The sequence below is a fragment of the Butyricimonas sp. RTP31003st1_G1_RTP31003_210430 genome, from assembly GCF_040920905.1.
Classification (GTDB): Bacteria; Bacteroidota; Bacteroidia; order Bacteroidales; family Marinifilaceae; genus Butyricimonas; species Butyricimonas paravirosa.
On record NZ_JBCOSQ010000005.1, the window covers coordinates 1 to 57,671 of the forward strand.

Consider the following 57,671-nt stretch of genomic DNA (forward strand, 5'->3'; position numbering starts at 1 on the left):
CTGATATACTGACTACCGACCTTAAACACGCCACTCTCGGCCGTGTAACCATTTAGAAAAGTGCCAAAAGCCGCATACCAAGCATAGTACCTCTCCGTGTATTTATTAAACCAGGAATAATGCCATTCTGTTCCCAAGTACCCGTACTCCGTGAAATCACTCTTCTCATACCCGAAAAGCAACGTCCCCGATAATCCCGAGGGAATATCCTCTGTTCGCCCGAAATCATAGATCAAGTTCGCCTTGAAATACTTGATTTTGGTAAACGTCAAAGCTCCCATGATCCGGTCACGGTCGTAATAGAAATGATTGGAATCACTCGACACTTCCGGACGATCGACAAAACTAGTACCCGTGTAACGTCCCGTCAGGTAAAATATTCGGTTATAACTATACTTCTCCGGCAAATAAAAAGAAGTTCCTCCCCAGAAGTCCCACAACCGGTAATTAAACAATTCCACGGGCTTGTTGATGTCCCGGTCAACCAATGTTTTCGAGGAATATACCCGACTGTACGCGGCTCCTCCGGCCCATTTCGTCTTGTACGTCAAGAATTCTTTATCCAGTTCCACCCGTAAAATATCCTGGTTATAGGAATTCTCGTACATCCCGTAGAAGTCCATGTGAGACCCTAGAAGATTACTGGCCTTATACTCGATCAAGTTTCCCCATTTTTTATCTTTACTCCCCCGAAAACTAGCCTGATAATGTAAACTATGCCCCAGTTTAAACAAGTTTTTTGTTTCCAGTCCCAAGTCAACCGCATTCAAAAAGTTACTCCACACCTCCCCCGTCCATGAAAATTCATCCTTGCAAATAATCATCAGATCAACTTGATTCGTGTCACTCTGTACCTCTTGTATGCCAATCAGCGCATCGTCCACGTTCGACATTGCTTTCAGTAACTGTTCATTCTGTACCAACTCGAAAGGGTCGACTGTCATCCCCGGCCTCACGGTCAACTGTTTTTTTATCACCCGTTCGGCCGATTTCTGGTGAACGGAATTTGCCACGCTTAAAAGCCATTGTAAACTGTCCTGCAAGGGCGTCGTGTCGTTAACACTCGTTCCGAAAGGAGGTAAAACCTTCACGTGAATATCACGGATCGTCTTTCCCCGATAGGGCTTGTAACGATCCTCGCTATTTTCCGTTTGAACAATATCAATATTGATTTTTCGGGGATTCACGAAGATCATCTTGTACAACTCTTTCGTCCATTTCCGCCGATAAGCGACCTCCTTGATCCTGGAAAACTCATACTGGAGAGTATCCCGAATTAAACTATCCGGTAAGAAAACCACGTCATTTTGTTTCAGTGTATCAGGTAGCTTTATAAATTCATACTCGTTATTCCCACGCACGTCGAATGATAAAGGTCTTGCATTTGCTTGACTTTCCACGAGTAATACCCATGCCAGCATCCATATCATACAACGAATAATCACATGCTTCTTTTCCAATAAAATTACTCTTCTAACACTAACGTTTTCAATCGGTCAGACATCCAAACCTCACGTTCTCCCTGTTTATTTTGATAAATAAAACAAGCCTCGATATGAGGATTATCTAACACTATTTTTTTAGATTCTTCAGTTCCTAACACCATAAACGCTGTTGCGTAAGCATCAGCCTCCATACAAGTCGGAGCGTACACGGAAGCACCTAGTATATCTTGTTGGACAGGATAACCGGTCCTAGGGTTTATTGTGTGAGAATATTTTTTTCCATCCACCACGTAAAAACGACGATAATTCCCGGAAGTCGCCAGCGCCCCTTCCCGCAAAGCCAACACAAGCTGCAACTCCCTGTTTGCTGCCGTCGCATCGTCAATCGGCTTGTCTACACCGATATGCCAAGGGCGCTGTTTATTACTTTCCCCTTTCACGCGGATTTCACCACCAATCTCTATCATGTAATTTTGTACTCCTTTCCGGTCAAAAAACTCGGCCACGAGATCCACTCCTAACCCTTTGGCAATGGAACTGGCATCCATCTGTACCCCCTCAACCAGTTTCACCAACCGCTCCCCTCCCAACTGCACCTTATCCATTCCCACGTATTGCAACAGAGAATCGATCTTCTCGTCCGAAGGCAACTTCTCGTTTTTAAAACCGAATCCCCAAGCGTTCACCAACGGGGCCACTGTCACGTCAAAGGCACCACCCGTCACCTCGTTCACCTCTCTAGCCTTCTCGTACATCACAGCGAAAAGCGAATCTACCTGTTCACTCTCACCCCGGTTCCACCGGGCAATCACCGAATTCTTGTTAAACATTGACAAGGACCGATTTACACGCTCCATCTCCTGCCGGATCTCCACCGCGTAATCTATTTCACTTTGGTAGGACACGTGATAAACTGTACCGTACACGCTACCTTCCGAGAACCGGTACACATTACGCTGACACCCCATCACCAACACCAACCCGCAAATAATAATCCCCAACTTTTTCATACTCGTTTCTAAAAATAATATCCCAAGTTAAAATAAAAGCCCAGTTTCTTTGACCAATCCGAGAGACTGAACATGAAATCAATTGGTCCCACGATACTATCGTAAGAATATCCGACACCCCCGCCCCAAATATCATCACCTCCGAATATATCAAAGAAATTAGCCTCCTGTTTCGCGTAATTCCCGGCTAGAGAAATATAATGATTACGACCGATATTATACCTCACCTTGACTTTTGCCACCACAACCGAATTATCGAATATCTCCAGATGCTGAATTCCCAAGAAAGGCAATTGTTGATCGACATACCTCCCGGCAACATCCCCTCCCATGCAATTCAAATAGGGATAGGGAACATCATGCCCCACCAGCACTCGCCCGTAAATAGACGGGATAAACTTCACCCGCCGGGTGATGGACAGCACGGACTCGAAATCCAGCCCGATAGCAGAGAACGGAGCCCCGTCATTATAGGTGATCAAATTATCCGTGTACAAAGAATAATCCACTTTCAACGACATTCCTCGTGTCGGGTAATAACGTTTATCAAAGGTTTCCAGGTGCGCCAGCCCGTAATAACTAAAGAACCCTTCCGGTTTCACCGAAATATTATGATCTTTGTCCGAGAAGAGGAACGACTCGTAATTATAATACTCATAACGAATCCCCAGTTGCAATTTAAAGTTACGGAAATAAATATCAGAACCTCCCAGGTTTACCCGATGAACTCCGTAATCCACGTTATCCGTTTTCTTTCCCTTGGTATAAATATCCAGGTTATTGTACTTGAACATGTACTCCAATTCAAAACGCCGCAGGAAAGTATTGCCTAACGAATAGTTCAACTTCACGTAAGGATTCATGCTTAAACGTCCGGTCAGGGAAAGCCGCGAACCTCTCAAATCCTTGTGAGTAAGCGTGGTATTCAATAAAATAGCCGCCATTTCCTCTGAATCAAACCGGAAACCCAGATTCAAAGAACTCATCGGCTTTTGTTTTAGTATCAATTCCAAATCGTACACCGGGCCACCACTAAGCTTGTAACTCACGCTCGAAAATGCCCCGATCCCGTACAACTCGGCAATTGCCTCGTGCAGATCGCTCAACGTGATCCGGCTATAATCCTTTATCCGTATCTTTTTCCGTAGCCACTTCTCATCCCGTTCATCAATTCCTGACAGATGCACGTGTTCCACCATGATCGTGTCATTCTCAATAATTATATCTTCAGATACTTTTTTCGGTTGAAAACTTTCTGTGAGTCCTAGCTCTTTTTTCAATTGCATCAATTCATCCCATTGACTCCGGGCCACGTCCTCACCCCGCATGATCAGCGTGTCAATAGCGCTTGACGAAAAACTGGCGGCCGAATAAGGTGTAACATCCGGCTTTATATAGATGTTTACCATCTTTTTATTTTCCTCGTACTTCTGGATACCTAAAAAAGAGGTCATCTGGTCAAGAATCCCCATCACGGATTCCAACCCGGATGCATCTTTCAGTTCCGCCTGCACGTCTACCCCGATAATTATATCGGCTCCCATCGCTTTAGCTATATCTACCGGGAAATTATTCGAAATACCCCCGTCCACCAGTACCATACCATTTTTCCGCACGGGAGCGAAAGCACCCGGAATAGCCATACTCGCACGCATGGCCAGCGGTAACACGCCGCAGTCCTGAACAACCTCCTTACCATCCACCAAATTACTCGCCACGCAAGCAAAAGGGATCGGCAATTTCTTAAAATCCAACGAATCATGGTAACCGATTGTCAGATCCGAAAACAGGTTGTAAATATTCTGCCCGCTGATGAATCCCGATGGAATCTTGATCTCCCGGTTATTCTTTATCGGCACGGAAACCAGATACTTCTCCGTTTCCTCCTTTTCCGAGAAAGGGAGATTATAACGATATACTTTATCACTTAACAGAAACATCCAGTTCTGTTTCCTCACCAAACTATCCATCGTGTGCGCATCGTACCCAATCGCGTACAACGCCCCGACGAGAGACCCCATACTCGTCCCTGCAATATAATCAATCGGGATACCTGCTTCCTCCAACACTTTCAACACTCCGATATGTGCCACGCCTTTCGCACCTCCACCACTCAGCACCAACCCGACCTTTTTCCGTTGACCTTGAACATCCAATATAATAAATAAAACAAGAAGAAACACCAAAATTCGTTTCATACATTTCAGAATTTAAATTTAAGAGGTTAGATCAAAAAAGATACCATTCTTCTCGCTCTAAACTCCCCAAAAATACAAATTTCTCGGAACATTAGCAACTCAACTTTCCAAGTTCGCACAACATCTGACATTTCTTTTTCCAAATTATTTGGCTAAATTTGCGGTGAGACTAAAAAATGTAGTATGACGAAAATATTAGTGATTGATGATGAGAGAAGTATCCGTAATTCGATGAAGGATATTCTACAATACGAGGGACACGAAGTCGTGCTGGCTGAAAACGGAATGGAAGGCCTCGTTTCCGTGAAATCTGAAAAACCCGACATTGTATTCTGCGATATAAAGATGCCGAAAATGGAAGGTATCGAAGTACTGGAACGCATCAAAGAGTTCTCCGCGGACACCCCGGTAATCATGATTTCCGGTCACGGAACCATAGACACAGCCATAGAGGCCATCCGGAAAGGGGCTTATGATTTCATCGAAAAACCGTTGGATTTGAATCGTATACTGATCACGATAAAGAACGCCACGGACAAACATTTATTAATTCACGAGACAAAGACCCTGAAAAACAAGGTCAGCAAGAAATACGACATGATCGGGAATTCCGAGGCCTTAAACCATATACGAGCCATGATCGACAAGGTGGCCGTTTCCGATGCCCGGATACTGGTCACCGGCCCTAACGGTTCCGGGAAAGAACTCGTTGCCCACCAGTTGCACGAGCTAAGCCACCGCAAGGACAATGCCTTTGTCGAGGTAAACTGTGCCGCCATCCCCTCGGAGCTCATCGAGAGCGAGTTATTCGGGCATGAGAAAGGTTCTTTCACCTCGGCCATCAAGCAAAAGAAAGGGAAATTCGAACTCGCCAACGGGGGAACGCTCTTCCTCGACGAGATCGGCGACATGAGCCTCAACGCCCAAGCCAAAGTGCTGAGAGCTCTGCAGGAACAAAAGATTACCCGTGTCGGCGGGGATGCCGATATTAATGTAGACGTGCGGGTCATTGCCGCCACGAACAAGAATTTGAAAGAGGAAATCAAGAAGGGGAATTTCCGAGAAGACCTCTATCACCGGTTAAGCGTAATTATTATTGACGTACCTCCTTTGTGCCAGCGTCTGGAAGACATTGATGCTTTGGCCAATCACTTCTTGACAGAAGTATGCACGGAAATGGGCATCGCCCCCAAAACGCTTTCCCCCGATGCCATCGCCGCACTGAAGGAGTGCGAATGGACGGGTAATATCCGTGAACTACGTAACGTCGTGGAACGATTGGTCATTCTTTGTGGCAACACCATTACCCGGGAAGACGTGAGGATGTACAGATAATGGGAAAGATAAAAGATAAAAGATAAAAGATAAAAACTAAAAGTTGAAAAACCTGTAACTTGTAACTTGCTAACCTGTAACTCGCCGAAGGCGAATTCCGGCAGGAATCTAAAATTTAAAATTAGCTCGTTTTATGGGAAAAGATAATAAACTACATATTATATTATTGGGCCGGAGAAACAGCGGGAAAAGCTCGCTGATAAATGCCCTGACAGGTCAGAATATTGCTATCGTTTCGGATGTGGCCGGAACCACTACCGACCTCGTGAAAAGAAGTTATGAAATCCCGGACTTTGCATCCGTTATCTTTATCGATACGGCAGGTATCGACGACACGGGAACTTTGGGTGAAATGCGGGTGGAAAAAACCCGGAATGCTATATCTCAAGCTGATATGGCCCTACTCGTGATCACGGATAACCGTTTTGAAGAACACGAACAACAACTTGCCGAACAGTTAAAGAAACTGGAAACCCCGTTTCTAGTAATCCACAACAAACGGGACGAAGTCGCCTTAACTCCCAATTTAAAGGAAAAATTAACGGCTACCTACAACTGTCCCGTAATCGACTTCTCCACCCGAGAAGATAACACGACCCCGATCCTAGATGCACTGAAAAGTGTATGGAAAAAAGACAACGCCCCGAAATCTTTGATCGGTGATTTACTTACCCCCGGGGACATCGTGTTGCTGATCACCCCGATTGATTCCGAAGCCCCCGCCGGGCGACTCATCCTGCCGCAAGTACAAATGATCCGGGATATTCTCGACAACCGTTGCGTCTCCATCGTCTTGCAACCGGAAGAAGTCACTTCCTTTCTGGAAAAAACGGGTATCCGCCCCCGTCTTGCGATAGCCGATAGTCAAGTATTCAAAAAAGTGGCTGCCATCATCTCCCCGGAGATTCCCCTCACGAGTTTTAGCATCGTTCTTGCCCGCCACAAGGGAAACTTCAAGGCTTATCTCGCCGGGACACCCCGGATCGAAGAACTGAAAGAAGGAGATCGCATATTGATGCTGGAGTCCTGCTCACATCACGTTTCCTGTGAGGACATCGGCCGTCACAAAATTCCCCGTTGGTTACAGGAACACACTGGGAAAAACTTCCAGTTCGATTTCATCGTCGGTCTAGATGCGATCACTCGCCCCATCACCGACTATGCCATGGTTATCCAGTGCGGTGGTTGCATGATCACCGGGAAACAATTGAAAAACAGGCTCCAACCTGCCATCGACGCAGGAATACCTGTTAGTAATTATGGAATGACGATTGCTTACCTACATGGAATATTCGAAAGGGCAACGAAAGAACTTACTGATTTTAAATTTTAGATTTTAAATTTAAAATTGAGCTACCCCCTTTGGCTCCCCTTACACAAGTGAAGAGGAGTTAAAGGAGGTAGTTAAAGAGGTTTCCTCGTGCGACCTAATCTAAAATCTAAATTATTAAATCGTTATCCCGAACCCTACCGCAAAAGGTCGCAACTCCGGTGCCCGGTTCTTGTTAAACATATTGGTCAACGAGTAGTTTCCCCAGATACACACGCCACGGTAGCCAACCCGGAGCGTGTAATCAACTTTAAAAGGAACCATCCCATAACTCCCGTTCTCTTTCAATTTACGTTTATTTCCCTTTTCACTCGTGTAAACGACTTTTGTCTTAGAGTGCAGGCGAATTCCCCCGATGAACCCAGTGGAGACATAAAACCTTTTCCAATGTGGAGCTGGGATTTGTTTTTCCAACATCAAAGGTATCGTTAAATAAAGAGCTTTAAAAGTACTCCGTTTCACCTCCTCGATCCCCAAGTCGGATAATGCCACAGCGTGAAGCATCTCACCTTTCTTACGGCGGACAGTTATATCACCGTCAAAACACAGGCGGGAGTAGTCAAGGCCAAATCCCGTGAATATACCGAAACGCTGCCGGGGACTCAACCCAAAGCTAAACTTGGCAAAGTTGAAGTGCATCGTGAACGAGCTAGCCCAGTCCAGCTCCATGAAGTCATCACCGCCATACTTGGAATAATTGGTTTTCCCGAAATTCACGAACCCGAAGTAGAACCCGTTCCAATGTCCGCGAAACTTGTTAGGACGAGATTCCCTATCGGGAAATACTCTGAAAGCCAGAGGAAGTTTGACCATGTTGTTTCTCCTTTCTTCCTCGCTTTCCCGCACCGTGTTGTCCCAGATAATCATTTCTGTTCCCTTGCCGAGGGTGTCAATGACCTGCCCTTTCACGCGAACGGTGTCCTTCCGCCAGCCGTCGTTGACAATCACGCTATCCCGTTGCCCTGCGGCAGACAGTCCACACACCATCAAAATGATAAAAGCTGCTATTATTCTCATAACCTTATTTTTATTTCTTACATGACGTTTAAGTTTCTCGATTAGTTACAAGCTCTCTATATCTTTTTTCTCTTTAGCCCGGAGACGTTCCAGCACGTTCTTTCCCACATCAATCAAGTTATTCACGATGTTATCTGACTTTCCTGATGGGGTTATCAATTGAAACACGGGTTTTCGTTGTTCTTTCACCGATACCCGGAATTGAAGTCCCTCGTACGGGGAAGTCAGTATCTCGTTCGGTTGCGGGGCCATGATCTCCACGGGAACCTTCAGTTGCTTTTTCAATTCGATAGCATTCGGCGGAATCACCCGTTCCACGACCACGATTGTCTCTTCCGCCTCTGCCTCCCGTTTCATAAACTGCACCCTTTCAATCTCCGGTTCCACGATTGCCTCCGGCTCCGGTACCCCCGGTAACAAGATTGTCTCCGTCTTAACCACAGTCACGGGTAAATCCTCCATGGAAAATTCTTCTTTTTTCGTGGAATAAATAGCCACCACGATCCCCAAGGCCACTACCGCAGCGATAGCCGCGTAGCGTTTGACGAAAAGTACCGCCCCGGACTTACGATACACCCCTGCTTTCCCCTCGAATCGACATGTCGGGTCAGGCTTTACTTTAATCTTGGCACACGTTTCAACTTCCCGTTCAAACACATCTTTATTGACATTCCCGTCCACCCACGCCTGTTCTTCATCCGTGATAACACCCTCGGCGGCAGCAATAGCATAATATTCAATTTCCCTTTCCCATACCGTTCGTTTTATCTCTTCTTTTTTACCGAAAACTTCCGCAGGAACTTCCAGCCGCACCTCGTCCATCCCGTCAAGTAACTCCCGCAAGTCGGGGTGAACCAGCAAGAATGCCTCCACCTCTGCCTGTTCTCTCGCCGACAAGTTCCCATCCATGTACTCCATGAAATAAATCTCGTAATTCTCTCTCGTTATCATATCTCCTCCCGCTTAAACAACCACATCCGGCCTGCGGATGTAGGCTTTCATAAATGCTCTCGCCCGAAAGATGTACACTTTCACCTGCGATTCGTTCAACCCCGTGATCCCAGCAATCTCCCCGTAAGAATACGCCTCGTAGTCCCGCAGGAGAATCACCGTTTTCTGCACCGGGGGCAATTTTTCTAAGGCCATATTCAATATTTCTTGTAACCCCGTGTATTCCTCCCGCACCTCCCCGGCCCGGTCTGCCACGGTCTCAATATCCCCAAACTTCGTTTCCCGCCGTAAGACGTCAATCATCCTGTGATACGCCGTGCTGAAAAGAAAAGACTTTGCCTTATCGTAAGCGATATGCCCCACTTCCTCCCAAAGTTTCATGAAACTATCTTGCACAACATCCTCCGCCATCTCTTTCGACTTGCACATTTTAAGGATAAAACGATACACACCATCGGAGAAATGGTCCACGGCCCGGTTATACTCGGTTCTAGTCATTCTGTTTTACCTTGGTCCATAACTCGACACGTTTCACGTCACGCCAACGCACGTAAACAACTTCTCCCCCCGCCCGGAAGGCCAATACCCCGTCATTCGCCGCTGTCACGTCACACATCGTCCCCAACACCAGCTCGGTTCCCCCCGACAACTTGACCCACGTGTATTTATAGTTTTTAGGTTCTATCTCCTGCACATACTTGAAAGGTACACGGTAAGATATATTCCCGTTCTGCCCGTCCAGTAATTCGAAATCCATGGCCTCATCGAGATCATACACCAGCACCCCTTCCAGCGATCGTCCGTCCCGTGTTTCCACCCTCCCGGACAAACGTTCGGGAGCCGCAAAATCATCATAAACAGGAAGATTCAATTGATCGAGAGGAATGGAACGAAACAGCTTGAAGTCATGCCACCCCACGATCACCTGCCCGACAGACGGCAGATTGATGGCTATTCCCCGGTTCGTGGCGTTCACGTCGTTTTCTCCCCACATGTAAAGTTCCCTGCCGCTGTGAAGGGTTACCAAGGAAGAGTTTCCCAGCGACTTGATACTCGCTATATTCTTGAATGCCACGGAAACTCCGCTGGATTCCGTCCGCCCGTCGAGTAACGCATCCAGTGAATTCTCGTCCAGATCCCATTGGACAAGCCCCTTGTACATCCCGTAAGGTGTCTCCACGATACCCGCAATGGGACGATCTTTCGGCTCGGGGATCGTGTCAGGTGCGGCAGAGAAAACGATTTCGCTGATATGGTCCCATACCACGCTTTCCGTCTTTCCATCCCGCAGTTCCACGGCAATCCAGTTACCGATGGCAAGCGACCGCCCCCGTTCGAGTTCAGTGACATTTCCCCCTTTCACTCCTAATTCAATCCGCCTGTCACCGATCACCCGAATCGATCGAATATTCCCGAAACGACACGAGAATTCATGCTCCGGCGGGGTATCTCTCCGCCCATCACTGAAACGAACATTATCACCCATAATATCCCGATACCGCATGTACGGGTTCCCTATTTTTCCTGCGGTAAAAATGTCTGTCCAGTAAAGGTTTTTCCCCCACGTGATGTACCCGCAAATTTTACGATTCATCACCGTGGTTACTTCCCCGTAAATCCGAATTGCCCGACTATTCTGCGCAGACCCGTTAGTCACGCAGGCACAACAGATTAAGCACCCAGTTATCCATGTTTTTAACATACCACTATTTTTGTTTATTAATGGGACGAATGAATCAGGCGAAAAGTTACAAAACAAATGAAGAATAGAAAACAATTTAAATTAAAATCCGGCTCAACAAAAGAGATTACCCCATGTTAAGCCGGATTTAAAATAAATTATATTACGAAATAATATTCTTGATTCATTCTGCATCCAACCGCTTGAATCCTTTCCCTAGAATCTGGTTAGCGTCGAATATTGTCACGAAGGCATTCGGATCAATCTTGTAGATGGCCTGTTGCAGGGTTGCCATCTGCCGACGGTTGACCATAGTCATGATCATCTCCTTCTCCGAACGGTTATACATCCCCTGTATCGGCACGATGGAACCACCACGATGCAGGTCATTCAATATATACGCACGAATCTCCTCGATCTTGTCGGAGATAATAAAGAAACTCTTCTCGGCGTTGAATCCTTGCAGGATCATATCAATCGTTTTACCCATGAGGAAAATGGAAAGCCATGAATACATCGGCACCTTCCAGTCCTGAAACATAAGGAAACCGAAGATCACGATACATGAATCGACCATCATCTGCAACTGTCCCAACGGGCGGTGAGTCCACTTGTGGAGGATGTTCGACAATACGTCGGTTCCTCCGCTTGATGCACGAGTTTTCATGATCATTCCCACACCGACCCCCATGACAACACCACCAAAAATACACGCCAATAACACCTCATCACCCAGCTTGAAAGGATCGAGCGCCACCAAAGGATCCGTTGGAATCGGCTCACCCATCAGTGTCAACAGAATTGCGGGCAGGCTATCAGAGAAAACAGCGACAAGGATGAAACAAATAAACGTTTTCACCCCAAAACCGGAACCCAGTACCCGTAGGCCCAGCAAACTCAACGGTAGGTTGAAACACAGGGCGGCCATACCGATCGGGAACCCCCACTTGTGTTGAAGCACAATCGTGATACCATAAATTCCCCCCGGGACAATCTTGTAAGGCGCCATAAAACAACTATACCCCAGAGCCAACACAAAAGCCCCCCCGACGAGTAACGCATACGTCCGGAACCACTCACGGGTAAACGGTTTCTCTTTTAAAAGTATATTCACCATTTCATCTGATTTAAATTCGGCCGCGAATATACACCTCCCCCATCTCACGAAACATGACAAAAGTCATATTTTCGGGGGAAAATGTTTTAATTCGTTATTTAACATTTCAGAATTACCCGTGGCATTGATTTTGTTCGTACGAGAATATTAATTATAATTGCACACTTTTTCCAAATTGTGAAATTAAAATGAGAACAACCTTACTGATTACAAAAGAAAAAATTATCAGCGTGGCACAAAAATTGTTCACTGAAACAAGTTTTTATCGAACTACAATGAAGGATATTGCCCGTGCCGCTAAAGTCAGTCGGCGTACGCTATACACTCATTTTAACAGTAAGGAAGATATTTTTAACCACATTGTAGATCAAAAAATAGAATTAATAGAACAAAAACTCGAACAGGCAGTCAGAACGGCCTTGCCAGCCGACAAACGGTTGAAGTTATATATCAAGGAACGATTCAATTTAATCGCGGAACTCATGGGCGGCAGCCAACCTATCAAGGAAACTTTTTTACACAATAACAGTAAGATTGAAATACTACGGGAGAATATAGACAGGCAGGAAATAGAGCTACTCTATTCGATCCTTCGGGATGGGGCCGATGCGGGAATCTTCTCGATCAAACAACCCCGACGCTTGGCAAATTCCCTGCAATCCGTCTTTAAAAGCTTGGAATTCGGTTTTATACGCCAGTACGAACATCAACCACGACCACAAGTGATTAACGAGTATATTAACATATTATTTCACGGTATAATTAAGAAATAAACTAACACACACTATTATATGGAATTATATATCAACGCCTTCGCCCATTATCTCCCGGACGACCGAGTACCAAACTCCTACTTCAAGGACGTAAACGGTCTGGACGACGAGTGGATTCGCACCCGTACCGGAATAAGCACCCGGAGCAAGGCTGGCGAAAACGAGAACACGAATACCATGGCCCTGGAGGCTGTTAAACGCCTGAATGAAAAACTACCCTTCCCCATAGAGGAAGTCGACTTGATCGTGGCAGCCACTTACTCGCCTCACGACACGGTAGCCACGGCAGCACACATGATACAACGCCATTTCAAAGCACGAGCTGCACGTTGTCTCACCGTTTCGGCAGCCTGCTCCTCGTTTATCAATGCCATGGAAATCGTTGAAGGGTATTTTGCCATGAACAAGGCAACGAAAGCAATCGTCGTGGCATCCGAGCATAACACGGAATACAGCAACGAGACGTGTCCGCAAAGCGGTCATCTATGGGGTGACGGGTCTGTGGCTATTGCCATCTCCACTATGCCGGAAGGAGAAAAAGCCGCCCGCATACTTAATATATTCACCCGCGGACTTGGCCACATCGGTAAAGCAGACACTGCCGTATATTTACGCCCACATCACGGGGGGATCGGAATGCCGGAAGGACGTGACGTGTTTATCAATGCCTGCCATTACATGATCGAAGGCTTAAATGCTGTAACCAACAGCCAAGGTATAAAACTGACAGACTTGAAATTCATCGCATCACACCAAGCGAACAAGCGAATCATGGCTACCGTCGCACGTCAGATCGATTTCCCGGAAGATCATATGCTGTCGAACATTGAAGAGGTAGGTAACACGGGATGTCCCAGTTGCGCCATCGCCTTATCGCAAAACCTTGACCGGGTCGACCATGGCGACCTCGTGGCACTCTCCGTGTTCGGGGGTGGATACTCTTGCGGGGCAGCGCTATTACAATTTCTTTAAGCAAATACAGAATTAAAAATAATGAAGGAATGGCAAAAAATTTCTGCCACTCCTTCATCTTCAATCCACACGTAATAAATTATCCATCTGCATGACGATATAAGGTTTCCAACGGGCAAACATCTCTTCAAAAGACTCCCCTTTTTCAAGAAAAAGAGATGCACAAAGATCTTTCATCACGAAAGGCATGATCAACAAGCTATAAAACGTGAAAAAGACAAAACGTAGAGGTACAGGCTTCAGTCGCCCGGAATCCATCTCATCTTGCAAACTTCGCGCTATCTCTAGAAAATTCCGTTCCAATCGTAAATCGGCAAGCGTGTTGATCAAATGATTAACATCCCGGTTCGATTCTCTCATCACGAACAATGGCAAACGCGGGTTTTCACTAAATACCTCAAAATAAGCATCAATGACACCCCCTACACGCTCCGTAACAGGTTTATCCTTCTGCAAGACAATATCCTGTATTTTGGGGAGCAGAAACAGCACGATCTCCCCGAAAACAGCCTGAAACATCCGCTCCTTCGTCCGAAAATAATAATGCAACCCCGGACGGTTAATACCCACCTTCGCCGCAATATCACTCATGCTGGTCTCGGCAAAACCGTTTTCTATAAATTGTTGTTTAGCTACCTCTATAATCTTTGTTTCCAGATTCTCATTATTAACAGATTCCGTCATGACACTATCCCTTTAAATTATCTATAAATAACAAAACGCGATTAGTTATATTCACATCACTAACACCACTATCAAAATCTAAAGATAGTAAATTAATATCCGGGAAGAAACTTTTTACACGTTTTTCAATACCTTTAGCCACTATATGGTTGGCTATACAACCGAAAGGTTGTAGTCCCAACACGTTTTTCACCCCCTGTCGGGCATAAGACATCACCTCGGCAGGCAACAGCCACCCCTCGCCAAACTGGGCATTCAGGGAAACGACCTTTCGGGCATCCTCCGCCTCTTCAAAAATATCCCCGAAAGGAATAAAATAGCGGAAACGCCCGGCAATCCGGTTTACCCGGTCTATTTGTTTCTTCACCGTCTTATAACCCAAATCATACACGAATTCGGGTAACTGCCTTTTTTCCATGTACGACTCCACCTTCACTTTCCGGTTCACGAAACTCTGCATGAAGAAACCGGTAATCATGGGCGGCACCACCTCTATCCCACGTTCTATTAACCACCCGGTTATATTCTTGTGAGAAAAAGGATTAAACTTCAGAAAGATCTCGCCAACAATACCAACCTTAGGACGAGTCTCATCTTTACAGATTCGATCAAAGTCTGCAGCGGCCATGGAAAGACAACGGAACAATTCCTTTGAACGATTTTCCAAGATTAACTTTTCCGCCTTTTCCAGATACATATCTCTCAAGCGGGCTGCCTCCCCACTCTCTTTCTCCCGTACAACAGATGCGTGATAAAACTTAGAGATACAATCGCTATAAAGAACAGCACGTAAAGCTATGGGTAACATCTTCAACCAGTTTATCCGGAATCCCGGTTGCACGTTCTCGATCGAGCTACCCAGGGAAAACGAGATAACAGGCACATCCGTGTAACCCGCATCAACCAACGCTTTTTTGATCAAAGATATATAATTGCTCGCCCGGCATTGTCCTCCCGTCTGGGTGATCGCCACGGCCGTCCGGGAGGGATCATATTGCCCACTCTTAAAGGCCTTGATAATATCCCCCACGATCAACGTTGCCGGGTAACAGACCTCGTTATTGGCGTATTTCAGCCCCCATTCACAAGACTCGGTATTACTGAGAGGCAAGTTCTCCACGTCATACCCCGCCACACGCATCACCGCCGGAATCAATGGCGACAGGAACGGAGTAAAGAACGGAATCAAAATCTTTCGGTCTCGATATGTCTCGTCATAAACGGGAACGGTGGCAAACTCCCTAGTCTGTTGTTCTTGTTTCTTGTCCTCGTTAGCAAGTTTCAAACTCTCAACCAATGAACGTACCCTCAACTTCATCGATCCCACGTTATTAATATCATCAAGCTTCAACAAGGTGAGTGACTTACCATGACGCATTAACAGCTCGCCAACCTCGTCCACGAGAAAAGCATCAGGTCCACAACCGAACGAGGTCATCTCCACGAACTGGATATTTCTACCCTGCCCGGCACACCACCGGGCCGCTTTCAGAATACGATCGGGATATGCCCATTGCGCCACGAAATGCACGTCATGAATGGGAATATCCTTATCGCGGACTATATCATCCGTGATCACGTGAATACCCATGTCTGAAAGCATATCGGAAACCTTATGCTGAATCAACGGATCGGTATGATACGGGCGACCAGCTAGCAATATCGTTAAGGCCCCCGCCTGCCCCGCATCACGCAAGACTTGCTCGTTATACCCGATCAACTCGTTCATGAAAGTCTCCTGCTCCTTCAGGGCTACCGCAAAAGCCTTCTTCACGGAATGAATGTCTACCCCTACCTGCTCCAAATACTCACGACACTGTTTAAACAGTAGTTCCTTATCTTTGAAATTAATTGCCGGAGCATCAACCGGTATTTCCTCTGCCTGTACACTCTTCACGACCTCCGAGTACCCCGTCACGATAGGACAATTGTAACTATTCTGCTCTTTTTCCTGTTTCTCGAAAACCACGAAAGGCATAAACACCCGGTCTACCTTTCGATCAATTAAATCCTGCACGTGGCTATGTACCAGTTTCGCCGGGAAACAAATATTATCCGACATAACCATGCGAGCATGACGTTCATACTGCTGAAAATTCGAGGGATCGGATAAACACACCTGTATACCGCACGATGTAAATAACGTATGCCAGAACGGGAATTCCTCGTACATATTCAAACAGCGTGGTATACCAATCGTAAGTAATGGATGGTCAACCCGTACATCACGATGGAATAGCAACTCGTTTTTCCGGAGATAAACATTTACTCCCTTCACTTTATTGTTCTCGCCATTCGTGAAGACCTTCTCACACCTGTTCCCGGAATAATAGTTTTTTCCATTACCAAAGCAATAGCACACCACGGAACAAGTGTTGTCACATCCTTTACAATGTAACACGCTTGACGTGTAACGAGCTTGGGTAATCATCTCGTCAAGAGAGATAGGTTTTCCCGGATGTTGCATCGCATACAAGGCACACCCGAAAGCCCCCATCAGTTCCGGAATATTACACCGGGTAACTTCCGTACCCGTGAGTAATTCCAACGTACGTACCACCGCATCATTTCGCATGGTCCCACCCTGCACAACGATATTTTTACCTAGAACCGAGACATTCTTTAGTTTCAGTACTTTATACAAACAATTCTTCACGACGGAATAAGCCAATCCTGCAGCAATATCATCCACCGTTGCTCCTTCCCGGAGTACCTGTTTGACTTTCGAGTTCATGAAAACGGTACATCGTGTCCCCAGATCACTCGGTGAGGACGCACGACAGGCTGCCATAGAAAAATCGTGAGCCGTGTATCCCAACGTGTGGGCAAATGTCTCGATAAACGAACCACACCCGGAAGAACAAGCCTCGTTGATCTCAATCCGGTCAATCACCCCGTCATTGACGAAGATAGCCTTCATATCCTGTCCCCCGATGTCAAGAATAAAAGATACATCCTTATTCAAGTAACGAGCGGCCATATAATGTGCGATCGTCTCGATAATCCCAGCATGGAGCTGGAATGCCGATCGAATCAAGTCCTCCCCGTATCCCGTGGAGCAACTTCCCCTTACCCGGAGAATAGCTCCCCTTTTCTCACATTCCTCTCTCAACCCGTCCAACCCCTCTTCCACCGCTTTTATCGGGTTTCCCCCGTTTATTTTATAATAAGAATACAGTAGTCTGGCATGAATATCCGTCACCACGATCTTCGTCGTGGTAGAACCGGAGTCTATACCCACGAATACTTCATGCTCACCCGCTGTCAAGCATGACTTCCGCACCTGATTCCTAGAAATTCTCTCCTGCCACATCCTGTACTCTTCCGCATTGGTAAATACCGGATCCAGACTTCCCCTCGCATTTCCCGAAAAATCAAACTCTCGATCAATTCTCGAAATCAGTGCTGACAATTTACACGTGTGATCATCGCCCTCTCGATATAATGCCGCACCAAACGCCGGGAGTAACGTCCCGTTATCCGGCAAAATCACGTCCCTCTCGTCAAGAGACAAATATTCAATAAAAGCCTTCCGCAAAGCTGGAATAAACGTCAACGGACCGCCACAGAATAACACGGGCGTTTCTATATCATACCCATGAGCCAGCGTAATCACCGTCTGCACTGCCACGGCATGAAAGATCGAGGCCGCAATATCTTCCCGGCTGACATTCCGTGCCACCAAGTTCTGAATATCCGTTTTACAGAACACTCCGCAGCGGGAGGCAATCGGGTACACCCGGGTAGCATTTAGGGCAAGCCGATTCAACTCCTCTACATTCACCCCCAGAATCACCGCCATTTGGTCAATGAACGCTCCTGTTCCCCCGGCGCAATTACCATTCATACGCAAATCAATCGCCTCGGCATCCTTGAAAAAAACAACCTTTGCATCTTCTCCACCAATATCAATCATGGACCCCACGTGCGGATACCCCTGTTGTATGGCCTTTGTTGCTGACACAACTTCCTGCACGAAAGGCAAAGAACACTTTTCCGAAATCCCCATACCAATTGAACCTGTGATCTTCACGGAAATATCCGCATCACCTAGCAAAGAAAACAACTCTCTCAAGAAATGAATTATTGTTTCCTTTGCCTTGGCATGATGCCGCTCATACATTGAGAACAAAATCTTATCATACTCATCAACTGCCACTAATTTGGCTGTCGTTGAACCTATATCAATACCCATTCTAATCATAGTCTACACGTTTTACATATACGTTTTACACTATTGTCAAACACAAATATAAAACAAGTTTCAATAGCGTAATCACGTGAAAATTAGAATTATATTATTTTAACAACCATTTTAAAGGCAGGATAAGTACAACCACATCTACTTCGCAATTATTTTATCTAATCACTCGTACAGCATGACTATTCTTTTCTTTCTATATCGCTAGCACGTAAAGACCCTATCGAATTTCAACAAAAAGATATACCTTTGCACGAAAGAAATTATCATGAATGATCAGACTGTAATATGTGCTATTGCCACTGCTCCCGGGATGGGTGCTATCGCCGTGATTCGCCTGTCAGGAAAAGGATGTATCGAAATTTGTGATCGGGTGTTTGTTTCCCCTTCTGGGAAAAAATTGACAGACGTTCGTCCAAATACGATTCACTTCGGGAAACTCAACGACGGGAAAGAGCTGATCGACGAGGTTCTGATTTCCGTATTTCATGCTCCCCATTCTTTTACCGGGGAAGACTCGATCGAAATTTCCTGTCACGGTTCCGTGTACATACAGCAACGTATATTACAGCTATTAATCTCTTCCGGGGCACGGCTTGCCGCTCCCGGGGAATTTACTCAACGAGCTTTTTTAAACGGCAAAATGGATCTTTCCCAAGCGGAAGCCGTTGCAGATCTGATCGCCTCATCCTCCGCAGCAGCCCATAGTATGGCATTAAGCCAGATGCGAGGCGGATTCTCGGACGAACTGATGAAACTGCGAATGGAATTGTTACATATCACCTCTCTACTCGAACTCGAACTGGATTTTTCGGAAGAGGACGTGGAGTTTGCAGACCGATCGGAACTACGGGGCATTGCGGTCGGCATTGATACATTAATTTCTCGCCTATGCGCCTCCTTCTCTCTCGGCAACGTGATCAAAAACGGGATTCCGGTAGCTATCGTCGGTAACACTAACGTGGGGAAAAGTACCCTACTCAACGCTCTGCTAAAAGAGGATCGTGCTATCGTCTCTGATATAGAAGGCACAACCCGCGACGTGATCGAAGATACGATTAACCTTCAGGGAATCACTTTCCGATTTATCGACACGGCAGGCATCCGCCACACTGACGACCGAGTAGAAAATATGGGAATCGAACGTACTTTTTCAAAAATCGAACAAGCCCGTGTCGTATTATTTTTAATCGATGCTACCAAAGACACGGAACAATTCCTTCCCTATTATACCCAAGTGAAAGAGCATCTAGGACCTGATGCCCGTTTGTTAATTCTACTCAACAAGACAGACCAAACAGATTCTGCCGATACTATCTTGTCACAAATCACGTCTCTATCTTCCGGAGAAAAGATTCTCCCGATTGCTGCAAAGACAGGCTATAACATCAATCACTTGGTAGACGAGTTAGTTTCCACGATCAACATAAATGCTCTTCATTCAGGGGATGTTATCGTCAGCAACGCCCGTCATTACGAAGCTCTCTCCCATGCCCGCCTAGCTATCGAGCGAGTCATCACCGGACTGGATTCCCATCTTAGTGGTGAGTTTGTATCACAAGACATTCGGGAATGCCTGCATTATCTTGGTGAGATCACGGGACAAATCACGACGGATGAGGTATTGGGAAATATATTTAAGAATTTTTGTATCGGCAAGTGATCTATTTAAAACACTTATAATCAACACACAACAGATCATCCAACTAGAATAATATGCACAATAAAACGATTTTAATCAGCATATTAGCAATATTAAACAATAATATATGATTCCATTTTTGTTGCTATTTTATTGCTTGAAAGTATTTGAGCAACAAGAACAACAAAATAGAATAAATTAATGAGCCTATGAAGACTTTTTTATTTGCACACAATCCGAAAAATTGGCCTTGGGAGAATTTATCTAATGCCATTAGAGACATTAAAGAAAAAGGAAATCGTCTTGAGAAATGGAGTGTTAGAAGCTATAAACAGGTCTCAGTCGGTGACAGGGCTTTTTTGATAAGACTTGGAAACAAGACACAAAACAAAGGAATTGTCGGTTCTGGGTACATTACAACTGCCCCCTTCCTATCGGAACATTGGAGTAATAATGGACAAATGGTAAATCGAGTAATTATTGAATTTGATGAATTATCAGAAGACCCTATTATTTCTCTTCAAGAGCTCCAAGCACTGCTGTTGAATTATAATTGGACTCCACAGTCATCAGGGATGGAGATACCAAATGCGGTAGCATCAAAACTTGAGGAACTATGGTTTGAGAAAACCCTAAAAAGGGGCTCTGGTAGGATTAATGTAAATTCCTATAAAGAGGGTGCGGTTAGATCTACTATATCAAAACGATATGAGCGAAATCCTCAAGCACGTCTTTTATGTCTCGAATCCAATGGATATTCTTGCAAGGTCTGTGGATTCAATTTTGGGGACACATATGGCAAGTTAGGACAAGACTATATCCACGTGCATCATATTACACCGATATCTACTATCGGAGAAGAATACGAGATAAATCCCCAAACTGACCTTGTACCAATATGTCCCAATTGCCACGCTATGATACATAAAGTAACCCCTCCTTTGCAAATTAATGAATTACAAAAATTGATAGGCATCCAAAAATAAAAGCCATGCAAGGTTCCAAAATAGTCTTAATACACGTGTTTTTTGTTGCTCGTTATTCCAAGTACCAATATTATTTTTTTAATACTTGCTGATAGCAGAAAAAGTAAATATCTAAAAAAGCAATAATGGGATAAGTTTTAAGGTAAAAATACATTTATAACTTCTAAAGTTTTCACAACCATACTCTTCCATGGAAGAATTGTGGAATATAATTTAACATTTTGAACCAAGAAGAGTTTCCTCTTCCCTTTTCTCTTTTTATAGCACAATATTTTCTATCTTTGTATTAGAATATTTAAGAATAGCAACAATGAATAAACTCATGAATTGCATAAAAAAAGTACTTGAAAAAAAAGAGATCAAACAAACTTGGCTAGCTAATAAACCAGGTAAAAGTTTTCACATTGTCAATTCCAACGTTTGTAACTACCGACAACCAAGTTTAGAAGTACGATTCAAAATAACAAAATCTTTCAAGTAAATCCTGAAGATTCAATTAATAGCAAAGAATTAAGCATATTACCTATGATAACAAAAGGCAATCTCAAAAAGTTATTATCAATTCTTGAGTACACCGAGGTATCACCTCATCGCTTTAAAAAAGAGTTTACTGATGTTAATTGCAGTATAGAAGTCGACTTTATTAGTGAGAAAATTATATATCCCCAAGATCGTGGTTTAAAAATCAATGATGATACAACGAGCAACTTTGCACATCCAGAAAATTTTGTTGTTTTTGAATGCATAAATCAACTATTGAAAAAAGGTTATCGTCCTGAACATATAGAGTTAGAAAAAAAATGGCATTTGGGTCATGATACCAAAAGTGGGAAAGCTGACATTTGTGTTTACGATATAGATAACTCAATGTTGATGATAATCGAGTGTAAAACTTATGGAAAAGAGTATAAGGATGCTCTCAAAATTTTACGAACCGATGGAGGACAATTATTTAGTTACTGGCAGCAAGAAAGAGGTACAAAATGGATTTCATTATATACATCTGACATTGTAGGAAGGGAGATTACACGTGAAAATGATATAATTAACTGTCTCGATGATGCTAACTTAGTGCTATTGTCAAAGAAAGATGATAGTTTAAAATTATACTCTAAAGCCCATACTGTTAGTGAATTATTTGAAGTATGGACAGAAACCTATATGTTGAAATTATGGCAAGAACTCATCTTTGGAGATGATTCTTTAGCATATAAAATTGGCGTAAAGCCTCTTCGCAAAAAGGATTTGAAGGACTTTGCTCCAGATGATAAAATCGTTAATAAATTCGAAGAAATTCTTCGTCACAATAATGTCAGCGATAAAGAAAATGCATTTAATCGTCTCGTTGCATTGTTCATCTGCAAACTGGCTGATGAAATTCGTAAAGGCGATAATGACGAAGTAGAATTCCAATACAAGCAGGGCACTGATACATACGAATCGTTACAAGACAGATTACAACGGTTACATCAAGAGGGTATGGAAGATTTTATGGGTGAAAAAATATTCTATGTCCCTGCTGATTACCCGGAATGGTTGTTTACAACTTACACGGGGACACAAAGAAAAAAGGCTATCGAAGATTTAAAGGAAAAAATTAAAATTTTAAAATTTTATTCCAATAATGACTTTTCGTTCAAAGATGTTCACAACGAAGAACTATTTCTTCAGAACGGTAAAATTCTCGTTGAGATCGTACAACTTTTTGAGAGATATCGTATCGTCTATCTATCTAAACACCAATTTTTAGGCGATCTTTTCGAACAATTATTGAATAAAGGATTCAAGCAAAACGAAGGACAATTCTTTACTCCAATACCAATTACTCGATTCATCTGGGATTCACTTCCATTAAGGGAATACGTAAATAATGGAGGTTCGTTACGACATCCAAAAATCATAGACTATGCTTGTGGTGCAGGACACTTTCTTACCGAAGCAGTTGAAGCTGTAAACTCTGTAATAAAAAGTGATAATAACGATTGGGTTCGGGACTATATCTATGGAATTGAAAAAGATTATCGCTTGGCAAGAGTTGCTAAGATTTCGATGTTCATGAACGGAGCAGGAGAAAGTAACATCATTTTTGGGGACGGTTTAGAAAATTCACCGGAAAAGAAAATTATTAATGGTTCATTTGATATACTTGTTACCAATCCTCCATATTCTGTATCTGCCTTTAAATCGCATTTGAAATTGAAAAACAACACTCTGACATTACTTGACCGCATTTCAAATGATGGTGGTGATATTGAGACATTATTTGTAGAGCGAATAGCACAGCTACTCAAACCTCAAGGATTAGCTGCTGTAATTCTCCCCGTATCAATACTAACGAATGGTAGCGGTAGTTATGTTGGAGCAAGAGAAACTATCTTTAAGAATTTTCACCTGCATTCTATTGTATTGTTCGGTAGTAAGACTTTCGGGGCTACAGGAACAAATACTGCAATATTATTTCTTGAAAAATACAACGAACCTCCTAAACCGGGAGATCTAGTCGAAGATAGTGTTGAAGCTATACTTAACAGAGCCAATATCGAAAATTGGCTTGATGATAAAATTCTTGAAGCGTATCTACTTTGCCTAGGTCTTTCCAAAGAAGAATACTATTCTTTGTTGGATGGTTCAGTCCTTAAAGATAGAGAGAAGTCCAAATATGCAAGCATGTATATCGCAGCATTTGAATCATCCACAGAACTTATAAGTAGAAAGAAGGCAAAATCATTTCAAAAACAAACAGACGAAGAGAAACAACATGAGATTTTTAATAGATTTGTTGGTTTCGTTAAGAATCTGGAACGAGAAAAATTATTCTATTTTGCTTTAACGTATGATAAACAAACAGTTATTATCGCATCACCAGATGATAATACAGAACAAAAAACATTTTTGGGGTATGAATGGAGTAATAGAAAAGGCTCTGAAGGCATTAAAATTACAAACGCAGGAGGTTTACTATACGCACCAGAAAGATGGTCTAACAATACAATCTCTGCAGCTATACGAAATGCCTTTTATAATATAGCTTGGGAAGGAACAGAGCTAAACAGTAAATATGTTAAATATGTAAATACTTCTGATTTATTAGATTTTTCTCGTGAAAAATTTGACAAAGCAATAAAGACAGCCGTCGAAAAGCAAATTGCTATCACTAGTAAATACGCTATAATCAAATTGCGTGATGTTGCTATAATTCAGAAAGGACAGTCCATTACCTCTGCACAATGTAAAAAAGGTAATATAAAAGTTGTGGCAGGAGGCATAGATTTCGCTTGCTACCATGATACAGCCAATAGAGATGCCAATGTCATTACTATAAGTGCATCAGGTGCAAATGCAGGATTTGTCAATTACTGGAATGAACCAATATTTGCATCAGACTGCACTACAATTATTGGTACTAACGGTTTCTCCACAGAATTTATATTTAATTACCTAAAAGGTATTCAATCTCAGATTTTCTACTTACAAAAAGGTGCAGCACAACCTCATGTATATCCAAAAGATATTGAAACAATACCTATCCCTAACGTTCCTCCTGACATACAGAGATATGTAATAGAAGAATGTAAAAAAGTTGATGCTGAGTATAATAATAGTCGAATAACTATTGAGAGTCATCAACACAAAATAGCAGAAGTATTTGATGCTTTACAAATTACCAACACATCCAATTGGACTAGAATAAAATTTTCCAATAACCAATTATTTACAATATTAATAGGCAAAAGAGTTCTATCAAATGAGATGAATAACAACTACGATATACCAGTGTATAGTGCCAATGTTAAGGAACCATTCGGTAAGATTAATAAACTTTTAATAGATGATTTTACAAAAGGTTCTATATTGTGGGGTATAGATGGCGATTGGATGGTAAATTATATCCCTGCTAATACACCGTTTTACCCAACAGATCATTGCGGAGTACTACGAGTAGATGAAACGAAAATGAACCCTCATTTTGTGATGTTTATGCTTGAGATGGCTGGCAAACAAGCCGCATTTAATCGTAGCAATAGAGCCTCTATTGATAGAATTAAGAGCTTAACCATACCTAATATACCATTGGATGTGCAAAATATGGCTATGACAGAGGTTGAAGAATACGAAACAATAATAAATGAAGCTAAAGCAAGGATGAACCTATGCATTGAGCAAAAGAAAGTGATATTAGACAAATACCTTCGATAAAATAAATTATGGGAAAAACAGTTACTACATATTTAATAGATGGGGATCCTAAAGGAAGTCAATACGTACATATTTAGAACATAAAGCTATTACCGAAGCTAAAAAAGCAAATACGTTTGTGTTAAACGAAAATAAGCAAATACCGAAAGTTCCAAATCTACCAGAATATCAACGAGACTCAATGGATGAATTTTTTGAGGATGTTAAGTTCTTAACATCTTTTATTGGGTGTAATATTTTTGAAATAATTAAAACTAAAGAACAGCAAGATTTACACCTCTTCTATACTACAGGTCGAGGATATAATGCTAAAGGATATTATAATGCTTCTGGCTTTACAGTATTAAAAGGTAGTATGATTAAAAAAGACTCCGTTCCTTCATTAAACTGGAAAGTGAAAAGAGAATTATTAATCAAAAGGAAATATATTCCAAATAAAGTACAGATAAGTACCAAATAATACCCCTCATTCAGAGTTCATTCGAAGATCAAACGTTGTTCATCCATGCTCGTATGGAGAAGCTCTGAATAATCTTCGAGAGATCAACGAAAAAGAAGTAGTTTCTTGAAAGTATCTTCATAGCTTCTCTTACGGTTTTATACAACGGCTCAATAAGATAAACATATACTTTAAATAACTCTCTTCCCAACTTATAGCAAACTTAACTTTCAGCCACTACTTCTCTATCTATGACCTGAATGAAATCCAGATTCGTCTCGCAGATATATACCTGCTCCGGGCTGAAATGAGAGCGAAATCCGGTGATATTCCGGGAGCGATAGCCGACTTGAACGTGATCAGGAAACGAGCCGGGGCAAAAGAATATACCCTGGATGAAAACTTGGAAGAGGCAATTGCACTAGAAAGAGACAAAGAATTATTTCTCGAAGGGATATGCACGAGATATTTTGATATTGCCCGTAACAGGGCATTCCGTGAAAAACTCAGGGGTAAATTCAAGACCCTCTCAGACCAAGACGTGAAAGACGGGGCTTTATTCTTCCCGATCTCTTTTGACGCCTTCCAAAACAACACCAAAATGACGCAGAATATTTACTGGAAAAGAAATGGATTCGCAATTTAAATGAAATAAGATGAGAACTTGTGCTGGACTCTATGATTATTATTAAATAAATAGATTATTATTAGAGTTTTCCAGCAGGAGTACTATTGTGCAAAAACGTTCATTTTGATGCAATAGTACTCCTTAATAACAGGTAATCTCTGCCCTGACAAAAGGCTTTACCCCATAGAACCAATTTTTATATTACCCCCAATGATGTAGAATAATTATTTCACTCTTATCGTTCCCAAATCATCAATTATAGCAATATGTGGATACGCAAGCAATTCTTCTCTGGTTGTTGTACCATGCAGTACCCCGACAAAATCTAAAGCAGCAGCCTGAGCCGTCTGGGCATCAATGACACTATCTCCCACATAAAGACAATCACGAGTATCGCTATTCAACTGTTTCATCGCATACCACACCCCTTCAGGGGAAGGTTTAGCTTTACTGACATCTTCCCCTCCAACCACGATATCAAAAAATCCAGCAGGAAAATGCCGGTTCACAAACTCCATAATACGGTAACGATACTTGGTTGAAATAACACCAATCTTTGATCCTTGCTGTTTCAAAGCCTGCAACACATTGGTAACCTCCGAAAACAAAATGGTATTATCACTCATGCATACATCAGCTTTCGCTACATATTCTTTCCGATAAGAAACCAAAACTTCCCGACCAGACACCCCCGTAAGGAGGGCGAAAGCATCATCCAACGTCATGCCGATAGTACGCTTTATTGCTCTATCATCTACATTCTTATACCCGTGCTTGTCCAGCACATGACGAAAACACATGACAATTCCATTACTCGAATCCACTAACGTATAGTCAAAATCAAAAAGATAAGTTTTATATTGCCGCATAATTATCAAAATAATTTGCCAATATATAGTATCTTTCTAAATAAAAAGAAAGAAACAAGGAATATTTTCCGCAACCCCAAAATATCCTACTCTTATCCCCGGACTGTACCATGATATACAAACGATCCGGGTACAAATTTCTACATTATACCCGGATTTTCTCTACTATTAATTCCTTAAAGATTTTCTACATAAAATAGATTCACCTATTCTATTTTTCTATCAACAATTTGCTTTTCCGAAGAAAATATTTTAATCACGCTAAATTCTACGGTCGTTCCCTCTAATTCCGTATCTGCCACTAACGATTTAATTGAACCGTCAGCATTCTTTTCGTTATGAACCTTTATACTTAAATCCTCACCATAAGCCGTAGCATTAAACCCTGAAATGACATTCGGGGATGCCGGGAACAAACCCAAGTAAGCAGCAACACTAAGAACCTCCATGCTCATTTGATCGCAGACAAGTAACATATTCATATCCATGTTATAACACGTATTCTTTAAGGAAGATGCACTTGCCACGGCATCTTCAATATCATCACCAAGAGTAAAACCTTTCCAATTTTTATTCGCATCATACAATACCGTGAAGAACGGTTCATCATCCTGATTTATAGATGTTAATTGATTTTGAGTATCATAAGAGAAAGTAAACACTCCACCATCTTCTCCTCCATCGGCTTTAGAAACAAAACCTTTATCATTTAACGTGTAAACAATTTGTTCCAAGTCAGTAAAGTCCCCCGCACAAGCAACAGTAACTTTTCCATCCGTGTAGGTCATCGTATAGGTCGTAGTGTAGTCCGTACTCCCCTCGTCATCCGTGGTAATTTTAGTAACCTTTTTCGTCGTTTTATCCAAGGTGAGGTTCACCACCAAAACACCATTATTATCATCCGTTCCGATGTTCAATTTCGTAATCAGCCAAGTCGTGTCTTTAACGATAGAATCTGTTGGTTGTTCGGGTGGAACAGGATCATCCTTTCCATTATCGTCCGAACAACTTGTCCACAATGACATACTGCAACTTAATATCAGCACTAAAAATAAAAAAGTAAACGTTTTCATAGTTGTAAAAATTATTAGTTATTATTATTGAATATAAAGAGACCGTATATACTGGAATTAACCCACTTACCTCCAGTCAATTGCTCTTTTTGAATATCATAGGTATTTATCGTCTGGTCATCTTCTGAAATCAGATAGATCACTTCTTTATCAGCATTATAACAAGGTGATATAAACAGAGAATTTTCAAAAGTACTGATCAAGTTTCCCGAATTAAACGACCAGTTACTTGGATCTTGCGGCTTGAAAATATACGAAGTGTAAGTTTCTATTCCTATGTCTTCATCCGTAATAACTGACCTCGCCCCGGCCACGTATATATCCTCCCCACACGGGATGAAATTATAATCTATATCACTCGTACCACCAAATTTCGCTAATTGCCAATTAGCAGCACTCATATCCAACTTCCACGCAAAAGATTCCGTCAAACCGGCCATGTCAAACACACCCATAAGGAGCGTGTTCCGGGAGGCATCGTGAAGGAATACCCCACTATTAAGCCGGATGAGTTCCGTACCGCCTGCCGTGAAACTCTTTATTTCGATAAACTCCCCGTCTTCCCATTTCTTCAAACGGTAAAGATTTTCCGCCTTGTCGAATTGAATGATATGCAACAAACCATCTATATTCCCGATACCAACCAAACCCCGCTCTTCATTCATCAACGTCTCTTGTTCTCCCGACTCCAAGTCATAACTACCAATAGTGAAAAAATCATACACACGCGTGAACGGATCCTCGAATACATCCCTTGAAACAAAACTCGCATGATAGAAAGTTGGCCCGATGACAAGTCCACCGTAAAATTCACTTTCCGCTCCCCCGATAGAAAAGAGAAGTTCTCCCTTCAATTGCTTGGAAACAGACACGGGATAAAATCCCAGACCATCTGAACTTTTTCCCACGGCATAGGCCTCCATGTCCTTCAAGTTCAACGAGTCGGAGTACAGGTTTATTCCCCCGATACGATATTGCTTATCACCCTTTTTCAAGATGATAATATAGAAACCAGCTTCCAATTCCCCTGAAGGACGAAGAACCAGACTATCTCCACCAACTTCCACGATTTCAGCAGAGAACGTGTCTCCACCATTCAATTGAAGAAAAACACTACATTCAGCATCAAATCCTTTCCCGCATATTGTAATATCAGTCCCCACCAATTGCCGCTTTGGAATTTCCAATTGCGTCACCGGCAGAAACGGGTCCGTGTCAACAACCGGGGCATCCTTGTCGTCGGAACAAGCGGTAAGGTAAACAACCGCCAATATCCATATCATTAACCATTTTCTCATATTTATCACTTATTGTAAGGTTTCCAATTCTTTAATATACTGTTGCACGGCCGAGGATAATCCCGGATTACCGAATTGCAAGGAGAACACGTACGCTTGATTGTAACACTTCTTCGCCAGCTCGATATTATTCAACTTCTTATAACAATCGCCCAACATCAACATGCAGTTCAATTTATCATCCGGCGTCAATTCGAACTGAAGAGCGGCAGTCACCCATTCGATGTACTTCTCCAACACCTTATTATCCTTCGACTCCCCTAACGCCTCTGACATGGCGTTCACCATGGCGAGATAATCCGCTCCTTTGATACCTTGCCCCAGATATTTCACGTACTCCTCCATCAGGTCGATATATTTATCCACGTCTTTCTTGGCATAAATGTAATAATACCCGTCGTACAAGTACTTCAATCCCGTGTACACGTCTTTCCCCCCGAAATCCACGAGCGCGACATACATTTGTTTCATATCACCCCGTACACGTTCGAGATTCTTGAGATAGTCCATATTTCCCTTCCGGACCTGGTGATCAATCAATCCCAAGTGAAGGGTAAACACGAACCTAAACACGTTTTCCTCCCCCACGGCCTGAACCACCTCGTCATAATGTGACATGATATAGTTCAAAAATGGATCATCAGTCTCCGCCTCGGTGTGAAACAACTGCAAGACGTCAAAATCTTTCGCATTCATCCAGTCTGCCGTCGTTTTACGTTTACAATAATCCTTGTACACCCGTTCCACCCGTAACTCCCATCGAGTAAGCTCCTGCCCGGATTGACGTACCAGATAGTTCGGGGCTTCAAGCAGAAAATCCTGCACGAGAGCATCATTCTGCTTCTCCTTTTTCAGCTTATTGTACATCGCTTCGAAACTCAAACACTCCCCCGTGGCGGATTGAGCGAATTTCAGGAAATAACTCCTGTCACATGCGCCAACCTGCTTGCCTAACAATTTCCCGGTTTCATCCGCAATAACAAGCGTGGGATAAGCCGTTACTTCATACCGGGAAACTTCCGTCGCGAAAGCCTTATCTTCAGCATTAATCTGGTACGAGATAAATTTCTCGTTAAAATACTTCGCAACATCGGCATCCGTGAACACCTTGGAGGACATTTCCTTGCAAGGGCCACACCATGTAGTGTAAAAATCAATAAACACCTTCTTGTTTTCCGCCTTGGCCTTTTCCAGCACCTCCCGGTAAGAACCTTGCATGAATTGAATGCCTTGTCCCATCGTGTTACTACCCGGTAGTAACACGATGGCTATCAGCCCGATTAAAATAATTTGCCTCATAACTATTTCACGATAAAAGTAAACACGTCTTTCACGATATGACTATACCCCTCGTTAAAAACACGCAGGGATACCCTGTATCTTCCCGGGGTAATATCACTGATTAACGGAAATTCCATTCGTCCTCCCCCACGCACGTTAACCAAATGCCGGAACAACTCGGCATTACCCCCTTCGGTAGCTTCCACCTCAACCACCTCGAACTCGATGGGAGAAGTCCCGATCACCCCTTGCAACTTCGGGCTAACCCAGGGAGCCATGTTGTGCATCCGGTAAGCATCGAGCGTCTCGTCCAACTGCAGGCGAATTTCCATCGTATCCGGGACATACCGGGCGCTATCCGTTTTAAGGTATCCTTCCGTCGTATCATGGCAACTCATCAACATTGTCCCTGTAATTGCCATCAAAATAAACACATAAGCTCTCATACGTCAATATATTTTCTTATTCAAGTTCAAATAATTGTCCCAAGAAATACTGATCACCGAGGGCATGTACCACCCCGGACTGGTTTTCAAGATTCGTGGTAGCGATAGTCCCCAGATTATTGGTTATCGTCTTCCCGTCTTCTTCCACGGCAGCAGCCCGCAACTCCACGTCGGCCATCTCTTCCACCCCGGCAAAAGCGTTACGTAAACTCCATATCCAGATCTTATTCCCGTACATCATGGGCAATACCATTCCCCCGCCATCAGCCACACCTTCCTCGTCCCTTTCCAAACGCGGAACATCATCCCTCATGACCTTTCCCCCGGTATAGAGATGAGTTTTAACAATCTGGTCACAGAAATCACGGGGAAACTCATCAATACTCATGTAATAATTTTTATTGTAATTCGTCACATCCGAACCTTCATGCTCTGCCCAAAAGAAAAACTTCTCGAAAGAGATATTCTTCGGGCCGAAAAACGTGATATTCGCATCCGTTGACTCGAACAAAGACTTTAGCTCCGGGCTACAACGATCAATGACTTTCGCGATAGAATCCCAATTATGCCATGTATCATGACGAAAATACTCCAACATCGTGCCATCATAATACCCAACAGCGGTACCCGTATCGATATAATTATATTTTGTCGAACAAGAAAAACATAAAACGCAGCCTAATATCAAAAATATACCTTTCATTTTTATCTCATTTTAGAAATCCAATAAGCATTTTGTATCATCAAATCATTGTCATTAAATGCCATTTGTGGCACGGGAAGATAAAGAGCTCCTTCGGTAATGTCTTGATCTGTCAGGTTATAAAAAGCATCCGGTAACACCCGATGCCGGCTGTTCTGCCCGTAGTACCCGTTTCGAACCGCGTCATAATAACGATGCCCTTCAAATAACAATTCACGTTCCCGCTCCAAGAAAATACTATATTGCAAATCACTGCCCCCGTCATCGTTTTTCCCGGCAGGGAAAAGATTGGCCTTCCGACGTCCCCGGATAGCGTTCAAATCCTCCCGTGCTTGAGCCGTCATTCCTAACTTCGCCTCGCACTCGGCTCGCAACAGGTAAATGTCTGCTAAACGCATCAAGACACGATTGCAATCCATACCTTTAAAATCAATACTAGATCCACTCGACTCGTACCGCGGTGTACGCCATTTGTACAAGTACGTCAAATCAGCCGTGTTCATACCCGCTGAATCCAAGGCGTAAAAGAAAGCATCCCTCCGTTCATCCCCCTCCTCGTACATGTTGAGTACCGTACTACGGTATAACCCGTAATTAATTGTCGTTATATCATTTTTACCGGAGTTTCGCATCACCGGGTAAGAAACGAAATAACTGCCCGGAAAAAACAAACCGTAATATGAAATATCAGCGTAATTAACTTCAATCTCGAATATTCCTTCCGCGCTATTGCGGTCCATCACGCTTGTAACCACCTCTTCCGCGCTCTCTGCCAGGGTGTACACGCCCACGGAATCTTGATATTGCGGCTCGATCAACCGGCTGGCCCAATCAACAGAAGCCCGCAAATCATCATCATTCTTCTGCACGGACCCTTTCCACGCGTAAATATGAGCTAACAGCGCCGCAGCACTCCCCCTGCTGCCGTATTGTTTTGAAACGAGAGCCTTGTTATTCAAGTCCCGCAACTTGTCAAAACGAGGTAATAACCGGTAAGCACGCTTGGCGTTAGCAATAGCGGAATCAATCACTTCCACCGCCGGGCTTTTCTCGTAACGGTCAATATAACTGCTATTCTTCACGATAACCGCGTCACCCCACGTGCGGGATAACCAAAAATAACAAGCAGCTCGCATGAAATAAACTTGACCTAGGTAAAAGGACTGGCGCTTTTTCTCCAAATTAGGAACTCTACCCACGTTCTCCTCTAGCAAGTGAGTATTGGTTATCACGTTATAATACGGCTTCCATTGTTGCTGTTTAGCTCGATCGGTCAAATAATTCGGATCCAAATTCCGAACTTTTTCAATACTCGCAGCATTATAAACCCGGTCTGTCAGCAGCCCCATGTGCTCATGGAAAGTCACAGCGCTCCAAATCACCCGGAGGTCAGCCTCCATTTGCCTGAGCAAAGCATTACAATCGGATTCTTCTTGAAAATAATGATCAAAAGTAACCCCATTCTCCGGTTCCAAATTCAAGTCGCATCCACCAAATACAAGGGAAGCGAAACAAATCATATATATAAATATTCTTCTCATACTTTATAATTAAAAGTTCACGGTTAAACCCACGGTCCACTTCCTAGCCAACGGGTAAGTCCGACCGAGATCAACACCCGTGTGAACATTTACCACTTCAGGATCAAGCCCGGAATAATTATCCAGGGTCAGCAAATTCTCCCCGGTAACAAACACACGGATATTATCCAAGTGCAACTTCTTCACGTACTTCGAAGGTACATTATACCCCAATGTCAACTGTTTCACCTTCATGTAACTAACATTCTCAATATTCGAATCGAACGCACCCATGTACTGCAACGCGTCCTGCGGGTAAATACCGGGAGCGGGGTACTCCGTGTCATCTCCCGGCTTCTGCCAGAAATCTTCCAATTTCACGTCACTAAACAACGGGTTGCTTCCCGCATCTGGAGATGCCAGTGTTTGCCATTTCTCGGCGTTAATCATCTTTCGCCCCAATTCATACATGATCAAAAAATTCAAGTCGAAATTTTTCCATTTCAACTCGCTGGCGAACCCGCCATACAACGTGGGCAAAGAACTACCCGCGTAATAAATATCATCTTCCGAGATCTGCCCGTCACCGTTAATATCTACCGGTTTGCGCATTCCCAACGTGTAAAAATATTCCTCGTCACCCCCGGGAGAAAGCACGTGTTTCTTCCCATCCTCGCCGTAAACAACCGGAATATCCCCTTCCGACTGGATCAACCCGCCATCTTTATACAGGTAAATTCCATTTAACGGCTTCCCGATAATCATGCCATCCGTGTCCACCCCAAGGTAACTCTTCTCGAAACGGTTCCAGTTTTTCGCCAGATTAAAACGTGCCCGCCAAGTAAAAGGCCCGTCCCGGAACACGTCATATTTAATATCCACTTCCAACCCCTCGTTAGAAACTTCCATCGCATTTTGCCATTGCACCCCGTTCTGCCCGTACATATCGCCCGGGAGAACAGTCTTGTAAATCAAATCCCGAGTATATTTGTAGTAATAATCAATCGTCAAACCCAAACGATACTCGAACATATCTATGTCCAACCCGAAATCATACTGGTCGGATTCTTCCCATTTCAATTTGTGATTCGTGATACCTTCCGGCATCATCCCCTGCACGCCGTCAAATATGCTCCCCGCGTTCATCAATCCTTGAGCGAGATAAGGAATCCCGAATTGGCTACCCGTCCTTCCCCAGCTTGCCCGCAATTTCCCGTAACTCAACCACCAGGCCCAACGCATGAAATTTTCCTGCGAAAACGCCCACCCCGCGGCAACGGAAGGGAACGTTCCCCAACGATTATCAGAACCGAAAACGGACGACCCGTCCCGGCGGAACGTGGCCTCGATCAAATATTTCGTGTCATAGTTATAAGCAATTCGCCCGAAATAACTAAGCATGAGTGTTTCACTAAAATCAGATTTATACGACTGCATGGCCCGGTAAACCCCGCTCACGGAATTATATATCTCCTGGGGGAAAGAACCGCTCACGTAGTGAATGGAATTACTTGGAGAGCCAAGCCCATACCCGCCAATAGACCACGTCATACTCCGTTCATTGGATAACCCAAGTAATAAATCAAAATTATGAACCTCCTTTAACGAGAAATTATAGCTCACCAAGTTATCGTTAAGCAACGTCAAGTCACGCCCGATCTCCCCCTCCGACTTCGCCTCGTGATACGTGGGATCCAAATACGTCGGGGAAAACGTGTTCAAGTTCGCCTGCGTAAAATCCAACGCTAAAGACGTCGAAATATTCAATCCTTTGATGACCTCGTACCCCAGTTTCAGGTTCGCCCGTAAACGATAGGACGTGTTATCCTCTATTTTACCATTCAGCTTTTTCAGCATGATGTCAAACATCTCCCCGCTCCCTGGCATTAACGTCGACGTACTCTTGGGATCCACTGTGAACGATTCCGCCAAGCCGGCTACCGAACCCGATCCCCTGCTTCTATCCGTGTAAGCAAGATAAAGACGGGAATCGATTGTCAGGTTCTTGACCGGAATAACCGACAGGTTCGTGAGGATATTTCCCCGGACAAAATTACTTCCCGGCATGATTCCTTCCTCCTTGTAGAAACCCGCCCCGATCATATAATTAATCGTCTCCGTTCCACCGCTTGTCTGGATATTGGCGTTATAAATTCTTCCCGGACGGAAAACATGTTTATACCAGTTCGTTGAATTATTAAAAAACGGGTTAAGAGAATCCTGGATGATCTTCATCACACCTCCCGACTGGATTCCCTTTCCTTGGTTCCAGAATGAGTCATAATTCGCCCCGTTCAAGGCAGCCTCGTACTTGTTGGACGGGTATCTATATTCTCCCGTTTCCGCGTCATAATACGCACTCTTCGTGGCCTTCATCATAGCCATGTGATAAAGGCGTTCCCCCTTCCCCCCGGTTTGCACCGGGGTCTCCGGCAAGATAGATCCCGTGTAAGAGAAATTGGCAGAGAACTTTCCCCGTCCCGCTCTTCCTTTTTTCGTCGTGATCAGAATCACCCCGTTGGCAGCCCGCGAACCGTAAATGGCTGCGGAAGCCGCGTCCTTTAACACTTGGATAGATTCTATCGTTGAAGGATCAATTTCAGCCATCGTGTTCGTTCCCGTGATCGGGGAGGTAAAAGAACTCACCGGCACCCCGTCAACCACGTACAGCGGGGCCCCGCTACTTTTATATCCCGTCTCGTCATCCAGTAAAGAATTATACCCTCTCACGGCAACGCTGTTTCCCCCGCCACCGGGAGACCCCGATTGCTGGAAGACACCCAACCCCGCGACCCGTCCTTGCAGCAAGGTTTCGAGACTGGGAGCCGGCACCTCCTTAATATCTTCAGCCGTGACAGATGAAATAGCCCCGACAATTTCCCGCTTTTTACGGCTACCGTAAGCGATTACCGTTACCTGGTCCAAATCCGCCGCATCCGGGTCCAACTTCACCGTTACCGGCTTACCAGACTCGAACTTCATCGTCTTCATCTTGTACCCCACGAACGAGAATTTCAAGTTACCAGTTTTTTTCATGAAACGAAGAGTGAACCGTCCCGCGACATCCGTGGCAGTACCCACCGACGTGCTATCGATGCGGACTGTTGCCCCCGGTAGCGGGTTACCCTTTTCGTCCGTCACAGTCCCCGTGATCATAAATTCCTGTAACGGCTCCGCTGCCCCCGGGCGTATCACCACCTGCTTTCCATTGATAGAATGCGTTAATCCCTTCGGGACCAGGATAATTTTCAATAACTCATCCAACGTTTTATTCGTCACGTTTATATCAACCACGCCTTTAGCCTTTATCACCTCCGCATTATACAAGAAATGAATCCCGGTCATTTGTTCCAACCGATCAAACACCTGGACCAAAGATACTTGTTTCATCTGGAGCGAGACCGTTTTTTCCTGCGCCGTGGCGGAAAGCCCTATCCCCAACATGAAAAAGAGAGACAGGAGAACGGATCCCATCCCCCGATGAAACCTTCTGTGAATTAAAATGTTTCTCATAAATTTATTTAATTGATATATTGATTATATGTAAAAATCACACCTCTACAACGAAGACACCCGTCGCACGATAACCACCTTGTCCTTCACGTCGAAATCCAGATCACCCGTCTGCCGGAAGACATCGAGAACTTCATTCAACGTGGCGTATCGTTCCACCTTCCCCGAATAAATAAAATCCTGGACATCCGGGTTTTGGAAGAAAAACTCGAAATCATACCACCGCGCCAGTATCCGCATCACTTCATCGAACGGGGTCTCCCGGAACGCAAACAGGTCCTCCATCCACGCCGTATAGTACCCCACGTCCACCTTCTGGCTAGTCATTATTTCCCGGTCTTTATCAAAAACAGCTTGCACACCCGGGGTCAAAACAACCTCCCCCCTTCTTTCACAATCCCTGACTTTCACCTTTCCCCGTACAAGAGTCACGTGTTCCTCGGGATTCTGGTGATATGCCATCAAGTTAAATTCCGTCCCCAACACCTCCACTTCAATATTTCCCGTGTGGACAACGAACGGGTGTGCCTCGTCCCGCTTCACCTTGAAATAAGCTTCCCCGTCAATCCATATTTCCCGACACGTTCCCTCCTCGAAACTATTCGGGAAACGAAGGATACTTTCCGCGTTCAGGAACACCTCGGTCCCGTCGCTCAACTCCACGTTATAAGTTCCCCCCCGTGGAACGTCAACCGTGTTCCACTCCACCTTCCCGTTTGCTTGTTCCCGGGCTTCAAACATCAACTTCTTTCCATCACTTTTCAGCACGGTCTCCTCTGTTATAATATCCCCGGCAAGATCCAACGAGTAAGATTTTCCCGACGCCGTGTTCAACTTCACCTCATGTGGTTGCACCCGTGCAATAATTACCCGCGTCTTCTCCGGTTTTTGCATCAGGAACAAGCCCCCGACTCCCAGTAGCAAGACAATCCCCGCGACAGCACACGCCCGGTACATTCGAATCACCCGGCGGCGACGAAAGCTTGTCCGCAATACAGCCGACCAGTCCATCTTATCATCGAAATACGCAATTTGCCGTATTCCCCCCTGCCAACGCTTTTCCTCCCGGATTTTGTCCAGTAATTCCCGGTTAGCAGGGTCCTCTTCCAGCCAGCTTTCCAGTTTTTGCCGTTGTTCCTCGTCGAGTTCGCCTTGCAGCATTTCCACGATCCATTGTTCTAATCCTTTTGGGTAGTTCATCGTCAATATCTTTATTATTTCATTTTTCAATAATTACAGGCAAAATCCGGGAAAGACTAAATGACACGCAATTTTTTTTCAAAAAATTTTTCCACCCATGAGCTTGACAGGATTATTTAGAAAGAAACAACTGTCCTCCCGACAAGTTCAATCGTCCCGGGAGAAACATAGCTGAATCCAACTTTTACAGATGGTTATAAATAAACGAAAGTGCATTCTTGTCTGACCGTGGATTCCTTGTTGCACGTCAGAACGGGAAGTAATTCCCTGTTATTTTTACTTATCGTCTGTTAAAATGGCGGCGATAATCGGGCGATAAGGCGGTAATAAGGCGGTGACAGCACCTAACAGGCAGACAACAGGCAGGTAACAAGCGAGTAAATCCCATGACTTAGGCAAATAATTCCATTTACTTAAACACTTCCGGAAGAATAAAAATCAACACGTAAAGATTTTTCAACTTTTCACGAAGTAATTGTTTCCCTCTCATTTTCTGGGCCCTCACCGTGTTCACGCTAATAGCAAGTTCCCGGGCAATAATCTCGTTACTTTGATTCTCTATATAACTCATGTAAAAAATCTTCCGACATTCCGGGGGAAGTTCGTCCACCGCTTTTTTTAATTTCCGGTAAACCTCGGCGATAAAAGCCTCGTCATCCGGCAATTCGATGATCTCCTCTTCCCTGTGCAGGTGAAGATACTTGAGTTTTGACCGTTTTTTATCGATGTAATTCAAACTTGCGTTCTTAACGGATAAATAAAGGAAATTTCGTCCGTGAAGAGAAGTCTCGAACTTCGGACGGGCCTCGATCAAGTGTACGAAAATATCTTGCACAATATCCTGCGCAACTTCCATATCACAGACATAATTCAAGGCGTAATAACAGAGGGAACCGTAATATTCCTTGTACAGGGATTCTATTTCCCCTAATTCGTCCATGTTTTTGACTATCATAACTACGCCCCTCTTATTTTGGGTACAAACTTACGAATTTTTCATTACACGCAAAATTCTTACAGACATTTCAGACGTTTAACGTGTATAGCCAAAGACATTCGATTCTCCGTTTACTCATCAAGCAAATCCGGCCGCAAAGCCCTCGTCCGTTCCAATGCTTGTTGCTCCTGCCACTCGTCAATCAAGGCATGATTACCGGATAACAAGACTTCCGGAACCCGCCACCCGTTAAATTCAGCAGGACGCGTATATACAGGCGGGGCTAACAAGTTATCTTGAAAAGAATCAGTCAAGGCAGAAGTTTCATCCCCCATGGCTCCCGGCAACAGGCGTACAACGGCATCCGTCATGACGCAGGCAGGCAACTCACCGCCCGTCAACACGTAATCACCCACGGATATTTCCCTCGTAATCAGATGTTCACGCACCCTGTGGTCCACCCCCTTGTAATGTCCGCAAAGAATCATGATATTTTCTTTCAATGACAATTCGTTCGCCGTCTTCTGGTTAAAAACAGGAGCATCCGGTGCCGTATAGATAATCTCGTCATAATGCCGCTGGGAAGTCAACTCGTTGATACAATCAAAAATAGGCTGAACTGCCATCACTAACCCAGCATCACCCCCGAAAGAATAATCGTCCACCTTCCGGTGTTTATCTTTCGACCAATCCCGAATGTTATGAATATGGATTTCCACGATTCCCTTTTCTTTCGCCCGTTTAATAATCGAATGATTCAAAGGGCTTTCCAGCAATTCCGGCACTACACTTAATATATCGATACGCATGACTAAACAATTGAAAGTTGAAAAATGAAAATTGAAAATGACTTTTCAAATTCGGTACAAAGATAGTAATTTATTTATCTTTGCCCGTATATTAAAAAATGACGAAAATGGTTATTGAAAAAGGTGTACACGCAGATATTGATGAACTGGCACAACTATACGATGATTTAAATGATTTTCTGAACTCGGATATAAATCATCCCGGATGGATCAAAGGAGTATATCCCGTTCGGCAAATCGCAGAAGCTGGGATTAACGAACAACACCTTCACGTGGTAAGGCAGGAAGGACGAATTATCGGCTCAATCATTTTAAATCATCATCCGGAACCGGCATACAATAAGGCTTCTTGGGGGATCGAATCGGATTACAGCAAAATATTCGTGATCCACACTCTCGTGGTTCATCCCGATTTCCTGAAAGCGGGTGTAGGAAAAAAACTGATCTCTTTTGCCTGTGAGTTGGGAAAAGAGCTACACATGAAAGCTATCCGGCTCGATGTATACGAAAACAACATTCCCGCCATCAAGCTGTATGAAAAATTCGGTTTTAACTATATCGACACGGTTGATTTAGGCTTGGGGGACTACGGACTACATAGATTCCGCCTTTACGAAAAGATACTATAAATGGAGAGGGGGTGTCAAAAGGTATTTTTCAAACTCCCTCCCCCCTTCGGGGTACTCCCTCTATAAACAGAGGGAGAGCTGAAATACCTTTTAACACACCCTCCCATTTTCAATTCTTCATTTTCAATTACCGCAAGTAGTCCTCGAAATAATTCGTCACTTTCTGCATTAGATGAATCCGGTCCCGTCCCATCACGTTATGCTCGGCACACGGGTAAGGGAAGTAATCCACCTGCACGTTATTCTTGATACACTCCCGGATAAAGCTCAAACTCTGTTCCCAAACCACAACCGGGTCAACAGCTCCCTGGCAGATCAACAACTTACCTTTCAGATCTTTTGCCTTGGCGATTAAGCTCGTTTTAGCATATCCTTCCGGGTTCTCCTGCGGGGTATCCATGTAACGTTCTCCGTACATCACTTCATACCATTTCCAGTCGATTACGGGACCTCCGGCAACGGCCACTTTATAAATGTCAGGATAATTAGTAATCAAAGAAATGGTCATGAAACCACCGTAACTCCAACCATGAACCCCTATACGATTCTCATCCACCCACGGGAAAGATTTCAACCACTCGATTCCCTTCACCTGATCTTTCATCTCAACCTGTCCGCATTGACGGTGAATAATATCCTCGAAAGCCTTACCGCGGTTCGGCGTACCGTGATTATCGATCACGAATACCACGTAACCATGTTGAGCCATATACATTTCCCACATCCGCAAGGAAGCATTCCACGTATTGGTTACCAACTGTGAATGAGGCCCACCATACACGTAATGAATCACGGGATATTTCTTATTCGGGTCAAAATCCATCGGTTTAATCAAACGATAGTATAAATCACTACCATCATCTGCCTTAATCTTACCTAACGTGATCTCCCCGAAATTGTAATCCTTATTCGGGTTCTCCACTTCCTGCAAACGACGTACAACCTTTCCGGTATTCATCGTCAGATCCACGTTACGAGGTACTTTGATGCTACTATAATTATCAACGAAATAAGCACAGTCACCACTCATCGTGATATTGTGCCATCCTTCTTCCGTCGTTAAACGGTTTTTCTTCCCGCTTTTTACCTCTACCCGGAAAAGTTGTTTCTCCACCGGAGAGATTTCCGATGAAAGATAATATACATATTTCCCGGCAGGATCAACAGCCACGAATTCCACGTCTGCATCCACGTCTGTCAGACGACGAATTAATTTACCGTTCACATCGTGCAGGTAAAGGTTCATGAAACCATCCCGGTTATTCGTAGAATAAATAAATTGTTTCGGGTTGTTAGCCAAGAATACCAAACCGCTTTGCGGTTCCACGTAAGTATTGGACTTTTCCTCGAATAAGGTAGCAATCAATTTACCCGTTGACGCGTCATATTTATTCAAACGCATATGATCCTGTCCCCGGTTAAGCACCTGAACATATACCATATCAGACTCCGGAGCCCAAGTAATTCCCGTCAGGTATTGTTCGCAGCCGAAATCATTCGCATCCAGAAAAGTCGTCTTAGCAGAAGCTATATCATAAATCCCAAGACTCACTAACTCGGATTTCATTCCTGCCATGGGATACTTAATCTCCTTTAACTCGCCCGTGCGGGTATTGATGTCCAGCAACGGGAAATTCGTTACCTGGCTCTCGTCTTTACGGTAAAATCCCAGTTTCTTTCCGTCCGGAGACCAAAAAATACCGCCAGTAATTCCGAATTCATTCCGGCTAACCACCTGCCCGTTCACGATATTCTTGTCCTCGTCCGCAGTAACGGTATAACTATTCCCACGCTCGTCCATGTAATACAAGTTATTATCGATCGTGTAAGCATACATATTACCCGCTTTAGAATAAGTCTCGTTAGCAGCCCCTTTCGGGAAAGTAAATTTCTGTTTCACCTGTTTCTTGGCAACGTCAATGTGGTAGATACTCCCTTGACGAGCTATCACCAGAGTGTTATCATCCAACCAAGAAAAATTAGGGAATCCTCTCAATTCGGCTCCCAAGATCCTGTTCAATTCCGCCACCGTGAGCAATACACTCTTTTCACCTTTATCGACAGATTCACCCATCAAACCTTCCCGGTCCAGATAGGTCAACTGATTCTTGTCGCCTTGCCATTGAATATACTTGGACCGGGGATATAAATGATACCCTACCACGGCCTCTTCCATGGTTAAAACCTTTTTTTGTGCGCTTAAATCGAACATCATACTTAATCCGATTATTGCCAAAAACATCCTTTTCATGCTTTACTTTTAGCTGTTATTATTAATCTTCAATTGTAAATTCATCCCGATCCTCCAACACGGGGAACTTCACACGAAATTCCCGTAAAGCTTTCAAATCAATATCCACCTGTTTCACCTCGTCGGCAAAAGGTTCACAAGCAACCAAGACATCCCCTTTAGGAGAAATAACTGCCGAATCACCGGAATAACTCAATCCTACCCCGTCTTCGCCCACTCGGTTCACCCCAATGACGTAACATTGATTCTCGATTGCCCTGCCCATTAATAAAATTTGCCACGGTTGCCTCCTTGCCTCCGGCCAGTTAGCCACGTACACGGCCAAGTCGTAGCCACACGTGTTACGACTCCACACGGGAAAACGTAAATCATAACAAATGAACGGTGCGATTCTTACTCCCTGGTAATCAAACACCAATAACTCATTCCCTGCTGTGAAATGCTCTTTTTCCTCTCCCATCGTGAACAAATGCTTTTTGTCATAATGCAAGATTTTACCATCCGGAAAAGCCACCAACAAACGGTTGTAATAATGCTCGTCTTCGAAATAAACGGTCGATCCCATGATCAACGCGTCTTTTTCCCTTGCCCATTCCTGCATACACTGGTAAACAGCCTCGTAAAAAGGCGCTACCCGTTCTTTTCCCTTCATGGTAAATCCCGACGCAAACATCTCGGGCAAAACGATTATGTTTGCTCCTTCTATCGCTGCTATCCGCTTGTTAAAAAGTTTCAAGTTCACCGGTACATTCTCCCATTCCAAATGTGCCTGTACGATCGCAACATTCATATATACTATTATTTATTATACAATAATGATTTCTGTTAATCGCCCGCGGAAAAGTTTTCCGGGTGACGCGGGTTCGCATCCTTGTATGTTGACATGATATATTTCAAATCCGCATCCGGATCACCCGTCGGTTCAAAGCGGGGGCCCCACGTGCAATATTTATCCTTGTAATCAATACGTCCCAAATACACCGGCACCCCGGCCTCCTTAGCAATCACCAGAAATCCCTTTTTCCATTTCTTCCGTTTTTTCCGGCTCCCCTCCGGGGTTATAGTCAAATACATAACATCCCGTTTTTTGAATTCCTCCACCATTCTCTCCACGATATGATTCTCCTTATTTCCCCGATCAACAGGAATCACGTTCAAAGCCCTTAATATCGGTCCTAACGGAAAAAAGAAAAACTCCTTCTTCATTAAAATATAAGTAGGAACTCCTTGACTTATAAAAGTCAGCTTTCCCCAGATAAAATCCATGATAGAAGTATGCGGTACGGATATGACTACCGCTTTTTTATCCGCAGGCAAACCGCCCTTGAGTTTCCATCCGAATATCTTCAATATCAGCCGTGCAATATGTTTCATAACCATTCTGTTTTCTGAAATCCCGTCAAAGTTAGTGTTTTTTGAGGAAAGATAAAATTATTGATAAAACTTCGGTAAACTATTGGTTCGTACAAAAACAATTATTACTTTTGCCGAGCGAAAATTTAACCTCAGGGGTACAACAAGTGGAAGAATCCCACCCCACGGTATTAACTTAATAATGAAATAGAACAATGTACGCAATTGTAGAAATCGCAGGACAACAATTCAAAGTTGAAAAAGACCGTAAAGTCTATGTTCACAGACTGACTGCAGAAGAAGGCGCTCAAGTTGAATTCGACAAAGTGCTTTTAGTAGACAACGAAGGTGACATCAAAATCGGAACTCCGGTTGTAGAAGGAGCTAAAGTTACGGCAAAGGTATTATCTCACGTGAAAGCTGACAAAGTAATAGTTTTCAAGAAAAAGAGAAGAAAAGGATATTGTAAGAAAAACGGTCATCGTCAATGTATGACCCAGATTCAAATCGAAGCTATCAACGCTTAATTTATTTTGTAACTTCTAAAATTTAAAACGATATGGCACACAAGAAAGGAGTCGGTAGCTCTAAGAACGGTCGTGAATCAGAAAGTAAACGATTAGGAGTAAAGGTATACGGCGGACAATTTGCTAAAGCAGGTAATATCATCGTTCGTCAAAGAGGAACTGTACACAACCCGGGATTAAACGTGGGTATCGGTAGAGATCATACCTTATTCGCATTGATCGACGGAAAAGTTGTTTTCAGAAAAAAACAAGACAACAAATCTTACGTTTCTATTGAGGCTATCGCTGAATAAGTAGAAAAATGAACATATTTAAGCTCCTGTCCTTACAAAGTACAGGAGTTTTTTTTATTTTTACACCTCGAAACAAGAACATCCGTGTTCCCGTTTCGATGATTTAAAATTAAAATCTAAAATTTAAAATTACCAGAGATGCTAAACCTTAAATTTATTCAGGAAAACAAAGACACGGTCATTCGGAAATTAGCCGTGAAGAACTTTGATGCCAAGGAATTAGTTGAGAAGATTATCGCTCTCGACAACGAGAGAAAGAATTTACAAAAAGAATCGGATAACAAGCAATCCGAAATGAATAGCATCTCCAAGCAAATCGGTTCCTTGATGAAAGAAGGGAAAAAAGAGGAAGCCGAGCAAGCAAGGGCTAATACAACCCGTCTGAAAGAAGAGATTGCAGCCTTGACTGCCCAACATAATAGCACCCAGAACGAGTTGAACTCACTCATCGTTCGTTTACCGAATTTACCACATGACTCCGTACCTCCCGGAAAGAGTGATGCGGACAACGTGATCGTGAAAATCAGTGATAACGTGCCTGCCCATGAAGAAGGACAACTTCCCCACTGGGACTTGGCGAAAAAGTATCAGTTGATTGATTTCGAAGTAGGTGTGAAGATCACGGGTGCCGGATTCCCCGTCTACAAAGGGTTGGGAGCCCGTCTACAAAGAGCCTTGATCTACTTCTTCTTGGAAGAAAACACCAAAGCGGGCTATCAAGAAGTGCAGCCCCCGCTTGTCGTTAATGAAGATTCAGGCTTCGGTACCGGGCAGTTGCCCGATAAAGACGGACAGATGTATTACGTGAACGAGGACAAACTATATCTTATCCCCACGGCAGAAGTGCCTGTAACCAACCTTTACCGGGATATGATCGTGGATGCCGACCAGTTACCGATCAAAAACACGGCTTACTCCGCCTGTTTCCGCCGGGAAGCCGGATCATACGGAAAAGACGTGCGCGGGTTGAACCGCCTGCACCAGTTCGATAAAGTAGAGATCGTGCAGATCACCCGTCCGGAAATGTCTTACGAGGCTCTCGACGGCATGGTGAAACACGTGGAAGGACTGTTAATCAAGTTAGGATTACCTTATCGTATTGTACGTCTATGCGGTGGTGATTTGAGTTTCACCTCTGCCCTAACCTTCGATTTTGAAGTGTATTCAAAAGCACAGGATCGTTGGCTGGAAGTCAGCTCTGTTTCCAATTTCGAAGAGTATCAGGCAAACCGTCTGAAACTACGTTTCCGGGATAAGGGAGACAAGAAAACGACCATGGTACACACACTAAACGGTAGCGCCCTGGCATTACCGAGAATCGTGGCCTCCTTGCTGGAGAACAACCAGACTCCGGAAGGTATCCGGGTACCGGATGTACTCCGTGGGTTTATGGGTACCGACTATATAAGATAAAAACTGAAAACTAAAAGATAAAAGATCCGTGAAGGATTAACTTTTATCTTTTAGTTTTTAACTTTATCTTTTATCTTTTAGTTTTTATCTTTTAGCTTAATATGCGCTTTATATACAACACGACATTCAGTATTGACGAAAACATTGCAGAGGAATTCATTCAGGTTATCCGGGGTGGGTACATCGCTTATCTCAAAGGCAAAAACCTTTGTAATGACATACTATTTACCCGTGTCATGATTCGTGAAGGAGAAGGCCTGTCCCTATCCCTACAACTCATATTCCCTTCTGCCGAAGAATACACCATCTTTATAGAAAACTACAAGGACAGGTTATTGCACATGCTGGTAGATGTGTTCGGGGAGAATCTTTTATATTTCAGTACCACTCTCGAAGAGATTTAATAAATCGAAATTCTGACAGATTTTCGCTATATTTGTAATCTAAAACTGATAGATGGAAAAATTAATCATGGGGATAGACCCCGGTACAAACTTCATGGGATATGCAATTCTTAAAACAACCGGAAAGAATTGTAAACCGGAACTTGTCGTGTCGGGAGTCGTTGACATGAAAAAAATGACCGATCCGTATCTCAAACTGCAAAGAGTATTTCAACGCACATTGCAAGTCATTGATTCTTACCATCCGGACGAATTGGCTATCGAATCACAATTCTACGGTAAGAACATCCAATCTATGCTGAAACTCGGACGGGCACAAGGTGTAGCCATCGCAGCCGCTCTACAACGGAATATTCCCATTTTCGAATATGCCCCGAAGAAAATTAAAATGAGCATCACGGGAACAGGAGAGGCCTCCAAAGAGCAGATTGCCCTTTTGCTAGGCAAATTCATGACGATACCGACCACCATTTCCACCTTGGATGAAACAGACGCCATCGCCATCGCCTATTGCCACCACCTACAAGGCAACTTACCCACCACGGGAAATCCCAAATGCAAGGATTGGGGTGACTTCATCAAACAGAATCCGGATAAGGTTTTGTGAAACAATGAATTGTTTCACAAAGTTACAGGTTACAAGTTAACAGGTTACAGGTTCGTCATAACTTGTAACTTGCAAACTTGTAACCTGTAACAAATCGGGCCGTAGCGAGAGCTATGGCCCGATTTAAAATGCAAAGTCAAACAATTTTAATCAACAATATCCAAATAAATACTTTCTTGAGCGTAAGGATAAAATTCTTTATCAGTACTTGCCCTCTCTTTCAATTGCGGGTCAAGTTGTATAGCTTTCTGTAAAGCAACAGCCATTACCTGTACATCTTTTACTCTTGCTGCAGCCACGGCCATCATGTAATACTCGTACCCTTCCGTCAGATTCAACTTCTTCAATGTCTCCAAAGCGGCACGATTATCATTAGCCATCAACTGAGCGTAAGCCAGATTCACATTCGGCATCGCTTTCAAGTAAGGAATAGCTTTATTGTACTCTTTATCTTTCAATAACAACATTCCCAAATTATACTTCGCCTCATTCTTTATAGAAGCTTTCGTATACATATCTTTAGCCTGAGTATTATTCCCTTCATTTTGATAAACAATACCAAGATTATTCAGCACTTCCGGTTTTTGATTAATTACAGCTGCCGATTCCAATAACTTTCTAGCTTTTCTGTAATCTTTGTTACGAATAGCAATGACAGCCAAATCATTCAACAAATTTACATCCGTACGAGCTGACAAAACTGAAGTCTCTTGTAATTGAGGTACGTAATAAGTTGTCACCTGATCCTCCACCTGCATCACTTCAGGCACGGTATAGAAAATGTAGAAATCAGCCCGACGCAATGTCGGAAGAATCACATCTTTCAATTCCGGTACAGTCTTAATATACGATTCCAAAACAGCCTCCCGTTTCTGTAAATTCGGGGCATTCTGCAAATCCTTCACGATTTGTGCCTTATTCTTCAAGTTGGAATCATTCAACAACATATACAGACCTTCCCAATTCTCGCTCACCGTGTTGGAAACGATAAATTTAGTATCTTTTGCCATCGGCGTGTTAGCCAATCCCAAATCTTTCATGAAATAAGCCTTGGCCGTATTGAAACGATTCGTGGTCAAGTTCTTGTTTAATCTTTCCGGTCCTTCCGGGGAGCTGGAAACGTACATTAACATATTTGTAATCTTGGCATTTTTGTCTGCCAGAATTTTCTTCATTTCTTGAGCAGCCTGTGTCATGACAGACGATTTTTTCTGCGCATCTGTAATCACGGATTTAGATAAGGGGAATAACACGTACCCGCTAATAATTCCCACACCTGTTGCCGGAACATCTTTCACAAAAGTTTCGGTAAACAAAGGAATTGCATCCGGATTGTTCGGTAGAGAATACATATATGTTTTCCATTCCTTCACCCCATTCGTATTTAATATAGCCGGAGTAAACGCAACAGTTTTATTTCCCATGATCGCCTCAATATCAGCGATTAGTACCCCTTTTTGCATACCGTCACGATAAGGGAATGATAAATTATAAGTTCCCAGCGTGTTTCCTTTGTATTCCACCACCGGGTAATTGGTACCCTTCACCTTCTCACCTTGGAAATAAAGCGGTTCCATCGCTTCTTCCCCACCGGGATATTGCATTTTAGGAGTCACTTTCAAAATTAACTTTTTATAAAACTGCCTGGGAGCAAAAGCAATATTATAATTAAAATTCACAACCCCATCCACCGCAGTCAACTGCTGAGGAGAAACTTTCCCCACAATTGCCGTTTCGATGGCCTCTCTCTCCAACTTCTTCATGGTATTACACCCCACCATCAAGAAAGAGAGCATCAAAATAACTCCACTCGTTATCAAAGATAATTTTCTCATAGTTCTCTTTTTTTGCGTTTAACTTATTCTATCCATTAAAAATGTTCATATTTTTCAATTCATATCCTCTCTAACGAATTTTATTGAATAAGGTTTTTTATCTTTGTCAAAAGTTTTGAAACAAGGAGATTCAATTCACATTTATTATGGAAGAAACTGTTAAACCGATATATATTGAACAACTTTTCAAAAGTAAGAATCCGAAGTTAGCCCGCTGGATTCCGAAATTCGTTTATTCATTTTTAAAACGAGTGATCTGCCAAGACCAGATCAACGACTTCATCTCTAAATACGGGGATCAAAAAGGCTTGGATTTTGCCGAAGGTATCTTGGAATATCTTGATATTTCTTACATCATCGAAGGTAAAGAGAATTTACCTGCCCCCGACGGACGCTATATTTTTGCCGCAAATCACGCTCTCGGTGGACCGGACGGTATCATTCTGATCTCTTTCTTGGGGAAAATATATAAAAAGCTTAAATTCCCGGTAAACGATTTACTCATGAATCTCAAGAATCTGAATAATATCTTTTTACCGGTTAACAAACACGGAGCCTTAGCCAAAGAAGCTGCCGTGGATTTGGAAAATGCGTTTGCCTCCGATGCCCAGATCATCACCTTCCCTGCCGGAATGGTAAGCCGCAAAGTTAAAGGCGTGGTTAAAGATTTGGAATGGCAAAAAAGTTTCGTGGTTAAAGCTGTTAAATACCAACGGGACATTATTCCGATACGGGTAAAAGCGGAAAATTCAAAATTCTTTTATAATTTAGCAAACTTTCGTACCAAAATAGGACTAAAGGTTAATCTGGAAATGATGTATCTCCCCAAGGAAACATTCAACAAGAAAGGTTCAACTTTTACACTTGTCATCGGGAAACCCATTAAATGGGAAACCCTAGATAAAAGTAAAACACCGAAAGAATGGGCGGAAGAGATAAAGAATATTGTCTACCAATTATAGATCTACATAAACTATGCAACCAGTCATCTATCCTGTAAACAAAGCGAAATTATTAGCAGAACTGACAGAAGAAAGATTCATTCGTAAAACCAACAAAGGGGGAAACGAGATTTACTCGTTTAATGCTTTCAACAGTCCTAACCTGATGAAAGAGGTGGGAAGATTACGGGAATTAACCTTCAGGACTGCCGGGGGCGGTACTGGAAAAGAGGTAGACATTGATCCATTTGATGTTGACGAGCAGGTTCCCTACCAGCAATTAATCGTATGGGACCCGAAAGAGCAGGAAATCCTAGGCGGGTACCGATATATTTTATGTGACAACCTTCCTTTAAATCAAGAGGGAGAACCCAACTTGGCCACGACTGAATTATTCCGTTTCTCCGAGGCCTTCAAAAAGCAATATCTCACTAAAATGATTGAGTTGGGGCGTTCTTTCGTACAACCTTTGTACCAGTCTACAAAAATGGGACGCAAATCCCTGTTCGCTTTGGATAACTTGTGGGACGGTCTGGGCGCTCTTACCGTGGAGAATCCGGGTATGGAATACTTCTTCGGGAAAGTAACCATGTACACCAGTTTCAATATAGAGGCTCGTGACATGATCTTATTCTTTATGCGGAAGTACTTCAAAGATACGGAAAGACTTGTCGAGCCGATCACTCCATTGGAAATTCATATTGATGATAATAAACTTGGGAAAATACTCTGCGGAAATAATTATGACGAGGATTATCGAATCCTCTCTCGTTACGTCCGGGAACATGGAGAAAATATCCCACCCTTAGTAAATGCCTACATGAGCCTGTCACCTTCCATGAAATCCTTTGGGACAGCCATAAACCCGGGCTTTGGTGGTGTGGAAGAAACAGCAATTCTGATCAAGATTGCAGATGTATACGAAACCAAGAAAGCCCGTCACATCTCGACCTATATACCTCGAATACTTCGGTTAAGAAAATTCTGATCAAACAGTCACGAAAATCAGACTGATTCCGATGGCAAAATAGACCAACGATTCGATGATATGCATGATCAACGAGAATCGAGCATTTTGCATCAACCGACGTGACAACCGGTCTGCCAGCAAGGCTACCAACGTGAATATAACAATGGCCTGTGCCATAAAAAGCAATCCCAGTATCAGTAACTCTCCTGCCGGGTTCTCCGTGGCAGGACTTACAAACTGGGGAAAAAATGCAATAAAGAACAACAGCACCTTCGGATTCAGTATATTCATCAGAATTCCCTTCCGGTACAGTTTATATTCTACCCCGGTAGCAGTCGGCAAAGCCAACGAATTTTCCTTCCGGTGGATATATGATTTCACGCCCAAATAAATCAAGTAAGCCGCCCCCATGTATTTCAGTACGCTGAATGCCACCGGAGAATTATATAAAATCAAAGAAAGTCCCAGACTCACAGCCGCCGTGTGAGCGATCAACCCCGTACACAACCCGCAAGCAAAAATAATTCCCGCTTTCTTTCCCCGGGTAATACTTTGCGTGATCACGAATAAAATATCCGGCCCCGGCATCAAAGTCAATAAAATAGCCGCACTTAAAAAACCCAGTATATTCACTTGAAAAAACTAAAAGTTGAAAACTAAAAGATAAAAGTTTAGCCCAAAAGATAAAAGCTAACAGTCCTAAATCATTGAACTTTTAGCTTTTATCTTTTAGTTTTTATCTTTACAGCAAGTTACTTGCCACTTCTGCCAGGTAACTTCTCTCTCCCTTCTCCAGATGCACGTGGGCAAAAATATCCTGCCCCTGCATACGGTCAAACAAATGCGATAAACCATTCGATTGTCGATCCAAGTAAGGAGAGTCTATCTGGTCAATATCTCCCGTGAATACCATCTTCACGCCCTCTCCTGCACGAGTGATGATCGTCTTTACCTCATGTGGTGTAAGATTCTGCGCTTCATCCACGATGAAAAAGACATTTGACAAACTCCGCCCCCTGATATAGGCCAGTGCCGAAATCACCAGACGTTCATCTTTCAACATATCCTCAATCAACCGGTTTTCCTGGCTATGCATATTATAACGGTGCTTGATCACGGCCAGATTATCAAATAAAGGCTGCATGTACGGGCTAACTTTCTCGTTCACATCCCCCGGCAAATACCCCAAATCCTTGTTTGACAAGGCCACGATCGGACGTGCCAAGTAAATTTGCTCGAATGCCTTGTTTTGTTGCAAAGCTGCCGCTAAAGCCAATAATGTCTTTCCCGTACCGGCCTTACCGCTCAATGCTACCAACGAGATATTCGGATTCATTAAGGCATCCAGAGCAAACGCCTGCTCCGAATTCTTCGGGTAAATGCCGAAAGTATTTAGTTTCTCCACTTTCCGCACCACTTTCCGGACGGGATCATAACAAGCCAATACCGAATTACTACCATTCTTCAATATATAGTAATTATTTCCTTTAATTTCTTCCTTCGGGAAAAACGTCTCTACCGGAACTCCTGCCTCCCCGCTTTCGTAAAGCTTTGCGATCAACTCTTGAGAGAAATCCTCTTTTGTCTCTATACACTTGTTTAACGACACTTCCAAGTCCTTCACCTGATCGGTCTTGTAGTCCTCTGCCAAAATTCCCAGAGACCTCGCTTTCATCCTCAAATTCATATCTTTCGACACCAAAACGACCTTTTCTCCTTCTCTCTTCTCTGTTATATATTCAGCAATAGCCAATATTCGATGATCGGGAATATCCTCGCTAAAAGAATCATTCATTTTGGGAGAGAAAGGCACTCCCGTCTGGATAAACAAACGCCCTCTTCCCTTACCTAACGGCGCTCCTTTTAGAAAAAAATCTGATCCGGAAATCTGATCCAATTCCCTGACAAACTCACGGGCATGGTAATTAATCTGGTCATTCCCGCGTTTAAACTTATCTAACTCCTCCAATACCGTGATTGGAATAACAATATCATTATCCTCGAAATTGTAGATGGATCTGTAATCGTGTAAAATCACATTCGTATCTAATACAAATGTTTTCTTATTTTTAGTTTTAGTCATAATGTAATTTTTTAAAACAATGACAAGTTACAAAATATAATAACAAAAAAAGCGGCACATGCCGCTTTTTTTAATGTATGAACCGGAACATCCTGTTCCAACGTATCTTACCTAGGAAGGATTTATCCTTATCCAGAGAAAGCCAGATAAAATAAGCTTTCCCGACAATATGATCTTCAGGAACAAATCCCCAGTAACGAGAGTCAGCCGAATTGTGACGGTTATCCCCCATCATCCAGTAGTAGTTCATCTTGAAAGTATATTTATCTGCCGGGGCGCCATTAATATATATAACGGAATCCTTTACCTCCAGTTTATTCTCCTCGTATGCCCCGATAATACGGTCATAAAGCGGCAGATTTTCCAACGTCAGGTTAATAGTTTCCCCTTTCTTTGGGATCGGTAACGGTCCGAAATTATCACGGGTCCACGGGTAATTCGGGCTATACGGGAATATTTGTCCATCATCCTCCTGATGATTCACCGACAGAACGTTCGGCATTTTCTTAATTTTCTCCACCATTTCAACCGTCAGAGGCAACACGTAATGATTATTCCCCATATAACCACCATTAATATCTTCCATGGAAATCCCCATCTCTTGCAACTTTACCTTATTAAAGGGAGAATTCACGATAATATCATAATTATATTGCATTTTATCTTTATCCTCCAACTTCTTCCCGTTCACGTAAAGTACGGCATCCTTCATTTCCAGAACATCCCCCGGAATCCCGACGCATCGCTTGATGTAATTCTCCCGCTTATCTACCGGACGGGCGATAATCTCGTTCTCCCGCCAAATCTGTTTACGAGCGATAGACCAGGCCTCCTCCGGGGTTACACTCAATCCCTTCTCTTGTGCCACATACCGAATAGCAGCCTCCTGTCCCCTGATTTGCGAATAGTAATCCGGGTTTTCCCTTCCGACGACTACCGTATCCCCCGCCGGGAAGTTAAACACGACAATATCTTCACGTTTAATCTCTCCCAACCCGGCAATCCGTTTGTAAGGCCATTGAATCAAGTCTGAATAAGCTTTCGTTGACTGGGTGAAAGGCAGGGTATGATGAGTAAACGGTACTGACAACGGGGTATTAGGTAATTTCGGTCCGTAAGCCACTTTGCTCACGAAAAGATAATCCCCGACCAGCATGGACTTCTCCATAGAGGAAGTCGGGATCGTGTACGCCTCGAAGAAAAACATACGAATCAATGTAGCCGCGATAATAGCAAAGATCAAAGCATCGATCCACTCCACCGTCTTGGTCTGTTTTTCCACTCCTTTCTTCTTCCAGAAAGCCCAATGCACCTTCTTCGTGATATAAATATCAAACAGAACAGGCACACCTAATAACAACCACCAGCTCCCGATCCATAACGTCCACAGCAGGTACACGAAAAGAACGCACCCTAATTTAAACCATTTATTTGTCAATATCCTACTCATATATTTCTTGATTTATTAAATTAAACTCCTCCGTCAGCTTCGCTGCCACCTCCTCTATAAACAGAGGAGGAGCTGGTAACCTCTCCCCAAGACAGGGAGCATTCAACTCTCCCTCTGTTTATAGAGGGAGTACCCCGAAGGGGGGAGGGAGTTTGTTATTTCAGTTTTCATTCTAAATTTTCAACAAGTCATCCATTCCAAAAACACCTTTTTTCCCCATCAGGAATTCAGCCGCCATCACGGCTCCCTGGGCAAAACCATCCCGGGAATAAGCGGAATGGTATATCTGGATTTCATCCACGTTCGATTTATAAGTTACCGTGTGAATCCCCGGAACTTCACCTTCTCTTTTGGCTTTTACAGGCAATTCTCCCGCACCGACCTTTCCTTCATCCAGTACCCAAGACGAGTATTCCGGATGCTCTTCCAAAATATCTTTTACCAAAGTAATGGCTGTTCCACTGGGAGCATCCAGCTTGTGGATGTGATGGGTTTCCTCGACAGAAACTTTATAATCGGAAAATCGAGCCATGGTCTGTGCCAGCCAACGATTCAGATGAAAAAATATATTCACCCCGATACTATAATTGGATGCGTAAAAAAATGCTCCCCCTAATTGCTCGCGTGACATCATCACTTCGCTCCATCTTTCCAGCCATCCCGTCGTACCGGATACCACCGGAACATGATTACGGAAACACCAATTATAATTATCGACTGCCACGGCCGGGGTTGTAAATTCAATCGCGACATCAGCCTGTTTCAATTGATCATCCGTACATGTAGCCCGGTTATTCTCATCCACGACCAACACGACTTCATGCCCGCGATCACGAGCCACACGCTCTATCGTTTTCCCCATTTTCCCGTATCCAAGTAATGCAATCTTCATTATATTGAATTAAAAAATAATGTACCACTGTCTTACAAAGGTAATATTTAAAAATAAAAAAAGGCCACCCGAGGGCAGCCTTTTCTGATATTTTATAATTACTAAGCTAACTCTTTCACTTTCGCAACGATTGCTTTGAAAGCTTCCGGTTGATTCATAGCCAGATCAGCCAGAACTTTACGGTTCATGTTTACCTCTGCTTTATGAACTAAGCCCATAAACTTAGAGTAAGACAAACCTTCCATTCTAACTGCGGCGTTAATTCTCTGAATCCACAACGCTCTAAATTCTGATTTTTTCTTCTTTCTGTCACGGTACGCGTACGTTAAGCCTTTTTCATACGTGTTTTTGGCAACCGTCCAGACATTTTTTCTTGCACCAAAGTTACCTCTGGTTTGACTTAAAACCTTTTTTCTACGTGCTCTTGAAGCAACGGCATTTTTAGCTCTTGGCATAATCTTTTGTTTTTTGAATGTTAGCGTCCCTCAAGGAACTTAACTAGCGTAACATCCTGGTTAATTACTGTTTTTTTTAAATTTCTTAGATACAAAGCATTTTTCTCACGGTTGCGTCGTTAGCCACGTCAACGATAGCTGTATGAGTCAAATTTCTTTTTCTCTTGGTTGCTTTTTTGGTCAAAATATGACTTTTAAAAGCATGTTTTCTCTTAATCTTCCCGGTAGCAGTCAAAGTAAATCTTTTCTTTGCACTGCTCACACTCTTCATCTTTGGCATTTGTTCTAATTTTAATTTGTTTCAGAATATATGTAATTATAAAATATCCCTTATCGATTTTAGATTTAATGATTTTAGATTTCAGATTGAAAAATCCAATGATGGAATGATTTTAGATTCGCGGATCTATTCATTCTAAATTCTAAACTTTAAACTCTAAACTTCCATTATTTCTTAGGAGCAATAACCACGATCATTTTCTTTCCCTCAAGCATGGGAGCGGATTCCAGTTTCCCGTAATCTTCCAACGCATTAACAAAGCGTTCCAACAAGTCAGCCCCCTGGTCTTTAAACAGGATCGAACGCCCTTTGAAGAACACGTAGGCTCTTACCTTCGCACCTTCTTGCAGGAACCCGATCGCGTGTTTCAACTTGAAATTGAAATCATGATCGTCTGTTTGAGGCCCGAAACGGATCTCCTTTACAACGACCTTCACGCTCTTGGCTTTAATCTCTTTCTGCTTTTTCTTCAACTGATACAGGAACTTGCTGTAATCAATGATCCTGCATACAGGTGGATCGGCATTTGGGGATATCTCTACCAGATCAGCTCCGGCAGCTTCAGCCATGGCTAAAGCCTCTTTTAAAGGATAAACACCCGCTTCTACATTTTCACCAACGACTCTCACAGAAGCAGCCCGAATTTGCTCGTTCACTCTGTGCTGTGGCTTGTCATTTTGACCTCTGCCCCTAATTTCCATTGTTCTTGCTATAATTAATCCTCCTTTTATTATTATTCATTGTAGATAGAGTTCAACTGAGCTTCTACCTCTTTATTTATCATTTCTGCGAATTCTTCCGTTGTCATAGCTCCTTTGTCTCCCTCTCCTTGACGACGAACAGAAACTTTATTTTCGTTCATTTCCTGTTCCCCGACAATCAACATGTAAGGAATCTTTTTCAACTCGTTATCACGTATCTTACGACCAATCTTTTCGTTACGATCGTCTAAAACGGTGCGAATGTCGGAATTATTTAAGAAATTTACAACTTTTTGAGCATAATCGTTGTATTTTTCACTGATCGGGAGTAC

General features: G+C 43.3%; 50 protein-coding genes and 1 pseudogene (1 of these 51 running past the window's edge). 17 read left to right on the plus strand and 34 right to left on the minus strand.

Annotated features, from left to right (window positions below; all coding sequences use genetic code 11):
• The 3 genes from AB5542_RS02470 to AB5542_RS02480 all read right to left on the minus strand — a co-directional run.
• A partial coding sequence (locus AB5542_RS02470; RefSeq protein ID WP_368242974.1) for a hypothetical protein occupies nucleotides 1-1,460 on the minus strand: 1,460 nt, incomplete at its 3' end.
• Between the two features lie 5 nt (nucleotides 1,461-1,465).
• On the minus strand, nucleotides 1,466-2,455 hold the full coding sequence (locus AB5542_RS02475) for an FAD:protein FMN transferase (protein WP_229128306.1): 990 nt from the start codon (nucleotides 2,453-2,455) through the stop codon (nucleotides 1,466-1,468).
• 8 nt (nucleotides 2,456-2,463) lie between these two features.
• Complete coding sequence (locus AB5542_RS02480) at nucleotides 2,464-4,653, minus strand: patatin-like phospholipase family protein (RefSeq protein WP_279037283.1); 2,190 nt, start codon at nucleotides 4,651-4,653, stop codon at nucleotides 2,464-2,466.
• A 183-nt stretch (nucleotides 4,654-4,836) separates the two neighbouring features.
• Here AB5542_RS02480 and AB5542_RS02485 point away from each other — a divergent pair, with 183 nt between their 5' ends.
• Both AB5542_RS02485 and hydF read left to right on the plus strand, forming a co-directional pair.
• Nucleotides 4,837-5,988, plus strand: coding sequence for a sigma-54-dependent transcriptional regulator (locus tag AB5542_RS02485; RefSeq protein ID WP_087420329.1), 1,152 nt, complete (start codon nucleotides 4,837-4,839; stop codon nucleotides 5,986-5,988).
• Nucleotides 5,989-6,121: 133 nt separating this feature from the next.
• Nucleotides 6,122-7,321 (plus strand): [FeFe] hydrogenase H-cluster maturation GTPase HydF, encoded by a 1,200-nt coding sequence (gene hydF, locus AB5542_RS02490; protein WP_279037285.1) that lies wholly within the window; start codon nucleotides 6,122-6,124, stop codon nucleotides 7,319-7,321.
• Between the two features lie 114 nt (nucleotides 7,322-7,435).
• Here hydF and AB5542_RS02495 read toward each other — a convergent pair whose 3' ends face one another.
• From AB5542_RS02495 to AB5542_RS02515, 5 genes are all read right to left on the minus strand, one after another.
• Nucleotides 7,436-8,335, minus strand: coding sequence for a hypothetical protein (locus tag AB5542_RS02495; protein ID WP_270542068.1), 900 nt, complete (start codon nucleotides 8,333-8,335; stop codon nucleotides 7,436-7,438).
• A 45-nt stretch (nucleotides 8,336-8,380) separates the two neighbouring features.
• Entirely contained in the window at nucleotides 8,381-9,286 is a 906-nt protein-coding gene (locus AB5542_RS02500) for an anti-sigma factor family protein (RefSeq protein WP_279037288.1), read from the minus strand.
• Nucleotides 9,287-9,298: 12 nt separating this feature from the next.
• Nucleotides 9,299-9,784 carry an RNA polymerase sigma factor gene (locus AB5542_RS02505; protein WP_118302228.1) on the minus strand — a complete coding sequence of 162 codons (486 nt, stop codon included), beginning with the start codon at nucleotides 9,782-9,784 and terminating at the stop codon, nucleotides 9,299-9,301.
• Entirely contained in the window at nucleotides 9,777-10,988 is a 1,212-nt protein-coding gene (locus AB5542_RS02510; protein ID WP_279037291.1) for a hypothetical protein, read from the minus strand. Before AB5542_RS02510 ends, AB5542_RS02505 begins: the two co-directional genes overlap by 8 nt.
• 163 nt (nucleotides 10,989-11,151) lie before the next feature.
• Nucleotides 11,152-12,084: a YitT family protein gene (locus AB5542_RS02515; RefSeq protein WP_279037293.1), complete on the minus strand. Its 933-nt coding sequence runs from the start codon at nucleotides 12,082-12,084 to the stop codon at nucleotides 11,152-11,154.
• Nucleotides 12,085-12,272: 188 nt separating this feature from the next.
• Here AB5542_RS02515 and AB5542_RS02520 point away from each other — a divergent pair, with 188 nt between their 5' ends.
• Entirely contained in the window at nucleotides 12,273-12,857 is a 585-nt protein-coding gene (locus AB5542_RS02520; protein WP_118302226.1) for a TetR/AcrR family transcriptional regulator, read from the plus strand.
• Nucleotides 12,858-12,875: 18 nt separating this feature from the next.
• On the plus strand, nucleotides 12,876-13,829 hold the full coding sequence (locus AB5542_RS02525) for a 3-oxoacyl-ACP synthase III family protein (RefSeq protein WP_118302225.1): 954 nt from the start codon (nucleotides 12,876-12,878) through the stop codon (nucleotides 13,827-13,829).
• Nucleotides 13,830-13,889: 60 nt separating this feature from the next.
• Here AB5542_RS02525 and AB5542_RS02530 read toward each other — a convergent pair whose 3' ends face one another.
• Together AB5542_RS02530 and AB5542_RS02535 are read right to left on the minus strand one after the other, a co-directional pair.
• Nucleotides 13,890-14,513, minus strand: coding sequence for a TetR/AcrR family transcriptional regulator (locus tag AB5542_RS02530; RefSeq protein ID WP_270542063.1), 624 nt, complete (start codon nucleotides 14,511-14,513; stop codon nucleotides 13,890-13,892).
• Between the two features lie 4 nt (nucleotides 14,514-14,517).
• The gene (locus tag AB5542_RS02535; RefSeq protein ID WP_279037295.1) at nucleotides 14,518-18,717 is read right to left on the minus strand and encodes an acyl-CoA dehydratase activase-related protein; all 4,200 of its coding nucleotides are present in this window, start codon (nucleotides 18,715-18,717) and stop codon (nucleotides 14,518-14,520) included.
• A gap of 265 nt (nucleotides 18,718-18,982) precedes the next feature.
• Between AB5542_RS02535 and mnmE the strand changes: the two genes are divergently transcribed.
• The 5 genes and pseudogenes from mnmE (at nucleotide 18,983) to AB5542_RS02560 (ending at nucleotide 26,624) form a co-directional block, all read left to right on the plus strand.
• Nucleotides 18,983-20,377, plus strand: coding sequence for a tRNA uridine-5-carboxymethylaminomethyl(34) synthesis GTPase MnmE (gene mnmE, locus AB5542_RS02540; protein WP_279037297.1), 1,395 nt, complete (start codon nucleotides 18,983-18,985; stop codon nucleotides 20,375-20,377).
• Between the two features lie 188 nt (nucleotides 20,378-20,565).
• Entirely contained in the window at nucleotides 20,566-21,342 is a 777-nt protein-coding gene (locus AB5542_RS02545) for an HNH endonuclease (protein ID WP_279037299.1), read from the plus strand.
• A gap of 525 nt (nucleotides 21,343-21,867) precedes the next feature.
• Nucleotides 21,868-25,539 carry an N-6 DNA methylase gene (locus AB5542_RS02550; RefSeq protein WP_279037301.1) on the plus strand — a complete coding sequence of 1,224 codons (3,672 nt, stop codon included), beginning with the start codon at nucleotides 21,868-21,870 and terminating at the stop codon, nucleotides 25,537-25,539.
• Nucleotides 25,540-25,609: 70 nt separating this feature from the next.
• Nucleotides 25,610-25,957 (plus strand): annotated as a pseudogene (locus AB5542_RS02555) (DUF4357 domain-containing protein); the annotation flags it as partial.
• 292 nt (nucleotides 25,958-26,249) lie between these two features.
• Entirely contained in the window at nucleotides 26,250-26,624 is a 375-nt protein-coding gene (locus AB5542_RS02560; protein WP_279037542.1) for a RagB/SusD family nutrient uptake outer membrane protein, read from the plus strand.
• A gap of 206 nt (nucleotides 26,625-26,830) precedes the next feature.
• On the opposite strand, the gene AB5542_RS02565 is transcribed toward AB5542_RS02560, so the two are convergent.
• From AB5542_RS02565 to trmD, 12 genes are all read right to left on the minus strand, one after another.
• On the minus strand, nucleotides 26,831-27,475 hold the full coding sequence (locus AB5542_RS02565; RefSeq protein ID WP_087420409.1) for an HAD family hydrolase: 645 nt from the start codon (nucleotides 27,473-27,475) through the stop codon (nucleotides 26,831-26,833).
• 206 nt (nucleotides 27,476-27,681) lie between these two features.
• A complete protein-coding gene (locus tag AB5542_RS02570; RefSeq protein WP_087420410.1) occupies nucleotides 27,682-28,548 on the minus strand; it encodes a DUF4595 domain-containing protein in 867 nt (288 codons plus the stop codon).
• Nucleotides 28,549-28,562: 14 nt separating this feature from the next.
• A complete protein-coding gene (locus AB5542_RS02575; RefSeq protein WP_270542056.1) occupies nucleotides 28,563-29,846 on the minus strand; it encodes a hypothetical protein in 1,284 nt (427 codons plus the stop codon).
• Nucleotides 29,847-29,855: 9 nt separating this feature from the next.
• Nucleotides 29,856-31,145 carry a thioredoxin family protein gene (locus tag AB5542_RS02580; RefSeq protein WP_279037304.1) on the minus strand — a complete coding sequence of 430 codons (1,290 nt, stop codon included), beginning with the start codon at nucleotides 31,143-31,145 and terminating at the stop codon, nucleotides 29,856-29,858.
• Nucleotides 31,146-31,147: 2 nt separating this feature from the next.
• The gene (locus AB5542_RS02585; protein ID WP_229128322.1) at nucleotides 31,148-31,573 is read right to left on the minus strand and encodes a hypothetical protein; all 426 of its coding nucleotides are present in this window, start codon (nucleotides 31,571-31,573) and stop codon (nucleotides 31,148-31,150) included.
• A gap of 16 nt (nucleotides 31,574-31,589) precedes the next feature.
• Nucleotides 31,590-32,276, minus strand: a complete 687-nt coding sequence (locus AB5542_RS02590) for a hypothetical protein (RefSeq protein ID WP_279037308.1) — start codon at nucleotides 32,274-32,276, stop codon at nucleotides 31,590-31,592.
• 2 nt (nucleotides 32,277-32,278) lie between these two features.
• On the minus strand, nucleotides 32,279-33,817 hold the full coding sequence (locus AB5542_RS02595; RefSeq protein ID WP_279037309.1) for a RagB/SusD family nutrient uptake outer membrane protein: 1,539 nt from the start codon (nucleotides 33,815-33,817) through the stop codon (nucleotides 32,279-32,281).
• Between the two features lie 9 nt (nucleotides 33,818-33,826).
• Nucleotides 33,827-37,309, minus strand: coding sequence for a SusC/RagA family TonB-linked outer membrane protein (locus AB5542_RS02600; RefSeq protein ID WP_118302190.1), 3,483 nt, complete (start codon nucleotides 37,307-37,309; stop codon nucleotides 33,827-33,829).
• 45 nt (nucleotides 37,310-37,354) lie between these two features.
• Entirely contained in the window at nucleotides 37,355-38,509 is a 1,155-nt protein-coding gene (locus AB5542_RS02605; protein ID WP_270542053.1) for a FecR family protein, read from the minus strand.
• Nucleotides 38,510-38,785: 276 nt separating this feature from the next.
• Nucleotides 38,786-38,908, minus strand: a complete 123-nt coding sequence (locus AB5542_RS02610; protein ID WP_255378861.1) for a hypothetical protein — start codon at nucleotides 38,906-38,908, stop codon at nucleotides 38,786-38,788.
• 10 nt (nucleotides 38,909-38,918) lie between these two features.
• Complete coding sequence (locus AB5542_RS02615) at nucleotides 38,919-39,464, minus strand: RNA polymerase sigma-70 factor (protein WP_087420417.1); 546 nt, start codon at nucleotides 39,462-39,464, stop codon at nucleotides 38,919-38,921.
• A 113-nt stretch (nucleotides 39,465-39,577) separates the two neighbouring features.
• On the minus strand, nucleotides 39,578-40,255 hold the full coding sequence (gene trmD / locus AB5542_RS02620; RefSeq protein WP_279037313.1) for a tRNA (guanosine(37)-N1)-methyltransferase TrmD: 678 nt from the start codon (nucleotides 40,253-40,255) through the stop codon (nucleotides 39,578-39,580).
• A gap of 107 nt (nucleotides 40,256-40,362) precedes the next feature.
• Between trmD and AB5542_RS02625 the strand changes: the two genes are divergently transcribed.
• A complete protein-coding gene (locus AB5542_RS02625; protein ID WP_279037316.1) occupies nucleotides 40,363-40,884 on the plus strand; it encodes a GNAT family N-acetyltransferase in 522 nt (173 codons plus the stop codon).
• A 127-nt stretch (nucleotides 40,885-41,011) separates the two neighbouring features.
• Here the strand turns inward: AB5542_RS02625 and AB5542_RS02630 are convergent, their stop codons facing one another.
• The 3 genes from AB5542_RS02630 to AB5542_RS02640 are packed head-to-tail and all read right to left on the minus strand — an operon-like array spanning nucleotide 41,012 to nucleotide 44,509.
• Nucleotides 41,012-43,135 (minus strand): S9 family peptidase, encoded by a 2,124-nt coding sequence (locus tag AB5542_RS02630; protein WP_279037319.1) that lies wholly within the window; start codon nucleotides 43,133-43,135, stop codon nucleotides 41,012-41,014.
• A gap of 22 nt (nucleotides 43,136-43,157) precedes the next feature.
• On the minus strand, nucleotides 43,158-43,925 hold the full coding sequence (locus tag AB5542_RS02635; RefSeq protein WP_270542050.1) for an amidohydrolase: 768 nt from the start codon (nucleotides 43,923-43,925) through the stop codon (nucleotides 43,158-43,160).
• Between the two features lie 35 nt (nucleotides 43,926-43,960).
• Nucleotides 43,961-44,509: a 1-acyl-sn-glycerol-3-phosphate acyltransferase gene (locus AB5542_RS02640; protein WP_027200099.1), complete on the minus strand. Its 549-nt coding sequence runs from the start codon at nucleotides 44,507-44,509 to the stop codon at nucleotides 43,961-43,963.
• A gap of 194 nt (nucleotides 44,510-44,703) precedes the next feature.
• On the opposite strand from AB5542_RS02640, the gene rplU reads away from it, so the two are divergent.
• The 5 genes from rplU (at nucleotide 44,704) to ruvC (ending at nucleotide 47,732) form a co-directional block, all read left to right on the plus strand.
• Entirely contained in the window at nucleotides 44,704-45,015 is a 312-nt protein-coding gene (rplU, locus tag AB5542_RS02645; RefSeq protein WP_027200098.1) for a 50S ribosomal protein L21, read from the plus strand.
• A gap of 32 nt (nucleotides 45,016-45,047) precedes the next feature.
• A complete protein-coding gene (gene rpmA / locus AB5542_RS02650) occupies nucleotides 45,048-45,308 on the plus strand; it encodes a 50S ribosomal protein L27 (protein WP_087420422.1) in 261 nt (86 codons plus the stop codon).
• A gap of 138 nt (nucleotides 45,309-45,446) precedes the next feature.
• Nucleotides 45,447-46,721, plus strand: a complete 1,275-nt coding sequence (gene serS / locus AB5542_RS02655; protein ID WP_087420423.1) for a serine--tRNA ligase — start codon at nucleotides 45,447-45,449, stop codon at nucleotides 46,719-46,721.
• A 101-nt stretch (nucleotides 46,722-46,822) separates the two neighbouring features.
• Nucleotides 46,823-47,125: a DUF4286 family protein gene (locus AB5542_RS02660; RefSeq protein WP_279037324.1), complete on the plus strand. Its 303-nt coding sequence runs from the start codon at nucleotides 46,823-46,825 to the stop codon at nucleotides 47,123-47,125.
• A 52-nt stretch (nucleotides 47,126-47,177) separates the two neighbouring features.
• Nucleotides 47,178-47,732, plus strand: a complete 555-nt coding sequence (gene ruvC / locus AB5542_RS02665; RefSeq protein WP_087420425.1) for a crossover junction endodeoxyribonuclease RuvC — start codon at nucleotides 47,178-47,180, stop codon at nucleotides 47,730-47,732.
• Between the two features lie 146 nt (nucleotides 47,733-47,878).
• Here ruvC and AB5542_RS02670 read toward each other — a convergent pair whose 3' ends face one another.
• A complete protein-coding gene (locus AB5542_RS02670; protein ID WP_279037328.1) occupies nucleotides 47,879-49,567 on the minus strand; it encodes a tetratricopeptide repeat protein in 1,689 nt (562 codons plus the stop codon).
• 146 nt (nucleotides 49,568-49,713) lie between these two features.
• Between AB5542_RS02670 and AB5542_RS02675 the strand changes: the two genes are divergently transcribed.
• Entirely contained in the window at nucleotides 49,714-50,529 is an 816-nt protein-coding gene (locus tag AB5542_RS02675) for a glycerol acyltransferase (RefSeq protein ID WP_087420426.1), read from the plus strand.
• Between the two features lie 13 nt (nucleotides 50,530-50,542).
• On the plus strand, nucleotides 50,543-51,496 hold the full coding sequence (locus tag AB5542_RS02680) for a GNAT family N-acetyltransferase (RefSeq protein ID WP_087420427.1): 954 nt from the start codon (nucleotides 50,543-50,545) through the stop codon (nucleotides 51,494-51,496).
• On the opposite strand, the gene AB5542_RS02685 is transcribed toward AB5542_RS02680, so the two are convergent.
• From AB5542_RS02685 to thrS, 8 genes are all read right to left on the minus strand, one after another.
• Nucleotides 51,497-52,111, minus strand: a complete 615-nt coding sequence (locus tag AB5542_RS02685) for a LysE family translocator (protein ID WP_270542046.1) — start codon at nucleotides 52,109-52,111, stop codon at nucleotides 51,497-51,499.
• 109 nt (nucleotides 52,112-52,220) lie between these two features.
• Entirely contained in the window at nucleotides 52,221-53,561 is a 1,341-nt protein-coding gene (locus tag AB5542_RS02690; RefSeq protein ID WP_087420428.1) for a PhoH family protein, read from the minus strand.
• A gap of 70 nt (nucleotides 53,562-53,631) precedes the next feature.
• Nucleotides 53,632-55,011, minus strand: coding sequence for a signal peptidase I (lepB, locus tag AB5542_RS02695; protein ID WP_270542045.1), 1,380 nt, complete (start codon nucleotides 55,009-55,011; stop codon nucleotides 53,632-53,634).
• 172 nt (nucleotides 55,012-55,183) lie between these two features.
• Nucleotides 55,184-55,903: a 4-hydroxy-tetrahydrodipicolinate reductase gene (dapB, locus tag AB5542_RS02700; RefSeq protein WP_270542044.1), complete on the minus strand. Its 720-nt coding sequence runs from the start codon at nucleotides 55,901-55,903 to the stop codon at nucleotides 55,184-55,186.
• Between the two features lie 101 nt (nucleotides 55,904-56,004).
• On the minus strand, nucleotides 56,005-56,358 hold the full coding sequence (gene rplT / locus AB5542_RS02705; protein ID WP_027200086.1) for a 50S ribosomal protein L20: 354 nt from the start codon (nucleotides 56,356-56,358) through the stop codon (nucleotides 56,005-56,007).
• A gap of 85 nt (nucleotides 56,359-56,443) precedes the next feature.
• Nucleotides 56,444-56,638, minus strand: a complete 195-nt coding sequence (rpmI, locus tag AB5542_RS02710; RefSeq protein WP_027200085.1) for a 50S ribosomal protein L35 — start codon at nucleotides 56,636-56,638, stop codon at nucleotides 56,444-56,446.
• A gap of 167 nt (nucleotides 56,639-56,805) precedes the next feature.
• Complete coding sequence (infC, locus tag AB5542_RS02715; protein WP_027200084.1) at nucleotides 56,806-57,339, minus strand: translation initiation factor IF-3; 534 nt, start codon at nucleotides 57,337-57,339, stop codon at nucleotides 56,806-56,808.
• Nucleotides 57,340-57,371: 32 nt separating this feature from the next.
• A protein-coding gene (gene thrS / locus AB5542_RS02720) for a threonine--tRNA ligase (protein WP_117775061.1) crosses the window boundary here: on the minus strand, nucleotides 57,372-57,671 show its final stretch. 1,653 nt of this gene lie beyond the right edge of the window; the window shows 300 of its 1,953 coding nt (coding positions 1,654-1,953); its start codon lies beyond the right edge, outside the window; it ends in the stop codon at nucleotides 57,372-57,374.

What these genes read in the sequence shown, in the direction of transcription:
- AB5542_RS02475 (WP_229128306.1), bottom strand. Translation starts at nt 2,455, where the DNA reads ATGAAAAAGTTGGGGATTATTATTTGCGGGTTGGTGTTGGTGATGGGG.
- AB5542_RS02480 (WP_279037283.1), bottom strand. Translation starts at nt 4,653, where the DNA reads ATGAAACGAATTTTGGTGTTTCTTCTTGTTTTATTTATTATATTGGAT.
- AB5542_RS02485 (WP_087420329.1), top strand. Translation starts at nt 4,837, where the DNA reads ATGACGAAAATATTAGTGATTGATGATGAGAGAAGTATCCGTAATTCG.
- hydF (WP_279037285.1), top strand. Translation starts at nt 6,122, where the DNA reads ATGGGAAAAGATAATAAACTACATATTATATTATTGGGCCGGAGAAAC.
- AB5542_RS02495 (WP_270542068.1), bottom strand. Translation starts at nt 8,335, where the DNA reads ATGAGAATAATAGCAGCTTTTATCATTTTGATGGTGTGTGGACTGTCT.
- AB5542_RS02500 (WP_279037288.1), bottom strand. Translation starts at nt 9,286, where the DNA reads ATGATAACGAGAGAGAATTACGAGATTTATTTCATGGAGTACATGGAT.
- AB5542_RS02505 (WP_118302228.1), bottom strand. Translation starts at nt 9,784, where the DNA reads ATGACTAGAACCGAGTATAACCGGGCCGTGGACCATTTCTCCGATGGT.
- AB5542_RS02510 (WP_279037291.1), bottom strand. Translation starts at nt 10,988, where the DNA reads ATGTTAAAAACATGGATAACTGGGTGCTTAATCTGTTGTGCCTGCGTG.
- AB5542_RS02515 (WP_279037293.1), bottom strand. Translation starts at nt 12,084, where the DNA reads ATGGTGAATATACTTTTAAAAGAGAAACCGTTTACCCGTGAGTGGTTC.
- AB5542_RS02520 (WP_118302226.1), top strand. Translation starts at nt 12,273, where the DNA reads ATGAGAACAACCTTACTGATTACAAAAGAAAAAATTATCAGCGTGGCA.
- AB5542_RS02525 (WP_118302225.1), top strand. Translation starts at nt 12,876, where the DNA reads ATGGAATTATATATCAACGCCTTCGCCCATTATCTCCCGGACGACCGA.
- AB5542_RS02530 (WP_270542063.1), bottom strand. Translation starts at nt 14,513, where the DNA reads ATGACGGAATCTGTTAATAATGAGAATCTGGAAACAAAGATTATAGAG.
- AB5542_RS02535 (WP_279037295.1), bottom strand. Translation starts at nt 18,717, where the DNA reads ATGATTAGAATGGGTATTGATATAGGTTCAACGACAGCCAAATTAGTG.
- mnmE (WP_279037297.1), top strand. Translation starts at nt 18,983, where the DNA reads ATGAATGATCAGACTGTAATATGTGCTATTGCCACTGCTCCCGGGATG.
- AB5542_RS02545 (WP_279037299.1), top strand. Translation starts at nt 20,566, where the DNA reads ATGAAGACTTTTTTATTTGCACACAATCCGAAAAATTGGCCTTGGGAG.
- AB5542_RS02550 (WP_279037301.1), top strand. Translation starts at nt 21,868, where the DNA reads ATGATAACAAAAGGCAATCTCAAAAAGTTATTATCAATTCTTGAGTAC.
- AB5542_RS02565 (WP_087420409.1), bottom strand. Translation starts at nt 27,475, where the DNA reads ATGCGGCAATATAAAACTTATCTTTTTGATTTTGACTATACGTTAGTG.
- AB5542_RS02570 (WP_087420410.1), bottom strand. Translation starts at nt 28,548, where the DNA reads ATGAAAACGTTTACTTTTTTATTTTTAGTGCTGATATTAAGTTGCAGT.
- AB5542_RS02575 (WP_270542056.1), bottom strand. Translation starts at nt 29,846, where the DNA reads ATGAGAAAATGGTTAATGATATGGATATTGGCGGTTGTTTACCTTACC.
- AB5542_RS02580 (WP_279037304.1), bottom strand. Translation starts at nt 31,145, where the DNA reads ATGAGGCAAATTATTTTAATCGGGCTGATAGCCATCGTGTTACTACCG.
- AB5542_RS02585 (WP_229128322.1), bottom strand. Translation starts at nt 31,573, where the DNA reads ATGAGAGCTTATGTGTTTATTTTGATGGCAATTACAGGGACAATGTTG.
- AB5542_RS02590 (WP_279037308.1), bottom strand. Translation starts at nt 32,276, where the DNA reads ATGAAAGGTATATTTTTGATATTAGGCTGCGTTTTATGTTTTTCTTGT.
- AB5542_RS02595 (WP_279037309.1), bottom strand. Translation starts at nt 33,817, where the DNA reads ATGAGAAGAATATTTATATATATGATTTGTTTCGCTTCCCTTGTATTT.
- AB5542_RS02600 (WP_118302190.1), bottom strand. Translation starts at nt 37,309, where the DNA reads ATGAGAAACATTTTAATTCACAGAAGGTTTCATCGGGGGATGGGATCC.
- AB5542_RS02605 (WP_270542053.1), bottom strand. Translation starts at nt 38,509, where the DNA reads ATGAACTACCCAAAAGGATTAGAACAATGGATCGTGGAAATGCTGCAA.
- AB5542_RS02615 (WP_087420417.1), bottom strand. Translation starts at nt 39,464, where the DNA reads ATGATAGTCAAAAACATGGACGAATTAGGGGAAATAGAATCCCTGTAC.
- trmD (WP_279037313.1), bottom strand. Translation starts at nt 40,255, where the DNA reads ATGCGTATCGATATATTAAGTGTAGTGCCGGAATTGCTGGAAAGCCCT.
- AB5542_RS02625 (WP_279037316.1), top strand. Translation starts at nt 40,363, where the DNA reads ATGGTTATTGAAAAAGGTGTACACGCAGATATTGATGAACTGGCACAA.
- AB5542_RS02630 (WP_279037319.1), bottom strand. Translation starts at nt 43,135, where the DNA reads ATGAAAAGGATGTTTTTGGCAATAATCGGATTAAGTATGATGTTCGAT.
- AB5542_RS02635 (WP_270542050.1), bottom strand. Translation starts at nt 43,925, where the DNA reads ATGAATGTTGCGATCGTACAGGCACATTTGGAATGGGAGAATGTACCG.
- AB5542_RS02640 (WP_027200099.1), bottom strand. Translation starts at nt 44,509, where the DNA reads ATGAAACATATTGCACGGCTGATATTGAAGATATTCGGATGGAAACTC.
- rplU (WP_027200098.1), top strand. Translation starts at nt 44,704, where the DNA reads ATGTACGCAATTGTAGAAATCGCAGGACAACAATTCAAAGTTGAAAAA.
- rpmA (WP_087420422.1), top strand. Translation starts at nt 45,048, where the DNA reads ATGGCACACAAGAAAGGAGTCGGTAGCTCTAAGAACGGTCGTGAATCA.
- serS (WP_087420423.1), top strand. Translation starts at nt 45,447, where the DNA reads ATGCTAAACCTTAAATTTATTCAGGAAAACAAAGACACGGTCATTCGG.
- AB5542_RS02660 (WP_279037324.1), top strand. Translation starts at nt 46,823, where the DNA reads ATGCGCTTTATATACAACACGACATTCAGTATTGACGAAAACATTGCA.
- ruvC (WP_087420425.1), top strand. Translation starts at nt 47,178, where the DNA reads ATGGAAAAATTAATCATGGGGATAGACCCCGGTACAAACTTCATGGGA.
- AB5542_RS02670 (WP_279037328.1), bottom strand. Translation starts at nt 49,567, where the DNA reads ATGAGAAAATTATCTTTGATAACGAGTGGAGTTATTTTGATGCTCTCT.
- AB5542_RS02675 (WP_087420426.1), top strand. Translation starts at nt 49,714, where the DNA reads ATGGAAGAAACTGTTAAACCGATATATATTGAACAACTTTTCAAAAGT.
- AB5542_RS02680 (WP_087420427.1), top strand. Translation starts at nt 50,543, where the DNA reads ATGCAACCAGTCATCTATCCTGTAAACAAAGCGAAATTATTAGCAGAA.
- AB5542_RS02690 (WP_087420428.1), bottom strand. Translation starts at nt 53,561, where the DNA reads ATGACTAAAACTAAAAATAAGAAAACATTTGTATTAGATACGAATGTG.
- lepB (WP_270542045.1), bottom strand. Translation starts at nt 55,011, where the DNA reads ATGAGTAGGATATTGACAAATAAATGGTTTAAATTAGGGTGCGTTCTT.
- dapB (WP_270542044.1), bottom strand. Translation starts at nt 55,903, where the DNA reads ATGAAGATTGCATTACTTGGATACGGGAAAATGGGGAAAACGATAGAG.
- rplT (WP_027200086.1), bottom strand. Translation starts at nt 56,358, where the DNA reads ATGCCAAGAGCTAAAAATGCCGTTGCTTCAAGAGCACGTAGAAAAAAG.
- rpmI (WP_027200085.1), bottom strand. Translation starts at nt 56,638, where the DNA reads ATGCCAAAGATGAAGAGTGTGAGCAGTGCAAAGAAAAGATTTACTTTG.
- infC (WP_027200084.1), bottom strand. Translation starts at nt 57,339, where the DNA reads ATGGAAATTAGGGGCAGAGGTCAAAATGACAAGCCACAGCACAGAGTG.